Below are 50,877 nucleotides of genomic sequence, written 5' to 3' on the forward strand. Positions count from 1 at the left end.
GAATCAGGCGGTTAGAGGTTCGACTCCTCTAGGGTGCATTAAACATTTAACTCGGGAAGTAGCTCAGCTTGGTAGAGTACTTGGTTTGGGACCAAGGTGTCGCAGGTTCGAATCCTGTCTTCCCGATAAATATTACATGAGTTAGAACACTAGTTGTTCTTTTTTTTTATTTGTTATGAATCTTTTTTCACTGTGTCAACTGCTGTAGAATGATGAAAGAATTTCAATTTGAAAGGGCTCCATCGATCGGGTCTTCTCATTTTGATATTTTAGCAAGGGATAAAACAACTTTTTGAATTATGGACTTTATTTTTGTCGTATTATTAACTCTAGAATAGTCCTTAACTGTATTAGGAACACAAAATTTTAGTAAGAAATAAAATATATCACCGATTCAATCATAATAGGTTGAATCGGTGATTTTTATATAAGTAAAAAAAAGAATCTCGCATAAATGTTTTGTCTCAATTGTTAACTTTGGGAATTGTTCAGTCAAGGGAGGAAGCACAAAATCTCATTCGACAATCAGAATTACTAAAAAGTTATGTAGTAGATGATTTGGATAATGTCGAAACTAGTCAACAGTTTTTCAAGTCATTAGTAGAGAAGGGGGAGTAAATGTTAAAGAATATTCCTAAAATTATTAGCCCAGAGCTAGTTAAGTATCTAATGGAGATGGGACATGGAGATGAGCTAGTGATAGCTAATGCAAATTTCCCAGCTCACAGGATCGGACAACGCGTTGTTCGTTGTGATGGTCATGGAGTTCCTGTGATCTTGGATGCTATTTTGCAACTACTACCTCTCGATACATACAGTGACTATCAAGCAGGCCTTATGCACGTTGTACCAGGAGATCCAACGATTCCAGTTATTTGGGATGAATATAAAGCCTTACTTGGCAAGTATCATACAGGTGCATCTATCAAAGAGTTTGAACGTTTTGAATTTTACGATCAGGCAGAGAAAGCTTATTTAGTGATTCAAACTGGAGAAAGTGCTCTTTATGGAAATATTATCCTGAAAAAAAGCATTTTGTAAAAAAATAAGGGGGATGTGGGGCTTCCCACTCCCTTCCTTTACGATTTATTTGTTAAAAAAATCACAAATATTTGAAAATATAGGAAATATATTATATAATTAACCTAAATATAAAGCATGAAAAACGCAAGGAGGAAAAAATATGGCAACATTTTACGTTCCAGCAGTTAACCTTATTGGTAAAGGTGTGGTAAATGAAGTTGGGCCTTATGTTAAGGAGTTGGGCTATACTAAGGCTCTTTTGGTGACAGATAAGTATATCGAATCAAGTGATATCTTGCCAAAAATTTTAAAACCTTTAGATGATGAAGGGATTGCTTACGTTATCTTTAGTGATGTTGAACCTAACCCTACTTGTAAAAATGTTATGGATGGGGTCGCTGCTTTGAAGGAGCATAACTGTGACTTTATCATCTCTGTCGGTGGTGGCTCTCCACAGGATGCAGCTAGCTGTATTTCTGTAATCGCTACTAATGGCGGTAAGCCACAGGATTACGAAGGTTTGCATAAGTCTGCTCAAAAAGGCCTTCCTGTTGTAGCTATCAATACTACTGCAGGTACATCAGCAGAAATTACTATCAACTACGTTATCACTGATGAAGAACGTAAGGTTAAAATGGTAATGGTTGATAAGAACAGTCTGGCTCTTATCTCTGTTAATGACCCTGAATTGATGATTTCAAAACCTCAAGCTTTGACTGCTGCTACTGGTATGGATGCTCTTACTCACGCTGTTGAAGCTTTGGTAACACCAGGTGCTTATGATGTGACTAAGAAACTGTCTATAGGAGCTATCGAGCTGATTAAAGAATATCTTCCACGTGCAGTAGAAAACGGACATGACATCGAAGCTCGTGAAGGTATGGTTAATGCTATCTTCCTTGGAGGAATGAGCTTTAACAATGCTGGACTCGGCTATGTTCACTCAATGGCTCACCAATTGGGGGCTGTCTATAACTTGCCTCATGGTGTTTGCTGTGCTATGCTTTTGCCAGTCGTTGAGCGAGAAAATGCCAAACGTGTACCTGTAGCCTTCCGTAATGTTGCTAAGGCCTTGGGTATGCAAATCGAAGGAAAATCAGATGAAGAATGTGCTGCTTATGCTATTTCTGAAATTGAAAAACTTTCTGAGACTGTCGGTATTCCTAAGAAATTGACAGAACTTGGTATCGAAGAAAAAGACTTTGACTTTGAATACCTTTCTAAGAATGCCTTGATTGATGCTTGTGCACCAGGTAATCCATTCATGCCAACTTTGGAAGAAACCATTGCTTTCTATAAGGAATTGTTCTAAGGAGAGCTACTTTGGAATTTTTTAGGGATAGTAAATTTAAGATTCTTACATTATGAATTCCTCCCGAATATTTAAATAATGTACCAGGGAATCAAATACTATTCCTATGATTTAAAACCAATAATATTTAAGAAGAACTATCCTTGTGATAGTTCTTTTTTGGAAAATTTGATATGCTAGGATTATGAAGAAAATCAAAATCGATGTTGTGATTGTTCCTTTAAGTGGACATTTGTATCCAACTATGAATTTACTTGCACCACTATTACAAAATCCTCAGTATGAGATTCGTTTACTTACAGGTCCTCAGAAAAAGGCTGTTGCAGAGGCAGTTGGTTTTCAGGTTCTTCCCATTTTAGAAGGACACGTAAAAGAATTTGAAAAAGCTGCCAACAATAAGGAGCAGTTAGGAATTATTTCAGCCTATCGACAGTTGTCTGCTAGTCTTGATTTGATAAACCTAGTTTCGGACCAATTAATCCAAGAATGGACAAATCATCGTCCGGACATTGTCATAGTGGACTTTATCACACTATCTGGTGGACTTGTAGCTGAGCAGATGGGAATTCCGTGGATATCAACTATGGCGACCCAGTTTGCGATTGAAACGACAGATGGTCCTCCTTGTTTCTTTGGTGGGCTGGGAAGTCCCAAGAATCGTTGGCAAGTTTCAGTACAATTTTTAGGTAGAAAAGCAACTCGGTTAGTGAAACGGATTGTATCTTTTTCGTTTCGTGATCGCTTAAAAAGATATAATTTTAAATTGTATAATCAACTCGGTCATGAGACCATTTATTCTCAATATTCGATTCTTGGTATTGGTATGAAAGAATTAGAATTAAAAAAGGGATTTCCAAAACACTACAAGTGGGTTGGTCCTTCTGGTGCTTCAGTTGAGGCAGGAGAGGATTATCCTTTAGATTTGTCTCCTTTTATGGAGCGAAAGAAAGTTTTGATGACTTGTGGGACACAACTAGCTTGGGCAAAAGAAAATCTTATTTATCAAGCTACGCAACTTGCAAAAGCTCATCCTGATTGTCACTTTTTTGTAACTCGTGGTGTAGGTGGAGAGGCCTTCCAATGTGAAAATCTCATGGAGAACCTTTCCGTAGTTTCTTATCTACCTTATAAGGAGTACATTCCCCAGATGGATTACGTGATTCATCACGGGGGGGCTGGGATTTTTTATCAATGTATCATTTATGGTAAACCAGCTTTGATTCTGCCTCATGATTATGACCAATTTGATTATGCCGTTCGTGGTGTGGAAGCGGGTGTTGCCTTTACAGCTAAAAGAGATAACAGCAAGGCAATTGGACAAGCCTTTGATAGTTTATTAGCTAAAGAAGATTGGTCAGAATTAGAAATTTTACGCCAGGCTGCACAATCCTATCATCCAACAGAAATTTTGGAAAGCGAAATCCATCGTCTGTTAGCAGATAAGGAGAAAGAATGATGAAAAAAGTATTAGTTACAGGAGCGACAGGTTTCTTGGGTAAATATGTCGTAAAAGAATTAGTCGAGCATGGCTATCAGGTTCGAGCTTTTGGTAGAAACAGTAAGGTTGGTCGCTCTTTAGAGAATTCTTCGGTTAGCTATTTTCAGGGTGATTTGACCAAAGCTGATGATGTGCTAGAGGCTTGCAAGGGGATGGATCTGGTCGTTCATGCGGGAGCCCTGTCAACAGTTTGGGGTCCTTGGGAAGATTTTTATCAGGCTAATGTTTTAGGAACCAAATATGTTCTCGAGGCATGTCGCCAAACAGGTATTCAACGTATAGTCTATGTATCCTCACCAAGCGTCTATGCTGCTCCTAAGGATCAGTTGGCTATCAAAGAAAGTGATGCTCCGGAGGAAAATAATCTCAATAATTATATCCGTAGCAAATTGGCTTCGGAGAAACTCTTTAAGGATTATCCAGATGTTCCTAGTATTATCTTGAGGCCTCGGGGACTGTTTGGGATTGGAGATACTAGCATCCTGCCACGGGTGATCAATCTTAGTCAAAAAATTGGTATTCCTTTAATTGGAGATGGGCGTCAGCTCATGGACATGACTTGCGTGGAAAATGTTGCTCTGGCAATCCGTTTGGCCATAGAAGCTCCAGAAGCCAAAGGTGAGGTTTATAACATTACTAATGGTGAACCGAGGGCTTTTAGAGATTTGCTAGAGGAAAGTTTGACAGGTCTGGGTTATCCAATCAAATACAGAAAAATTCCAGCATTTCTGTTATCAGTAATTGCAACTAGTTTAGAATTTCTCTATAAGACCTTAAATCTTAAGGGGGAGCCAGCTTTGACTCGGTATACCTATTACTTGCTTCGCTATAGTCAAACGCTGGATATTAGCAAGGCCGAGAAGGAGTTGGGTTATCATCCGAAAATTAGTATTTCAGAAGGGATTGAACAATATGTCAAAGATTATCGAAAGCATTGAGTATTTCCCAGCGGGATATTGTACGAGTTATGCCGGTTTGCTTTTTAAGGGTGTCAAGAATAGAAAGATGACTTTCCCCGCAGGAGTGTTCCTTATCAAGCACAGGGATAAGGGTTATCTGCTCTATGATACTGGCTATCACTATGATATTAAGACGAAACTTCGCTATGCTTTTTACCGTTTGGGGACGCCAGTTCAAATGACGGAGAAAGATCAGATTTTGCACTTGCTGAAAGCTAAAGGGATCAAGCCAGAAGAAATTAACTATGTCTTGTTGTCTCATCTACATCCAGATCATTTGGGAGGGGCTAGCTTCTTTCCGAATGCAAACTTTATCCTGACCCAGGAAGTCTATGATGTTTACAAGAAACCAAAACTAAAAGATTTAATTTTTAAAGAATTTTTGCCGAGTGATTTCGAGGAAAGATTGACAGTCACCAAGGAAAATCAGCAAAATGCTAACTTTAAGTATCGCCCTACCATCGATCTTTTTGGAGACGGAAGTATCTTCGTTGCTTCTATTGATGGGCATGCTAAGGGCCAAGCCTGTCTCTTTATTCCAGATTATCATCTCTTTATCGCAGCAGATCTTTGTTGGGGAATTGACCTTTTACCTTACACCAAACAGATGCATCTGGTTCCTTCCTTGGTGCAAGATAGTAAGGATGACTATATCAAAGGAACAGAGCTCTTGGAAGAGGTTTTAAAGGATGGAATAGAAGTGCTAGTTAGCCATGACCCTGTAGAAAGGATTGAGCGGATCTTGTATGAAAAAAATAACCTTTCTTAAAACCTTTATCCAAACTCGTTGGCTACATAATTTTAAATCTCGAAAAGCCTTAGAAAACTATCAGAAAAAACAGCTGGCTGCCTATATGGACTTTCTCAAACGTGAGTCACCTTATTTTAAAAATGGTGTACCTAGTGACTTTGACCATATGGACAAGGCTTTTATGATGAGTCATTTCAATGAGCTCAACACCCAAGGTGTAGATCGAGACGAGGCCTTGGCTTTGGCTATTGAAAGTGAAAAGACCAGGAATTTTACAGAGCTTAAGGGAGAAATAGCTGTTGGGTTGTCTTCTGGAACATCTGGACACCGGGGACTTTTTATCACAACTGAAAAAGAGAGAAGTATGTGGGCAGCAGCTATCTTGGCAAAGATGTTGCCCAAGGGCCAACTTTTTGGGCACAGCATAGCCTTTTTCCTCAGAGCAGATAATGAACTCTATCAGACCATCAATACGGCACTTATTCGTTTAGAGTACTTTGATATTTTCAAGAATACAGATGAGCATATCGAGCGTCTCAACAATTATCAACCGACCATTGTGGTGGCGCCTGCTTCTATGTTGATTGAATTGAGCAAGCGTTTAAAAGATGGGGAGTTAGTCATTCACCCACAAAAAATCGTTTCGGTGGCTGAAATCTTGGAAGATAGTGATAAAGAGCGAATTTTGAGCGCTTTTGAGTTGCCGATTATTGACCAAGTCTACCAGGCAACCGAAGGTTTCCTAGCTTGTACTTGCTCTGCTGGGAATCTTCATCTCAATGAAGACATCATTTTTGTGGGAAAACACTACTTAGATGACCGACGTTTTTATCCAGTCATTACTGATTTTAAGCGGAGCAGTCAGCCTGTTTATCGCTACCAGCTCAACGATATCTTGGTTGAGAACCCTGAACCTTGTCCATGTGGATCTCATTACACAAGGATTGACAAGGTCGAAGGGCGTTCTGATGACATCTTCTATTTTGATGGACAAGATGGAGGTCAGGTAACGATTTATCCTGACTTTATCAGACGTTGCATTCTCTTTGTGGAGAATGTTGGAGATTACCAAGTCAAACAACATTCTGAGAAGCTAGTGGAAGTTTTTTTGAGTCGAAGAGATGAGCAAGTAGAAACAGCAATCACAGAGCAGTTTCGACTTTTGGCGCAACAAAAAGAGTTTAAAGAACCTGAAATACAATTTTCAGATTATCACTGGGATACAAGTCGTAAGCTCAAACGTATCCAACGTTTATGAAAGGACAAAAAATTATGACAGAAGTAAAAAGACATGTAGAAATTGCAGGTTATGGAGTCTGCCTTCCAAAAAATACGGTTCAATTTAAAGACCAGACCCGTCATCGTGTGGTTGAAAATGAAGAAACGCAACTAGATTTGGCAGAAGCAGCTATCCAAGCTGCACTTAAAAATGCAAATTTGAGTATGAAAGACATTGATTGCCTGGTATCAGCTAGTGCGGTTGGTGTTCAGCCGATTCCTTGTACGGCAGCTTTGATACATGAACGTGTGGCAAAAGGGCTCTCTATCCCAGCTATGGATATCAATACGACTTGTACAAGTTTTATTTCAGCTCTTTCGACTATGTCGTACTTGATTGAAGCTGGAGAATACCGTCGTGTTTTGATTGTATCTAGTGAAGTTGGTAGCTTGGGTCTCAATCCAAAGCAAAAAGAAAGTTATGAACTCTTTAGTGATGGAGCGGCTGCCTTTATTTTCCAATCAAGTGATAAGGATAAGGGAGTTATCGCTAGTCTTCAACGTACTTGGTCAGAGGGGGCTCACGATACAGAGATTCGTGGAGGTTTGACTTCTTATCAGCCAAAAGAGTACTCTGAAGAGACCAAGACCAATTTTATGTTTGATATGAAAGGCAAGAAAATCCTCTTGCTTTCTGCTCGTGTCATCCCAGAAATGTTCCAAGAATTCCAAGAGAAATCTGGCATTTCTAAAGATGCTGTAGACTATATTATTCCCCACCAAGCCAGTCGCGCTCTTCCTTTGGTCATGGGAAAACTGGGTGTAGATGAAGACAAGTACCTTAACCTTGTTACGGATTATGGAAATATGGTCTCCGTTGCTGTACCTTTTGGTTTGGCTTATGCACTCGATCATGGCTATGTAAAAGAAGGAGATACCATCTTCTTGATGGGAACTGCAGCTGGTATGACGGTTAATATGTTGGCTTTGAAATTGTAAAATAAGAGCAGGCACCTATAAGTGGCCTGCTTTTTAAATTAATTTTAAACGTAGAACTATCGGCCTATACAGAAAAAGCTTGATAAGTTTTATGAAACTAAGTATACTAGAAGGTAACAAGCGTTTTCAGACGTTGAATTAGGGAGTAGACTTAGAAATTGAGAGGGAGATATGGGAATCAGAAAATTTCGATTATTGATGTCCAAGTATGGCTTTAGTATTGCGATTATTCTAATAGAATTAGTTCTTGTTTTCGGAATTATTCTTTACATGAGCCAGATTGCACCGATTATTTGGGTGACTCTTGTATTTTTGATCAGCGTAGCAACCGTTATAGCGATTGTTAATCGTTCGATGACGCCTGAAAGCAAAGTGACTTGGTTGATTGTGACCTTTGTGCCGGTGTTTGGTCCATTACTTTATATCATGTTTGGTGAGCGCCGACTATCAAAAAAAGAACTGAAACAACTCCAGGAATTGAATTCTATTGCATTTCATGAGAATAATGGGCGCCAACTCCATCTGCAGCTACAGGAGACAGATAAATCAGCTTACGGAATTATCAATGCCTTGCTACATATGGATAATAATGCAGAAGTCTATGACCAGACAGATTCACAATTTTTCGCAAGTGGTGAGGAAATGTGGCAACAGATGCTGGAGGATCTAAAAAGAGCTGAAAAGTTTATTTTTCTTGAATACTATATTGTCGAAGAGGGCTTGATGTGGGATAGCATGCTCGAAATTCTAGAAGAAAAAGCTGCTCAGGGAGTTGAAGTCAAGATGCTCTATGACGATATTGGTTGTATGGTGACTTTGCCTGGAGATTATACCGTTCATTTGCGGTCTAAAGGGATTAATGCTCATAAGTTTAATAAGGTGATTCCTCGTATGACAGTAGCCTATAACAACCGTGACCACCGTAAAATCTTGGTTATTGATGGGCAGATTTCCTACACTGGTGGGATCAACCTTGCAGACGAATATATCAATCATATTGAACGTTTTGGACACTGGAAAGATAGTGGAATTCGGATAGATGGTCCGGCGACTCAAGCCTTTACAAGACTATTTCTCATGAACTGGTACATCAACCGTGGGGAAATCAGTGACTTTGATCAGTATCATTTGGAAAATCAGACACGGTCTGGTAGTGGTCTTTGTATCCCATACGGTAGTGGACCGAAACCAATCTACCAGATGAAGGTGGGTAAAATTGTCTATCAAAATCTGATTAATCAAGCAGAGGATTTTGTTTATATTACAACGCCTTATCTCATTATCGATTATGATTTAACAGAGGATATAAAGAATGCAGCTATGCGAGGTGTAGATGTGAGAATAGTCACACCCCACATACCAGATAAGAAGCTTATTCAACTTGTAACACGGGGAGCTTATCCAGATCTTTTATCTGCGGGTGTTCGCATTTTTGAATACACACCTGGTTTTATCCATAGTAAGCAAATGATTGTTGATGATCGATTCGCGGCTGTCGGTACTATTAACTTGGATTATCGTAGCTTGGTTCACCACTATGAAAATGCAGTACTACTCTACAAAACAGAGTCAATAGCGGATATTCGCAAAGATTTTGAAGGAATTTTTGAAAAATCTCAAGAGATCTTCTCGGATACCATAAATCCTACATGGTATCAAATGATGATTAAAGAAGTAACACAGTTATTTGCACCTATGCTTTAATTGAAAGAATTAACTGAGAATAGATGATTAGAGGAGAGGTTGGGACAAAAGTCCTAGCCTCTCAATTTTTTTTGGATTGTCGAGCAAGACGCAGTGGTTGAGTGGGCTTTACTACGCTGATTTCATCAGCTTTTACAGCCCTACTCAACTGTGCGGAGGTGGGACGACGAAATCGAATTCTAACGAATTACCGATTTCTGTCCCACTCTCTTTTCTGTAAGCAGTTTCCTTGACATCTTATTTATTTTTCGTTATCATATGTCCATATAATATATGGGAGTCTGTGTACAGTCTGAGAGGAAGTGTTAAACTTCGACCGCACCTGATCTGGGTAATGCCAGCGTAGGGAACGATACTTGGCCTAATTTTGCACCTTTTTCATATATGGAAGAGGTTTTTCTTTTTTTACAAAGAAAAACTGTAACTTAGAAGGAGGTTTTAATGAAAGCAAGCATTGCTTTACAAGTCCTGCCCCTATCACAGGGGATTGACCGCATAGCTGTAATTGATAAGGTCATTGACTATCTGCAAGCTCAAGAAGTGACCATGGTGGTGACACCATTTGAAACAGTCTTAGAGGGGGAGTTTGATGAGCTTATGCGCATTCTCAAAGAAGCGCTAGAAGTGGCAGGTCAGGGAGCAGACAATGTTTTTGCCAATGTGAAAATAAATATAGGAGAGATTTTAAGCATTGATGAGAAACTTGAAAAGTATAATGAGACGGCATATTAGTCTGCTAGGATTTTTTGGTGTCTTATCCGCTTGGCAGGTGGCGGGACTCTTAAAACTCTTACCAAAGTTTATCCTGCCGACACCACTTGAGATTCTCCAGTCTTTTGTTCGTGACAGAGAATTTCTCTGGTACCATAGCTGGGCAACCTTGAGAGTAGCTTTGCTAGGTTTGGTCTTGGGTGTCTTGATAGCCTGTATTATGGCCGTCCTTATGGATAGTTTGGGATGGCTCAATGACCTGATTTACCCCATGATGGTGGTTGTCCAGACTATACCGACAATTGCCATAGCCCCTATCCTAGTTTTATGGTTGGGTTATGGAATCTTGCCCAAGATTGTTTTGATTATCTTGACGACTACCTTTCCTATCATCGTTAGTATTTTAGATGGTTTTAGGCATTGTGACAAGGATATGCTGACCTTGTTTAGTCTGATGCGAGCCAATCCTTGGCAAATCCTGTGGCATTTTAAAATCCCGGTCAGCCTGCCTTACTTTTATGCAGGACTTAGGGTCAGTGTCTCCTACGCCTTTATCACAACAGTGGTATCTGAGTGGTTGGGAGGCTTTGAAGGACTTGGTGTCTACATGATTCAGTCCAAAAAACTATTTCAGTATGATACCATGTTTGCAATTATTATTCTGGTATCACTGATCAGTCTTCTGGGTATGAAGCTAGTCGATATCAGTGAAAAATATGTGATTAAATGGAAACGTACTTAAAATAGAGCGTTTTAGAAAAAGAAAAGAGGAAATAAAAATGAAGAAAACATGGAAAGTGTTTTTAACGATTGTAACAGCTCTTCTAGCTGTCGTGCTTGTGGCTTGTGGCCAAGGAACAGCTTCTAAGGATAACAAAGAAGCAGAACTCAAAAAAATTGACTTTATCCTAGACTGGACACCCAATACCAACCACACAGGGCTTTATGTAGCTAAAGAAAAAGGTTATTTCAAAGAATCTGGAGTGGATGTTGATTTGAAATTGCCACCAGAAGAAAGTTCATCTGACTTGGTTATCAATGGTAAGGCGCCATTTGCTATCTATTTCCAAGATTACATGGCTAAGAAATTGGAAAAAGGAGCAGGTATTACTGCCGTTGCAGCGATTGTAGAACACAATACATCAGGGATTATCTCTCGTAAGTCTGACAATATCAATAGTCCTAAAGATTTGGTAGGTAAGAAATACGGAACTTGGAATGACCCAACTGAGCTTGCGATGTTGAAAACCTTGGTAGAATCTCAAGGTGGAGACTTTGAGAAGGTTGAAAAAGTACCAAACAACGACTCAAACTCGATCACTCCGATTGCCAATGGCGTTTTTGATGCTGCCTGGATTTACTACGGTTGGGATGGACTCCTTGCCAAATCTCAAGGAGTGGATGCCAACTTCATGTATTTGAAAGACTATGTCAAAGAGTTTGACTACTACTCACCAGTTATCATCGCAAACAATGACTATCTGAAAGACAACAAAGAAGAAGCTCGTAAAGTCATCCAAGCTATCAAAAAAGGCTACCAATACGCGATGGATCACCCAGAAGAAGCGGCTGATATCCTCATCAAAAATGCCCCAGAGTTAAAGGATAAACGTGACTTTGTCATTGAATCTCAAAAATACTTGTCAAAAGAATACGCAAGCGACAAGGAAAAATGGGGACAGTTTGATGCTGACCGCTGGAATGCCTTCTACAAATGGGATAAAGAAAATGGAATCCTCAAGGAAGACTTGACTGATAAAGGATTCACGAACGAATTTGTAAAATAATGACAGAAATTAGACTAGAACACGTAAGCTATGCCTACGACAATGAAAAGATTTTAGAGGATATTAATCTACAGGTAACTTCAGGTGAAGTGGTCTCTATCCTAGGGCCCAGTGGTGTAGGAAAGACTACTCTCTTTAACCTGATTGCAGGTATTTTAGAAGTCCAGTCTGGACGAATCATTCTTGATGGTGAGGAAAATCCCAAGGGGCGCGTGAGTTATATGCTCCAAAAGGATTTGCTCTTGGAACACAAGACTGTCCTTGGCAATATCATTTTGCCCCTCTTGATCCAAAAGGTGGACAAGGCAGAAGCCATTGCCCGCGCAGACGAAACCCTTGCTACCTTTCAGTTGACGGCTGTAAGGGATAAGTACCCTCATGAACTCAGTGGTGGGATGCGCCAGCGTGTTGCTTTACTCCGTACCTACCTTTTCGGGCACAAGCCCTTTCTTTTAGACGAGGCCTTTAGCGCTTTGGATGAGATGACTAAGATGGAACTTCATGCCTGGTATCTTGATATTCATAAACAGCTAGGCCTGACGACGCTCATCATCACGCATAGTATAGAGGAGGCCCTCAATCTCAGTGATCGCATCTATATCTTGAAAAATCGCCCTGGGCAGATTGTTTCTGAAATCAAACTCGACTGGTCTGAAGGCGAAGACAAGGAAGTTCAAAAAATTGCCTATAAACGCCAAATCTTAGCGGAGTTGGGCTTAAATAATTAGAAATGAAGAGAGTTGGTGAAGTCTATTCTTTACTGCTCTCTTTTGTCTATAAATGGAAATTCTGATAGAGAAAAGTGATATAATTGACGTATGGTGATGTGATGAAAAAAGATGAAAGTGATAAAATTGAAGCAAGGAAGGATATAAATAATAATTCTCAAATGAGCGAAGTTAGAAAGCTAGCTCTACAGAACGGAATTTATTCAAATCCTATCAAAAAAAGCCGTAAAAAAATGACTGAGAAACAAATAATCGAAGCTGTTAGTGGTGGAAATATGATGCAAAGAGTTATCTCATTGATGTGAACTAATTGAAAAATAACCCTGAATTTCACAAGATATTGAGTTTTATCAATACAGCAGATTCTAAACAAATGAAGGGAGCTGAGGGGCATGAAAGATGATTTTGAAGAAGTAAGTTGGTCCGAGTATTGCTATAAAGAAAATGATGGTGATATAATTTGGTGGGTTGATACAGCCTGGTTCGCTAGAGGGTTGATGTTAATTACATTTGATAAAAAGAAGTTCTATAATCTTTTTAAAGATTATCCTCACAATATGACTGAAGAAGAAGTTAGAATTTTTGATAGCGAAAATCCTTTCTGGAGAGATTTTTTCTCGGATAGAATATGAACTATAGTAGGTAAAACTGTGAAAAATTCACACTTCAAAAAAACTTCGGTACATCATTAATGATACCGAAGTTTTTTCTAGACTTTACGAAATATTTCTTAGATTTGATGATAAATAACATACTTTCAAAGGATTTGAAAGCTAAGTGTAACTTTGTTATTATAACCTAATTGTAGGATAGAAAATGAAATGGGAATTGCTTGTTACCTATAGCTATTTTTAAAACTCAGTATTTTCAAGGCTTGAGCCCTAAAAATTTGACTTATAGAGTCTTAAATGATAGTATAGTCAAAGATAGTCAAAGTTTAAAAAGGAGGTAGCAAGCTATGAAATTTAAAAATACATCGGATCATATTGAAGCCTATATCAAGGCGATTTTAGAACAATCTGGTATCGTCGAATTGCAACGTAGCCAGCTAGCGGATACCTTTCAAGTCGTACCTAGCCAGATTAATTATGTGATTAAAACTCGTTTTACAGAGAGTAGAGGATATCTAGTTGAGAGTAAGCGTGGTGGTGGGGGCTATATTCGTATAGGTCGAATTGAATTCTCAAACCATCATGATATGCTCCGTGATTTGTTGTATTCAGTGGGTGATGAGGTAAACCAAGTCATCTTTGAAGATGTTTTAAAACTTTTACTTGAACAGGAACTCTTGACTCGTCAGGAGATGAATCTGTTAGTTGCAACGGCCTCAGATCGTGTTTTGGGTGAGGAAGCTGATTATATTCGTGCCAATATGCTTCGTCAGTTATTGCATGAAGTAGATAGAAAAGGAAAATAAAATTTAATGGAATATTCAAAAGCATTGAGAGAATGTATCGACAGTGCCTTTCTAGTGGCGAGTCGTTTTGGAGCAGACTACCTGGAGTCTTGGCACCTACTGATTGCTATGGCTAATCATAGCTACAGTGTTGCTGGAGCAACTTTGAATGAGTTTCCGTATGAGATTGATCGTTTAGAGGAGGTAGCTATTGAATTAACAGAGGCCAACTATAGCCACAAGGAAGATTATCAGGAACTCCCTTTTTCTTATCGTTTAAACGTCTTGATGTTGGAGGCGGAACATGTTGCCTCCGTTGTACATGCAAAAGCATTGGGAACTGAGCACCTTCTCTACGCAATCTTGCATGACGGTAATGCTTTAGCTACTCGCATTTTGGAAAAAGCTGGCTTTTCTTATGAAGACCAGAAGGACCAAGTCAAAATTGCTGGACTTCGTCGTAGCCTTGAAGCGCGTGCTGGTTGGACAAAGGAAGATTTGAAGGCTCTACGTCAGCGCCATCGCTCAGTAGCAGATAAGCAAAACTCCATGGCCAATATGATGGGCATGCCTCAAACTCCAAGTGGTGGTTTGGAAGATTACACTCATGACCTCACAGAGCAAGCTCGTTCTGGCAAGTTGGAACCAGTTATTGGTCGTGACCAAGAAATCTCACGTATGATTCAAATCTTGAGTCGTAAGACCAAAAATAATCCAGTTCTAGTTGGAGATGCGGGTGTCGGTAAAACAGCACTGGCACTTGGCCTTGCACAGCGAATTGCTAATGGAGATGTACCAGCTGAAATGGCTAAGATGCGTGTTCTAGAGCTTGACTTGATGAATGTGGTTGCAGGGACTCGATTCCGTGGTGACTTTGAAGAACGTATGAACAATATCATCAAAGATATCGAGGAAGATGGTAAGGTTATCCTCTTTATCGATGAGCTTCATACTATTATGGGGTCAGGAAGTGGGATTGACTCGACCTTGGATGCGGCTAATATCTTGAAACCTGCCTTGGCACGTGGAACACTGAGAACCGTTGGAGCAACTACTCAGGAAGAGTATCAAAAACACATCGAAAAAGACGCAGCCCTTTCTCGTCGCTTTGCTAAAGTGATGATTGAGGAACCCAGTGTGGCTGATAGTATGGCTATCTTGCGTGGCTTGAAAGCAACCTATGAGAAACACCACCATGTTCAAATTACAGATGATGCAGTCGAAACAGCTGTCAAAATGGCACATCGCTATTTGACTAGTCGTCACTTGCCAGACTCAGCGATTGATCTTTTGGATGAAGCGGCAGCAACTGTCCAAAATAAATCAAAGCACGCTAAAAAAGATGAGTCAGGCTTAACAGCTGCAGATAGGGCTTTGATGGATGGCAAATGGAAACAAGCGGCTCAGCTCATTTCAAAAGAACAGAAAGTTCCAGTCTATAAAGATCTAGTAAAAGAGTCTGATATTTTGACAACCTTGAGTCGCTTGTCAGGCATTCCAGTTCAAAAATTGACACAAACGGATGCCAAGAAGTATCTCAATCTTGAAGCTGAACTGCATAAACGTGTTATCGGGCAGGAACAAGCGGTATCAAGCATCAGTCGTGCCATTCGCCGAAATCAATCGGGTATTCGCAATAACAAACGTCCAATTGGATCCTTTATGTTCCTAGGACCGACAGGTGTTGGTAAAACTGAATTGGCCAAAGCCTTGGCAGAAGTTCTCTTTGATGACGAGTCAGCTCTCATTCGTTTTGACATGAGTGAATACATGGAGAAATTCGCAGCCAGTCGTCTTAACGGAGCACCTCCAGGTTATGTAGGCTATGAAGAAGGCGGAGAGTTGACCGAGAAGGTTCGTAACAAACCATACTCAGTCTTGCTTTTTGATGAGGTAGAAAAGGCACACCCAGATATCTTTAATGTGCTCTTGCAGGTCTTAGATGATGGTGTCTTGACAGATAGTAAAGGTCGCAAGGTTGATTTTTCAAATACCATCATTATCATGACGTCAAACCTTGGTGCGACAGCTCTTCGTGATGACAAGACAGTCGGTTTTGGAGCTAAAGATATTCGTTTTGATCAGGAAAATATGGAAAAACGGATGTTTGAAGAGTTGAAAAAGACTTATCGTCCAGAGTTCATCAACCGTATTGATGAAAAAGTGGTCTTCCATAGCTTGTCAAGTCAAGATATGCAGGAAGTGGTTAAAATTATGGTCAAACCATTGATTGCTAGTCTTGCAGAAAAAGAAATTAACTTGAAACTCCAAGCATCTGCCCTTAAGCTTCTAGCTCAGAAGGGATATGATCCAGAGATGGGAGCTCGCCCACTGCGCAGAACTCTGCAAACAGAAGTAGAAGACAAACTAGCAGAGCTTCTTCTTACAGGTGAACTGAAAGAAGGTAAGACACTTAAAATTGGTGTCAAAGCAGGTCAATTGAAATTTGACATTGTATAAAAACAAGAACTAGGATACTCCAGTTACGGTAGAGAGAAACCCTTCATTGCCATCAATTGCAGAAAGGAAGTAGAAGATGATGAATCAGATAATTCCAACCGGGATGACAGAAAAAGAGTACTTTGAAGTTCATGCAAGTCAGGAGGAGTTTCTTGAGTGGTATCACCAGCAAGCACTCCCCCAGTATGAAAAGCCAAGTGTGACTGTGGATATGGTAGCCTATTGCTTTGTAGAAGGGAAGATGAAGCTCTTTCTGATTCGTCGGAAGGCACATCCTTTTCAAAATTGTTTAGCGCTAGTTGGTGGATTTATGGATAAAGGGGAAGATGCTGCCCATGCTTGTCAACGTGAGGTAAAAGAAGAAATCAATCTTGAGCTTCCACTGGAAAAAATTGAGCAGCTTGTGACAGTATCGACTCCTGGCCGTGATCCCAGAGGGTGGACAGTTACTATTGCCCACTTGGTTTACTTACCTGGTCGAGCGTATGACTTGGCTAAAGCAGGAGATGATGCCAAGGAAGTCCTTCTTGTAGATGTTGATTTTCATACAGGTAAGTGTTATTTGGATGGCAAAGAACTGGAAGAGAAGGACTTTGCATTTGACCACTTATCCATTATTCAAGCATCCATCAAGAAGATTCAAGAAGCTATCGACTATAACCCTCGTTTCCTTTATTTACTTGAGGATGAATTCACAGTGGATGATGGTTTAGCCCTCGTTGAGATTCTATGCCCAGGAAAATTATGTACGAGTGATAGTTTCTTATCGAAATATGGTCATAACATAGAGGAAGTTGGTTTTAAACGGATTCCTCAAAAGGAAGTTATCACTATTTATCGATTAAAATAAAAAGTGAGGTCGGGATTTTCTCGACCTCTTTTTGTTTAAGGATGTTTATCTTTATTAGAATTGCTCATGATTCGAATGAATAAATCTTTGTATTTATATTTTAAATAGTGTTCATGTAAGTACATTAGAGCCACGTAGACAATCATGAAAATGGCAGTTAGGTAGAACAAATCAAATGTTGTTTGAGCGTAATGAGTAGCACCCCCATAAGAAACGAAAGCAGCTAAAATCAACCAAGGAAGATACTTGTAATATTTCTTTGACATAAACCTACACCTCCAATATACTATTTCAATTTTATTATAGCCCTTCAAGAAAAAAATGCAAGCGATTACACTTATAAGATATAGTATTTTTAGTAGGAAAAATTTCCTGTTTTTTAAATTTTTAACGAATAATAGAGATAGGAGGATAAAAAGTATCAATAAATTTGCTAAAAAATACAGATAAAAACCTGTTCTAAATAGTTGACAGATTCAAAAGTAAATATTACAATATTGTTACAAAAATATTTCTAAACATTTCAAAAATATTACATAAGGAGTGTAAAATGAAAAATAAAACTTCTATCAAATTAATGGCCGCAACTGTACTAGCTTCAACTTTGCTTTTAGGAGCATGCGGAAATAAGAAAGAGAACACTGCAAGTGATAATTCTAGTAAGACAACACAAGCATCTTCTAGTTCTAAGGCAAACTCTTCCAACAAAGAAAGTAAAACTCAAGCTTCAACAAGTACTACGACTTCAGAAAAAGCAAAAGCTTCCTCTGAACAAGCATCAAGTCCAACAACTCAAGGACAAGAGGCAAATCGAGCAGCGCAAACTCCACAAGCTCCACAGCAACAGACTTCACAAAGTCAATCCAATCCAGCAAGTCAGTCAACTTATGATCCAGCAACTGATCGTAAACTTCAAGATAAGCAAGCAGAACATAACAAACGTTATAAAGGTGTCTTGACTATGGTGGACAAAGACTTTTCGGCTGCAGCTGGGAATTGGAAGGGTGCTAATGGCGAAACGATCACTGTCTCATCAAATGGCCAGTTTACAGTAGAATCTGCTGAGGGTAAGAAAGAAAACTACTCTATTCAAAGCTATTCTTATACCCTTGATGATGGAAAATACAATGCTGAAGTAGGTGGTGGAAAAATCATCCAAATTACAACAGGAGCAGATGGTACAGTTTCTAGTGTTGTGTTGATTCAACCATAGGAAACTACCTCAAGTATAGTCTAGACTTAGATTTACAAAAGAGTAGTCCAACTGTTTTTCACTTAATTTCTCCAATAGAAGTGGTATAATAAATGCATCGAAAGGGAATGAGTGATAAAGCAATGGCGGATAAATTAATTTTACCTCAAAATACACGACTCATGGGAGTGTTTCTTGGCTTTATAGGTGGTTCTTTGGATGTGTTCTGTCACATTCAGTACCATAGTTTGGTGGCAACACAAACAGGGAATATCCTCCTACTGATATCAGATTGGCACGACTCACATGTTATCAATACCATGTTGCGATTCTGCTCCATTATTTTCTTTTCTCTAGGATTTCTGTTTGCATTACACATGAAAGAATATCGCAAAACAGCCTATTGGCGGGTTAAGATGCTACTTCCCTTATTTATTGGAACTCTTCTTTTGCCCTTCTTTTCTCGATTTCCTTTGCTAGAAGTACCTTTTATTGCTTTTGGAACAGGCATGATGATGCTAACATTTACGGGGAGTTTGATTGAAGATCATCCCTATGTCATTTTTATGACCTCTGGAAATTACCGAAAGATGTTGACTGCTTTGTATTGCATCGTTAGAGGAGAAGGAGATATTCAAGAATATCGTCGTCAAGCCTTAAACTATGGGATTGTTGTAGGGAGTTTTGTAGTGGGGGCCATTAGCTTGGCTGTATCGATGCATTTTTTTCATGAATGGTCTATTTGGATTGTCAGCTTCAATTTATTTTTGATTATGTCCTACTATATAGCTAGAGTGAAGCAACTAGATTTGCAAGATGAAAATATATAAAAAGGCAAGGCTCTTTTTGAGCTTTGCCTTTTTTTGTGAGATAGAAGATTATGCTTTATCTAATTGTAAGAGTGCTTCAATCTCTGCTAGAGTACTTGCTTGTGAAATAGCCCCACGAAGTTTAGCAGCACCAGATGTCCCACGGAGGTAGTGAGGGGCTAAGCCGCGGAATTCGCGAACGGCAATGTGCTCGCCCTTGAGGTCAATCAAGCGTTTCAAGTGCTCGTAGGCGATTTTCATCTTGTCTTCGAAGGTCAGATCAGGCAGGATTTCTCCAGTTTCAAAGTAGTGATTGATTTGGTTGAAGAGGTAAGGATTTCCCGTGGCTGCACGCCCAATCATAACGGCGTCGGCCCCGACTTCCTCGATGCGTTGTTTAGCCTCTTGGACTGTGCGGATATCGCCGTTGGCGATAAATGGAATCTTGGTTAGAGCTTGTGCAACCTTATGAAGGGTTTCTAGGTCCGCGTGACCAGTGTACATCTGTTCACGTGTACGGCCGTGCATAGCGAGGGCAGAGACACCTGCAGCTTCGGCAGCTAGGGCATTCTCAACTGCGAGGGATGGATCAGACCAGCCCGTACGCATTTTGACAGTGAGGGGGATATCAAGGACAGATTGGACCTTGTTGATGATAGAGTAAATTTTATCTGGGTCCTTGAGCCACATAGCCCCAGCTTCGTTTTTAACGATTTTATTAACTGGACAGCCCATGTTGATATCGACGATATCGGTCTTGGTGTTTTCTTGGATGAATTCTGCTGCGCGAGCTAGGCTATCTTCATCGCTACCAAAAAGTTGGATGGAAACTGGATTTTCCCCTTCATCGATATGAAGCATGTGTAAGGTTTTTTCGTTGTTGTATTGGATACCTTTGTCAGAGACCATTTCCATGACCACTAGCCCAGCTCCAAGTTCTTTTGCAATTGTGCGGAAGGCTGAGTTGGTCACACCTGCCATGGGTGCGAGGACCGTCCGGTTTGGGATCTCGACGTTCCCAATCATAAAAGGTGTATTAAGATTTGTCACGAATGAGTTCCTCCAGGTCGTTTTCATCAAAGTTATAAGTTGTTTGGCAGAATTGACAAGTGATTTCTGCTCCGTGGTCTTCATCCTTCATTTCCTGTAAATCTGAGCTTGGGAGGCTAGCGAGAGCATCCATAAAGCGTTCTTTGCTACAGTCGCATTGGAAACGAATTTCTTCTTCGGACAGACGTTTGTAGGGCTCGTCACCATAGATAGCCTTGAGAAGGGCTTCGATATGGTCGTCACTTTCTAGAAGAGTTGAAATGGCTGGCATCTCTTGGATTCGTTTTTCAAAACGAGCGATTTCTTCCTCTTTGGCATTTGGCAATACTTGGAGCAAAAAGCCACCTGCAACTTCGACCTTGTCGTCTTTGTCTAAAAGAACATTAAGTCCTACAGCTGAAGGCGTTTGTTGACTTTCTGTAAGATAGAAAGCTAGGTCTTCACCGATTTCTCCAGAGATGAGAGGAGTCATGGAGTTGTAGGGATTTCCAGTGCCATAGTCTGTAATCACTAGAAATTGACCGTTTCCGACAAAAGGTCCAACGAGGACTTCTCCTGTTGCAGTCTTTTTAATGTCAACTCCAGGGTTTTGAACGTAGCCTTTGACGTTACCCTTGGTATCTGCAACTGTGATAATGGCACCGAGGGAGCTAGTTCCAAGAACCTTGACGGTTAGCTTGGTATTTCCTTTTTCGTTGGCAGCGAGAATTTGGCTTGCGATAAGTGTACGGCCAAGCGCTACGGTTGAACTAGCTTGGGTTTGATGTTTTTCTTGAGCAGTGCGGACAGTTTCAGTGCTGTCTAGTACATAAGCACGAAAAGCTCCGCTTTCTGATATAGTTTTAATAATTTTATCCATAGCTACTATTTTAGCATAAAAATGCCCAAAGCGGGAGCCGTGTGTTTGCTAGTCTTTCAAATTGCATGATTTAAAATTGTTTGCGCTAGATAACAAAGGGATGATGTTTTTATTCCTAGCTTGTCTTGTCTTAAAATAAGCTAAAATCAACTTCTAAAAAATGGTAAACAGTTGAAAACAAAGGGAATAAAGTGGTAAAATGAGAACAAGATAAAATAGTAATTGTATGCTTGAGAAAAACGATGAAAATTTACAGAAAAGAAATCAATCATGAATAAAAAGAAACCATACTATGTTTTTTTAGGGCAAACTGTCCTGTATTTTATTATTTTACTTGGTTTGCTTTATTTCTTTAGCTATTTAGGGCAAAGTCAGGGAAGCTTTATTTACAATGAATTTTAGTTTTAAGGAGAGAACGAATCGTGTCTAATAAGCCAATTAGAGATATGATTGAAAGAATTGAGTATTTTGCTCAAACTCAGCCTGCTTTTCCAGTATATAATGTCCTTGGAGAAGAGCATACCTATGGTCAATTGAAGGCTGATTCAGATAGCTTGGCTGCAGCTATTGATCGACTAGACTTACCCGAGAAATCTCCTGTAGTTGTTTTTGGTGGTCAAGAGTATGAGATGTTGGCTACTTTTGTGGCCTTGACAAAATCTGGCCATGCCTATATCCCAATTGATAGCCATTCTGCTTTGGAGCGCGTGTCCGCCATTCTTGAAGTAGCAGAGCCAAGCTTAATCATCGCTATCAATGAATTTCCATTGGGAAACCCAGCTGCTCCAATCATGCCCTTGGAGCAAGTACGTGAAGCTTATGCGGCTCAGAATGTGTATGACTTGCAACATCCGGTCAAGGGGGATGATAACTACTACATCATCTTTACTTCAGGGACAACTGGGAAACCAAAAGGGGTGCAAATTTCGCACGACAACTTGCTCAGCTTTACCAACTGGATGATTACGGACAAGGAATTTGCAACGCCAGAGCGTCCGCAAATGTTGGCACAACCGCCCTATTCCTTTGACTTGTCTGTCATGTACTGGGCACCAACTTTGGCTCTTGGAGGAACGCTTTTTGCCCTTCCATCAGCCATCACTCAAGATTTCAAACAACTCTTTGCGACCATCTTTTCTCTCCCGATTGCTATCTGGACTTCGACACCATCTTTTGCAGATATGGCCATGCTGTCTGAAGATTTCAATGCTGAAAAGATGTCAGGGATTACCCATTTCTACTTCGATGGAGAAGAGTTGACAGTTAAAACTGCTCAAAAATTGCGCGAGCGTTTTCCAAATGCGCGTATCATCAATGCTTATGGTCCAACGGAAGCGACGGTAGCTTTGTCAGCAGTCGCTATTACAGATGAGATGTTGGCAACCTTGAAACGTTTGCCAATTGGCTATACCAAAGAAGATTCTCCAACCTTCATCATTGATGAGGAAGGAAATAAATTGCCAAATGGTGAGCAAGGTGAAATCATCGTGTCTGGACCAGCTGTTTCAAAAGGCTATATGAATAATCCTGAAAAAACAGCTGAAGCTTTCTTCGAATTTGAAGGTTTGCCAGCCTACCACACTGGAGATGTTGGAACTATGACAGATGAAGGTCTTCTTCTTTACGGTGGACGGATGGACTTCCAGATCAAGTTTAATGGCTATCGTATTGAACTAGAGGATGTCTCTCAAAACTTGAACAAATCCAAGTACGTTGAATCTGCTGTTGCAGTTCCACGTTACAACAAGGATCACAAGGTCCAAAATCTCTTGGCCTATGTCATCTTAAAAGATGGCATAAAAGAACAATTTGAGCGAGAAATTGATATCACGAAAGCTATCAAGGGAGACTTGGAAGATATTATGATGTCTTATATGATGCCATCTAAGTTCCTTTATAGAGAGGATTTACCACTAACTCCAAATGGGAAGATTGACATTAAAGGATTGATTAATGAGGTGAATAATAGATGATGGATTTCCTGAAACAGCTACCTCATATTGAGCCGTATGGGAATCCGCAGTACTTTTTGTATGTGATCGCTGCAATTTTACCAATCTTTATCGGTCTTTTTTTCAAAAAACGTTTTGCCTGGTATGAAATATTGGTTAGTCTCTTCTTTATCGTCACTATGTTGACGGGTGGAAAGACCAATCAATTAGCCGCCTTAGGGCTTTATCTGATTTGGCAAATTGTACTGGTTCTTTTTTACAAGCAGTATCGAAAAGGTCGAGACGGTAAATGGACTTTCTACCTAGTAAGTCTATTATCATTGCTTCCCATCATCTTTGTCAAGGTGCAACCAGCTATTAATGGCACACAGTCTCTACTAGGATTTGTAGGAATCTCCTATTTAACCTTTCGTTCGGTAGGAATCATCATCGAACTTAGAGATGGAGTCATAAAGGATTTGAAAATGTGGGAATATTTGCGTTTTCTTCTCTTTATGCCGACTTTCTCAAGTGGTCCCATTGATCGTTTCAAACGTTTTAATGAAAATTATAAGACGATTCCAGAACGCGATGAATTGATGGATATGCTAGCTGAGTCCGTTCGGTATATCATGTGGGGATTTCTGTATAAATTTATCCTAGCTCATATTTTAGGCGAGATTTTATTACCACCGCTAAAGAATTTAGCTTTACAAACAGGTGGTTTCTTTAACTATTATGTAGTGGCCATCATGTACACATTTGGTTTGGAGCTCTTCTTTGACTTTGCAGGTTACTCTATGTTTGCTATAGCTATTTCAAATCTGATGGGAATTCGTAGTCCGATTAACTTCAACAAACCTTTTTTATCGAGAGATTTGAAGGAATTTTGGAATCGTTGGCACATGAGTTTATCTTTCTGGTTCCGTGACTTTATCTTTATGCGCATGGTTATGTTGATGACGAGAAAGAAGCTTTTTAAGAATCGAAATGTGACTTCAAGTATTGCCTATATCCTAAACATGCTCCTTATGGGCTTCTGGCATGGGATAACATGGTTTTATATCGCTTACGGACTCTTTCATGGGATAGGCTTAGTGATGAATGATGCCTGGGTCAGAAAGAAAAAAACGCTCAATAAAGAACGTAAGAAAGCAGGACGATCTCCCTTGCTTGAAAATCGTTGGGCTCAGTTGCTTGGCATGGTGATAACCTTCCATGTCGTAATGATTTCATTCTTAATCTTTTCTGGATTTTTGAATGATTTATGGTTTAAAAAATAAATGGAATTAAAAAATAGAAGGAAATTTAAAAATGGATATCAAATCAGAAGTTATTGAAATTATCGATGAATTATTTATGGAAGATGTTTCTGACATGATGGATGAAGATCTTTTCGATGCAGGTGTCTTGGACAGTATGGGAACGGTTGAATTGATTGTGGAAATCGAAAACCGCTTTGACATACGTGTCCCGGTTACAGAATTTGGCCGTGATGATTGGAATACAGCCAATAAAATCGTGGCAGGGATTACGGAGTTAAAGAATGCTTAAACGCCTGTGGTTAATCTTCGGGCCGATTCTTATTGCAGGTTTATTGGTTCTTCTACTCATTTTTTTCTATCCTAGTAGTAAGAGTCATAATCTAATGGAGGAGAAATACTCTGCGGCTTCGATAAGTGCAGAAAGCTTTAAGGAAAGAAGTCAAAAAGTAAGAGCTCTTACAGACCCTGATATGCGTTTTGTCCCTTTCTTTGGATCAAGTGAATGGATTCGTTTTGACAGCATGCATCCAGGAGTGTTAGCTGAAAAGTATAGTCGCTCCTACCGTCCGTATTTTATGGGGCAGGCAGGAGCCGCTTCTCTTAGTCAGTATTTTGGGATGCAACAAATCACATCTGAGCTTGAAAACAAACAAGCGGTATTTGTAATCTCTCCACAGTGGTTTACAAAGGAAGATCAAGATCCAGTTACTTTTCAAACCTATTTTAACAACGACCAGTTGACTGCCTTCTTGGAAAATCAATCTGGGGATGTAGCTACTCAGTATGCGGCTAATAGACTCTTGAAGCAGAATCCCAGCGTACCGATGAAGGGGATTGTTGAAAAACTGGCTAAGAATGAACAGTTGTCAGACTTTGATCATTTAATAATTACAGCTTCTGCAGAATTCAATGAAAGACAAGCGGCCCTTTTTGGTCAATTCTCCATCCGAGGCCAATTAAAGTATAAAGATCATATTGAAAAATATTTGAACAGCCTCCCGGATCAATTTTCGTATGAAGAATTGGAAAATATTGCACGTAAGGACGCAGAAGCAAATACGACCAATAATGATTTGGGAATGGAGAATCACTTCTACAATACTCAACTAAAGAAAGATTTAAAAAAGTGGGAAGGGTATCAAAAAAATTACAACTTTCTCCAGTCAAGGGAGTATAATGATTTGCAGTTAGTACTCGATCAATTTGCCAAGTCTAAGGTCAATGTTCTCTTCGTGTTTCAACCTGTCAATAAAAAATGGATGGATTATACAGGCTTGAGTGAAGAAATGTATCAACACTCTGTCGAAAAAATTCGATACCAATTGGAGAGTCAAGGTTTCACCAATATCGCTGACTTTTCAAAAAACGGAGGAGATCCCTACTTTGTCAAGGATACGATTCATATCGGTTGGTTAGGCTGGTTGGCGTTTGACAAGGTTGTAAATCCTTTTTTGAGTAATCCAACAACAGCTCCTAATTACCAAATGAATGATCGATTCTTCAGTCAGGATTGGGCGGATTACGATGGTAATATCAAAGATTTTCAATAAATAGCAACAGAGCCTGAACCTTGGTTTGGGCTCTTTGTAATCGCTGAGTTTTTTGTTGATAGCTAGTCTAGTATAGTAATCGAGTAATAGTAAGAAAAAAGTATCGAGAAAATGAAAATATAATAAATTGTTTTCATCTTTTTTCTTGACTCCTTGCTTGGATGTGATATACTTAACTAGTAAAGGAATGGTGTGAGAACCTTGTATTTATAGAAATTCTGTTCTGAGAAAGGAGCAAATCATGAGACAGTTGGCAAAAGATATCGATCAATTTTTAAATGAGATTATTCTCAAGGCGGAAAATCAGCATGAAATTCTCATTGGTCATTGTACCAGTGATGTAGCCTTGACCAATACCCAGGAGCATATTCTCATGCTTTTATCAGAGGAGTCGCTCACCAACTCTGAGTTGGCGCGTCGTCTCAATGTTAGTCAAGCTGCCGTTACCAAGGCTATCAAATCCCTGATTAAGGAGGGGATGTTGGAGACATCTAAGGATCCTAAGGATGCTCGCGTTGTCTTCTATCAATTGACAGACTTGGCTCGACCTATTGCTGAGGAACACCACCATCATCATGAACATACCCTCTCGACTTATGAGCAGGTTGCCACTCAGTTTACGCCAAACGAACAAAAAATTATCCAGCGGTTTTTAACTGCTTTAGTAGGAGAAATCAAGTAATGAGATACATCACAGTAGAGGATTTGTCCTTCTATTATGACAAGGAACCTGTGCTTGAGCATATCAATTACAGTGTTGATAGTGGGGAATTTGTCACCCTTACTGGGGAAAATGGAGCTGCCAAGACGACTCTTATCAAGGCTAGTCTGGGTATTTTGCAGCCGAGATTTGGCAAAGTAACCATCTCAAAGACAAATATTCATGGGAAAAAATTAAGAATTGCCTATCTTCCCCAGCAGATCGCCAGTTTTAATGCAGGTTTTCCAAGTACTGTTTATGAATTTGTCAAATCAGGTCGCTATCCAAGAAAAGGTTGGTTCCGTCGTCTGAATGCCCATGATGAGGAACATATTAAGGCGAGTTTAAACTCTGTTGGCATGTGGGAACATCGGGATAAACGGATTGGCTCTCTCTCTGGTGGGCAAAAGCAAAGAGCGGTTATTGCACGTATGTTTGCTTCAGATCCAGATATCTTTATCTTGGATGAGCCGACAACAGGGATGGATGCAGGTACCAAGAATGAATTTTATGAGCTCATGCATCATAGTGCCCACCATCATGGTAAGGCTGTTTTGATGATTACTCACGATCCTGAAGAAGTCAAGGATTACGCAGATCGCAATATCCACCTTGTTCGTGACCAAGATTCGCCATGGCGTTGCTTCAATGTCCATGAAAGTGACCAGGAGGTGGAGCATGTTTAATCTATTGTCTTATGATTTTATGCAGCGGGCCTTTTTGGCTGTTATCGCTATGAGCCTCTTTTCACCAGTGCTTGGGACCTTCCTCATCTTGCGCCGCCAAAGTCTCATGAGTGATACACTGAGTCACGTATCGCTATCAGGTGTGGCCTTTGGTTTGGTTTTAGGGATTTCTCCGACCATCTCGACCATTGCTATTGTCTTGATTGCGGCGGTCTTTCTTGAGTATCTCCGCACGATTTACAAGAGCTTTATGGAGATTGGAACAGCCATCCTCATGTCAACAGGTCTTGCGGTTTCACTCATTGTTATGAGTAAGGGTAAGAGCTCTAGCTCGATGAGTTTGGATCAATACCTGTTTGGTTCTATTGTGACCATCAGTCAAGAACAGGTAATTGGACTCTTTGTCATTGCAGCAGTTGTTTTAATTCTGACCTTCCTCTTTTTGAGACCCATGTACATCTTAACTTTTGACGAGGATACAGCTTTTGTAGATGGCCTTCCAGTGCGTACTATGTCCATTCTCTTTAACATGGTAACGGGTGTGTCCATTGCACTCATGATTCCAGCCGCAGGAGCACTTTTGGTATCAACTATCATGGTCTTGCCAGCTAGTATCGCTTTACGTCTAGGGAAGAACTTTAGTTCGGTGATGATTCTTGCCAGCGTTATTGGTTTTCTAGGTATGGTAGCAGGGCTTTATATATCCTATTATGCAGAGACACCACCGAGTGCAAGTATTACCCTTATCTTTGTAGTTGTCTTTTTGTTAGTCAGCTTACTCAAACGTTTTATCAAATAGGAGAAATACATGAAAAAACTAGGCCTACTTTTGGCAAGTATTGTGACAGTTTTCTTGGTAGCCTGTTCCAATCAAAAACAGGCAGACGGGAAATTAAATATTGTCACAACTTTCTACCCTGTCTACGAATTTACCAAGCAAGTAGCAGGAGATACAGCCAATGTCGAGCTCTTGATTGGAGCTGGGACAGAACCACATGATTATGAACCATCGCCTAAGGCAGTTGCTAAAATTCAAGACGCTGATGCCTTTGTTTATGAAAATGAGAACATGGAAACATGGGTTCCCAAGCTTTTAGATTCACTAGATGCCAAAAAAGTAAAAACAATCAAGGCTACTGGAGATATGTTGCTTCTTCCAGGTAGTGAAGAAGAGGAAGACCATGACCACGGCGAAGAGGGTCATCATCACGAGTATGACCCTCATGTATGGTTGTCTCTTGCGCGTGCAATCAAACTTGTAGAGCACATCCGTGATAGTCTTTCAGCTGACTATCCAGATAAGAAGGCGACTTTTGAGCAAAATGCAGCAGCCTATATCGAAAAACTACAAGCTTTGGACAAGGCTTATACTGAAGGACTTTCTAGTGCAAAACAAAAGAGTTTTGTAACTCAGCACGCAGCCTTTCGTTATCTTGCATTAGACTACGGACTCACTCAAGTCTCTATCTCTGGGCTTTCGCCAGATGCGGAGCCTTCAGCAAGCCGCTTGGCAGAATTGACCGAATATATCAAGAAAAACAAGATTTCTTATATCTACTTTGAAGAAAATGCCTCACAAGCTCTAGCTAATACTCTTTCAAAAGAAACAGGAGTTAAGTTAGACGTTCTGAATCCTCTGGAAAGCTTGACTGAAGAGGACATGAAGGCCGGTGAGAACTATATCTTTGTCATGGAGAAAAATCTAAAAGCCCTCAAGCAAACAACTGACCAGGCAGGGGCAGAAATTGAACCAGAAAAAGTAGAGGAAACTAAAACCGTTCAAAATGGTTACTTTGAGGATTCCGATGTCAAAGATCGTACCTTGAGTGACTATGCTGGCAACTGGCAGTCTGTTTATCCTTTTCTTGAAAATGGTACTCTAGACCAAGTCTTTGACTACAAGTCTAAGTTGACTGGTAAGATGACCAAGGATGAGTATAAGGCCTACTATCAAAAAGGCTATCAAACGGATGTATCTAAGATTAATATCAAGGATAACACTATGGAATTCATCCAAGGTGACCAAAGTAAGAAATATACCTACAAGTATGTCAGCAAGAAAATCTTGACTTATAAGAAAGGCAATCGTGGAGTACGCTTCCTCTTTGAAGCGACAGATGCGGATGCTGGACAATTTAAGTATGTTCAGTTTAGCGACCACAATATCGCCCCAGTCAAGGCAGAGCATTTCCATATCTTCTTTGGAGGTACTAGCCAGGAATCCCTCTTTGAAGAGATGGACAACTGGCCAACCTACTATCCAGAGAATTTATCTGGTCAAGAAATCGCCCAAGAAATGTTGGCTCATTAAAGCGAAACAATCCTTCCTACATGGGGAGGATTGTTCTTTCATTTATCATATCTAAGCATCTGGATTGACATTGGTTGAGAAGAGAGTATAATAGCTGTAATAATAAAAGTTACAACAAAGGAGCTTTTCTATGGTTTACGAATATAATAGTCGCATTCATTTGGCAGAGGTGGCTTTAAATGTTAGAGATTTGGCTAGTCAAACTGCATTTTATCATCAATTACTTGGTTTGGAGATATTGAATCAATCGGAAAAAGAAATTCTTCTAGGTGCCGGAGGAAAACCGCTGGTGAAGCTTATCCAAACAGAAAATACAGGCAATCCTAAGCAGAGCTACGGTCTTTACCATATGGCTTTGCTTTTACCGACTCGAGAAGATTTGGCCAACGTTTTTAAACACTTGCTCGATTTAAAGATACCGCTAGTGGGTGGAGCGGACCATGGTTATAGTGAGGCTATCTATTTGGAAGACTTAGAGGGCAACGGGATTGAACTCTACAGAGATAAACCTGTGACAGTCTGGGATATTCGTGAGGATGGCCGTATTATTGGTGTGACAGAAGAACTGTCTGCCCAAGATATCTATGAACTGGGACAAGAACTAGATCCATTTGTGATTGCAAGTGGTACTAGAATGGGACATGTTCATCTATCCGTTAAAAACAGTCGAGAAGCGTCTGCCTTTTACCAAGGTTCTCTAGTTCTTGAGGATAAATTTACGATTCCACACGCCAGTTGGATTGCATCGGGAGATTACCATCATCATCTAGCAGTTAATGAATGGGGAGGTAAAAACTTAGCTCCTCGTGAGCAAGGACTGGCAGGCCTAGCCTACTATGTCGTTGAAGTTGAGAACAAAGAGGAATTATTAAAAGTATTTGCTCAATCTCAAACTGGCAAGGCGATAACTCAGTGGATTTCCTCTTCAGAGTTCAGCATGATTGATAAAGATGGTATCGTGACGCGAGTTAGAGTGGGAAATTAGAAAAGAGCGGTTCAGTCTACTTTAGAAGTAGTTTGAACTGCTCTCTTTTTTATTCAGGTTTTTCGAGAATGAAAAGTTCTTTTGTTGCGTACTTGCTTTCTTTATATCCTAGTGTTTCATAACTAGTAATTAAAGGATCATAGACATCGTTCTTCCCTTTTTGTTCACGTGGAATTACGACATAATCAATTGATGGGTCAGCTTTTCGTTGGTTGTGGTAGAAAATATCGTATAGGGCCCGATGTTTTCTAAGTGCAGGTGTATAGCCTCCTTCTGCAACGATTGAGGCATCTTCTGGTAGAATTTCTAGGCCATATTTGATTGCTTCAAATTTCTCTTTATTTTGTTGATAATAGCCAATGTTGAAAGACCAACTTTGAGTAAGGCGATGAAGAATAGTACCAGAAAAAATCATGCCAACAAAAATAAATGAAATCACCATTTTTTCGTTAATGTATTTATGCAATTTTAAATTTTCTAAAGCTAGCAAGGCCATTATGAAGAGTAAGGCTCCACTACCATAACTATATTGAAAACCGATGTCGTATTGATAAGGCCAATCCGGCAATAAATTAATAACTACTAAAGGTAGAGCCAAAAAATAAGTTGACCAGTTGCGTTGCAATAGTGGTAGGAAACACATAGGAGCTAACATCAGGAATAAATAACCTAGTTTTTTAGCCATGAATAAATGGCTGATGGCGAAACTTGGGTGAAGAACTAAATTTTTAAATACGGCTAAAATACCATTTTCATCTTTTAGTAAGAATGCATCGAATCGTGAGACCATTCCGCCTTCTCCGAATGTGCTCAGGATTAACAATGCTAGAGTGAAGTATAGAAGTGGCAGAAGAAATTCAGTTAGGATCAGCCATTGTTTGGTTTTGCCCGTCAGATTGAAACGTTTTTGTGATAAGAAATACATACCAATGCTAATAACATAGATAAAAGCATCTTCTTTCACAAGTAGTAGTAAAATAGTCGATACTAGGATACCCCACTTCTTCTCATTCACTATAAAATAGAACACCCAAAAAATCAAAGGAACTAAGAAACAATTTTCGTGTAGGTGATAACCTCCTGCAGTAGTTAATACAGGTAAAAGCACAAACCAAAGAACTGTCAAAATGTTTGCCAATTTCGATAAATTCAATTTTGATAGGAGTAATCTTAAAGGAATAACTGCAGAGAATACAACCCAAATTTGTAGTACTTCTAATGTTTCAACATGAGGGAAAAATTTATAAAAAGGTAACATTAGATAGAAAATAGGTGATATATGCACTGCAAAGTGAGATAATACTCGATCGCGCTCGAGTGTTGTGATAGCGCTCAAGTCGGTGCTCATGCGATGAAACATCTGTGAGAATAGACCAATATCAAAGGTAGAACCATCAAAGGTTTTCACTTTATAAACAAAAACGACTGATAGATAGACTACATAGAGAGTGGCTAGTGAAAATATAACATAGGTTAGTAATTTTCTGTAGCGTTCTAAATATTGCTTAATAGGAGAGTTATGGATAAAAAGAAGGATGGTTCCCGAAAGCAAACTAGCAAAGATGACTGCCCAAATAATAATGTTAAATCGAGTGTCTGCTAGATTGAAAGTATGAAACTCAAGGGCGGCATCTTGGAAGTTTGAATTAAGCAATGTCAATAGACGAGGTGTTGTAAATAAAATAACTAGTAGGTACAGAAATGAAAATTTTTCTTTTCTGAGAAAACTGCCAATATATAGTACTAACGTCAGCAATAGCAAACCTAGGGATAAGAAAAAGGATATGCTCTTATAGATAGCAATAAATAATACAATATTTAATAATAAAGTATTGATTTTGGAAATACTTAATGCAGGAATTTTTTTAGCAAAAAGAATCAAAGCGGACCAAACTATAAAAAAATTCCCTATTATTAAAGCTGACACTGGAGCTAAGGCGAGAAATACATCGTGTGGTGTTGAAGTTAACAATTCGATCAAAATCATCAGAAGATAGGCTCCGAGTAAACAAGATAAGTAATACATTCGTTGCTCTATCAAGTTTGTTAGAATTCGTTTCATTTCATAAAGTCCTCCAGCTAGTATTCTATCATAAAAAAGTAATTTCTTTAGCTTGTGACTGATTATTATATAGTTTTGAGTTGCCTTTAAAAAATATCTCTTACATTTTTTGAAGAATTACTCATCGTATTATCAGTTAGCATTTTTGAAATAAAAAGTAAAGAAAAGATGAAATTATGCAAACCACCTTTTCTGAAAACAAGCCACAACTATACTAAAGCAAGAAAAAATCCTCTAAAGCCCTAGCCTACTATGTGGCTGAAATTGAGAACAAAGAGGAATTATTAAAAGTATTTGCTCAATCTAAAAGTAGCGAAGCGGTAACTCAGTGGTTTTTATCCTCAGAATTAAGCATGACTGACAAGGACGGTATCGTTACGCGAGTTAGAGTGGGGAACTAGAAGTCTTTACCTTTAAGATAAGTGCTCCTTTTGACAAAGGTCTGTATTAGAGATATAATGTAGAAAAATCGTTTAAGGATAAAGACATGACAAATTCAAAATACATTACACGCCTCAAACGCTCAGAGGGTCAATTGCGAGGTATTCAAAAGATGATGGAGGAAGAGCGTGATTGTGTCGATATCATTACTCAATTAACAGCAGTGCGATCCAGTGTTGATCGTATTATTGAACTGATGATAACGGAGAATTTAACATCTTGTATTAACGACCCTTTAGAGGATCCTCAAGCACAGAAGGAAAGATTGGAAAAGGCGGTTAAATACTTGATTAAACGCAAGTAATAAAAAACATACGTTTCTCTTAAATAGTGAACAAAAGATTAAAAGAGCAGTTGGTTTTCTTGAAATTAGACCAATTGCTCTTTTTGAATTTTATTTATTAAATATCACCTGGCCAGTGGTTCATGCCACCTTCTACATTTGTGACGTTGAGCCCTTGGGCGCTGAGAAATTGACAGGCAGTCGCGGAACGCCCACCACCTTGGCAGATGATATAGTATTCTTGATCAGATTTGAGTTCTTTGTAGCCTTGCTCCAAAGTGCTTAAAGGAATATTGGTTGCACCCTGTGCATGTCCTGCTTGGAATTCATGTACTTCACGGACATCGATAAGATCTAGATGTTCATGTTGATATTTTTCATAAAAGTCAGCCATGCTGATATTAGTTAGCATATTCTACTCCTTCTGGGTTAGCCATTTTGTATAGTGAATAAGCGCCGTCAAGGTTTTGGACGGTAAATCCTGCTTGCTTGAGGATACGCTCTGCGATATAGCTGCGTAAACCACTGTGGCAGCTAACGATGTAGGCTTGGTTCTTGTCTAGTTCATCCAAGCGTTCCCGTAGTTCGTTTAGGGGGATGTGGATGGTGTCAACCTTAAGTCGACCGCTTTGGAATTCGCCACTTGTCCGTACATCAAGGAATTTCTTTCCCTTAGCCAGTTCGTCTTCGATCTGGTACCATTGAACGTTGTCGCTGAGACCTTCGATAAGGTTCAAGGCTGCGTAACCCAGCATATTGACGGGATCCTTGGCAGAACCAAATGGTGGCGCATAGGTAAACTCTAACTCTGGTAAGTCAAAGACGGTGAGATTTCCCTTGATAGCAGTTGCTAGGATATCGATTCGTTTGTCAACACCTTTCTTCCCAACTCCTTGGGCACCATAGATTTTTCCAGTGTTTGGGTCAAAGAGGAGCTTCAAGGTCATATCAGTAGCGCCAGGATAATAACCAGCGTGGTCTTTACCGCTGACATGAAGTGACTTGTAAGGAAGTTGATTCATGGTAAGGATACGCTCGCTGAGACCAGTCGAAGCAGCAGTCATATTAAAGGCACGAACGATCGCAGTGCCGATACTGCCTTTGTTTGTACGACCAAGTCCTGCGATGACGTCCGCCACTTGGCGTCCTTGCCGATTGGCAGGAGAAGCGAGTGAGATGAGAGCGTCTTGGCCCGTAATCTCTTGCTTGACGACGATGGCATCCCCAACTGCAAAAATATCTTTTTGACTGGTTTCGTAATGTTCATCGACCAGGATCCCGCCACGAAGTCCCAGTTCAATCCCCGCAGCTTTAGCCAGACTATTTTCAGGTTCAACACCGACAGAAAGGATGGTAAGGTCAGAAGTGATTTTTTGACCGTTTTCGAGAACGATGATTTTTCCTTGGTCTTCAAATTGAGTCGCAGACTGAGAAGTGATAACGCGAACGCCGTTTTTAACCAATTCTGTTTGGACAAAGGCTGCCATTTCTTGATCTAATGGTGGCAAGACATGAGGTGCTTTCTCCACGATAGTAACCTGCAATCCATGTTTTGTCAGGTTTTCAGCCATTTCAAGCCCGATAAAGCCTGCACCGATAACGACAGCTTCTTTTGGTTGATTGTCCAAGGTTGCCATAATTTCATCGAGATCGGGAATATTGCGCAGCGTGTAGGCGTTCTTAGCTTCTGCCAAGCCTTCAATGGCAGGAACAAATGGTTTAGCTCCAGGAGAGAGGATCAACTTATCGTAGCCTTCTGTGAATTCTTGTCCATCATTGCGGACAGTCACAGTATGCTCTGCTGGCGAAATGCTGATGACCTCATGGAAAGGACGTACATCCAGATTAAAGCGTGACTTGAGACTTTCAGGGGTTTGGACTAATAAACTATCACGGTTTGCAATTTCGCCTGAAACATAGTAAGGAAGTCCGCAGTTTGCAAAGGAAACAAAGGGACCTTTCTCAAAAATAGTGATTTCAGCGTCTTCTAAGAGACGTCTGAGACGGGTTGCTGCAGACATACCGCCTGCAACTCCTCCAATAATGATAATTTTCATTAATTTTCTCCCTCTTGTTCTATATGATCTTGCCTGTCCAAGCGCTCATACCACCTCGGACGTTGATAACATCATAGCCTTTTTTCTTTAGCTTTTTTGCAGCCATCTTGCTTCGAACACCGGAATGGCAAATGACATAAAGTGTTTCATTTGTCGCAGGTGTGTAAGCTCCGATTTCGGTTAGAGGAACATTCTTGGCGTTTTTGATATGGCCTCTACGGAATTCCGTAGGCGTCCGCACATCCAGTAGCTGAATTGGTTCCTTGAGTTTAGCTTCCAATTCGCTGGTAGAAATACTATCAATTTTTGTAAATAAATGAAACATAGGCACCTCCGATATACCCTTATGGGGTATATTAAACCACTAAGCAACGCTTTTGTCAAGTAAGTTGAATTGATTAGTATTGTTTCTTTTTCAGTATACAAGATGCCAACTTACAAACTAAAGAGTTGGTTGATAGGTTAATGAATAGAACCTGTCTTATTTATTCAACAACTACTTGTCTAGAAAATTACCTTTTCTGAAAACAAGCTACAACTATACTAAAGCAAGAAAAATCCTTCAAAGGACTTGAAAAATTAGAGAAAATCGGGTATAATATGAGTAATCATTTGTCGTAGGTTTTGTCTGAAATATTGTCCGGACAAGGCTCACAGCAGTTAAATCTCCTGAAAAAAGTCAGATTTAACTGCTCTTTTTGTGCTTTTTTTCGGTATTTTTTGCATCTGTAACAGAGATTTAAAGATTCTGAAAAATTAGTCAAGGGGGATAAGTTGATAGGGGTTTTAGAACCATTAAACGATAATTATTAGCTTAGACGACTAAGCTTGGAACTTTATTTACAAAGGAGAATCATCTTGGCAGGACATGACGTTCAATACGGGAAACATCGTACCCGTCGTAGTTTTTCAAGAATCAAAGAAGTTCTTGACTTACCAAATTTGATTGAAATTCAAACTGATTCATTTAAAGATTTCCTAGACCATGGTCTGAAGGAAGTGTTTGAAGATGTATTGCCAATTTCAAACTTCACAGAAACAATGGAGTTGGAATTTGTTGGCTACGAAATCAAAGAACCTAAATATACGCTTGAAGAAGCTCGCATCCATGATGCAAGTTATTCAGCACCAATCTTTGTAACTTTCCGCTTGATTAACAAGGAAACTGGCGAAATCAAAACTCAAGAAGTCTTCTTTGGTGATTTCCCAATCATGACTGAGATGGGTACTTTCATCATCAATGGTGGTGAACGTATTATCGTATCACAGTTGGTGCGCTCTCCAGGTGTTTACTTTAATGATAAAGTAGACAAAAACGGTAAAGTGGGCTACGGTTCAACTGTTATCCCTAACCGTGGAGCTTGGTTGGAACTGGAAAGTGACTCAAAAGACATCGCCTATACTCGTATCGACCGTACACGTAAAATTCCATTTACGACTTTGGTTCGTGCACTTGGTTTCTCAGGCGATGACGAAATCTTTGATATCTTTGGTGACAGCGAGTTGGTTCGCAACACTGTTGAAAAAGATATCCATAAAAACCCAATGGACTCTCGTACAGACGAAGCTTTGAAAGAAATTTATGAGCGTCTTCGTCCAGGTGAACCAAAAACTGCTGAGAGTTCACGTACCTTGCTTGTGGCTCGTTTCTTCGACCCACGTCGTTATGACTTGGCAGCTGTTGGACGCTACAAGATTAACAAGAAATTAAATATTAAAACTCGTTTGCTCAACCAAACAATTGCTGAACCATTGGTGGACCCTGAAACTGGTGAAATCTTGGTTGAAAAAGGTACTGTTATGACTCGCGATGTCATCGAAAGCATCGAAAGTCACTTGGATGGCGATTTGAATAAGATTGTCTACACTCCAAATGACTCAGCTGTTTTGACAGAACCAGTTGTTCTTCAAAAATTCAAGGTTGTGGCACCAACTGATCCAGACCGTGTTGTAACAATCATCGGAAATGCAAATCCAGATGATAAAGTTCGCACTATCACTCCGGCAGATATCCTTGCTGAAATGAGCTACTTCCTAAACTTGGCTGAAGGCATCGGTCGTATCGATGATATCGACCACCTCGGAAACCGTCGTATTCGTGCTGTTGGTGAATTGCTTGCCAACCAAGTACGCCTTGGACTTTCACGTATGGAACGTAATGTTCGTGAACGTATGTCTGTTCAAGATAACGAAGTATTGACACCTCAACAAATCATTAACATCCGTCCAGTGACTGCGGCGATCAAAGAATTCTTTGGTTCTTCACAATTGTCACAGTTCATGGACCAACACAACCCACTTTCTGAGTTATCTCACAAACGTCGTTTGTCTGCCTTAGGACCTGGTGGTTTGACACGTGACCGCGCTGGATATGAAGTGCGTGACGTGCACTACACTCACTATGGTCGTATGTGTCCAATCGAAACACCTGAAGGACCAAACATCGGTTTGATCAACAACTTGTCTTCTTACGGGCACCTCAACAAGTATGGTTTCATTCAAACACCATACCGTAAGGTTGACCGTGCAACTGGTAAAGTTACCAACGAAATTGTTTGGTTGACTGCCGATGAAGAAGATGAATACACAGTAGCTCAGGCTAACTCTAAATTGAACGCAGATGGAACTTTTGCTGAAAAAGTTGTCATGGGACGTCACCAAGGGGTTAACCAAGAGTATCCAGCGTCTAGTGTAGATTACATGGACGTTTCTCCTAAGCAGGTAGTTGCCGTTGCGACAGCATGTATTCCTTTCTTGGAAAACGATGACTCCAACCGTGCCCTCATGGGAGCCAACATGCAACGTCAGGCTGTTCCGTTGATCGATCCTAAAGCGCCTTTCGTTGGTACTGGTATGGAATACCAAGCAGCCCATGACTCAGGAGCGGCAGTTATTGCACAACATGGTGGTAAGGTTACCTATGCGGATGCGGACAAAGTAGAAGTTCGCCGTGAAGATGGTTCCCTTGATGTTTACCACATCCAAAAATTCCGTCGTTCAAACTCAGGTACTGCTTATAACCAACGTACCCTTGTTCGAGTTGGCGATGTTATCGAAAAAGGTGACTTTATCGCTGATGGACCTTCTATGGAGAAAGGTGAAATGGCGCTTGGACAAAACCCAATCGTTGCCTACATGACATGGGAAGGTTACAACTTCGAGGATGCCGTTATCATGAGCGAACGCTTGGTGAAAGACGATGTTTACACATCTGTTCACCTTGAAGAATACGAATCAGAAACTCGCGATACAAAGCTTGGGCCTGAAGAAATCACTCGTGAAATTCCAAACGTTGGTGAAGATGCCCTTAAAGATCTCGACGAAATGGGTATCATCCGTATCGGTGCTGAGGTTAAAGAAGGGGATATTCTTGTAGGTAAAGTAACACCTAAGGGTGAAAAAGATCTTTCTGCTGAAGAGCGTCTCTTGCACGCTATCTTCGGTGACAAATCTCGTGAAGTTCGTGACACTTCCCTTCGTGTACCACACGGTGCCGATGGTGTCGTTCGTGATGTTAAAATCTTTACACGTGCAAACGGTGATGAATTGCAATCTGGTGTCAACATGCTGGTTCGCGTATACATCGCACAAAAACGTAAGATTAAGGTCGGAGATAAGATGGCCGGACGTCACGGAAACAAAGGGGTTGTCTCTCGTATCGTTCCTGTAGAAGACATGCCTTACCTTCCGGATGGAACTCCAGTCGATATCATGTTGAACCCACTTGGGGTGCCATCACGTATGAATATCGGTCAGGTTATGGAACTTCACCTTGGTATGGCGGCTCGTACTCTTGGCATTCACATCGCAACACCAGTCTTTGACGGAGCAAGTTCTGAAGATCTTTGGGACACTGTCAAAGAAGCAGGTATGGACAGCGATGCTAAGACGATCCTATACGATGGACGTACTGGTGAACCATTTGATAACCGTGTGTCAGTTGGGGTCATGTACATGATCAAACTCCACCACATGGTTGATGATAAATTGCATGCTCGTTCAGTCGGACCATACTCAACCGTTACACAACAACCACTCGGAGGTAAAGCTCAGTTTGGTGGACAACGTTTCGGTGAGATGGAGGTTTGGGCGCTTGAAGCCTATGGTGCATCAAATGTCCTTCAAGAAATCTTGACTTACAAGTCTGACGATATCAACGGACGTTTGAAAGCTTATGAAGCTATTACAAAAGGAAAACCAATTCCAAAACCAGGTGTTCCAGAATCATTCCGAGTTCTTGTAAAAGAATTGCAATCTCTTGGTCTTGACATGCGTGTCCTTGACGAAGATGATCAAGAAGTGGAACTTCGTGACCTTGATGAAGGAATGGACGAAGATGTCATCCACGTAGATGACCTTGAAAAAGCCCGCGAAAGAGCAGCTCAAGAGGCTAAAGCAGCCTTTGAAGCAGAAGAAAATGCAAAAGCGGAAACAACAGAAGAAGCTGCTGAACAAGAATAAGCAGTTCACTTATAATAGAAAGGGAAGAAATAGTGGTTGATGTAAATCGTTTTAAAAGTATGCAAATCACACTAGCTTCTCCAAGTAAAGTCCGTTCATGGTCTTATGGAGAAGTCAAAAAACCTGAAACAATCAATTACCGTACGTTGAAACCAGAACGTGAAGGACTCTTTGACGAAGTGATCTTTGGTCCTACAAAAGACTGGGAATGTGCTTGTGGTAAATACAAACGCATTCGTTACAGAGGGATTGTTTGTGACCGTTGTGGTGTTGAAGTAACGCGTACAAAAGTTCGTCGTGAACGTATGGGACACATCGAGTTAAAAGCTCCTGTATCTCATATCTGGTATTTCAAGGGGATTCCAAGCCGTATGGGCTTGACCCTTGACATGAGTCCTCGTGCCCTCGAGGAAGTTATCTACTTTGCTGCTTACGTGGTGATTGATCCAAAAGATACACCACTTGAGCACAAATCTATCATGACAGAGCGTGAATACCGTGAACGCTTGCGTGAGTTTGGTCATGGTTCATTCGTTGCCAAAATGGGTGCCGAAGCTATCCAAGACCTCTTGAAACAAGTAGATCTTGAAAAAGAAATTGCTGAACTCAAAGAAGAGTTGAAAACAGCTACTGGACAAAAACGTGTGAAAGCTATCCGTCGTTTAGATGTTTTGGATGCTTTCCACAAGTCTGGAAACAAGCCTGAATGGATGGTTCTTAACATCCTTCCAGTTATTCCACCAGACCTTCGTCCAATGTTGCAGTTGGATGGTGGCCGTTTTGCCTCATCTGACTTGAACGACCTTTACCGTCGTGTTATCAACCGTAACAATCGTTTGGCTCGTTTGCTTGAGTTGAACGCACCAGGTATCATCGTTCAAAATGAGAAGCGTATGCTTCAAGAAGCGGTTGACGCTTTGATTGACAATGGTCGTCGTGGTCGTCCGATCACAGGTCCAGGTAGCCGTCCACTTAAATCATTGAGCCACATGCTCAAAGGGAAACAAGGACGCTTCCGTCAAAACTTGCTCGGTAAACGTGTTGACTTCTCAGGACGTTCCGTTATTGCCGTTGGTCCAACTCTTAAGATGTACCAATGTGGTGTGCCACGTGAAATGGCAATCGAGCTCTTTAAACCATTCGTTATGCGTGAAATCGTTGCGCGCGATATCGTTCAAAACGTTAAAGCGGCTAAACGCTTGGTAGAGCGTGGAGATGAACGTATCTGGGATATCCTCGAAGAAGTTATCAAAGAACACCCAGTACTTTTGAACCGCGCACCTACCCTTCACCGTTTGGGTATCCAAGCCTTTGAACCTGTCTTGATTGACGGTAAAGCCCTTCGCTTGCACCCGCTTGTCTGTGAAGCCTACAATGCCGACTTTGACGGTGACCAAATGGCCATCCACGTACCACTTTCAGAAGAAGCCCAAGCAGAAGCTCGTATCTTGATGCTTGCTGCTGAGCATATCTTGAACCCTAAAGATGGTAAACCAGTTGTTACTCCATCTCAGGACATGGTTTTGGGTAACTACTACTTGACTATGGAAGAAGCTGGTCGTGAAGGCGAAGGTATGGTCTTCAAGGATCGTGACGAAGCTGTCATGGCTTACCGCAATGGTTATGTTCACCTCCACTCACGTGTTGGTATCGCAACAGATAGCCTTAACAAACCATGGACAGAAGAGCAAAAACACAAAATCTTGCTTACAACTGTTGGTAAAATCCTCTTCAACGATATCATGCCAGAAGGACTACCTTACTTGCAAGAGCCAACAAACGCTAACTTGACAGAAGGTGTTCCGGCTAAGTACTTCTTGCCATTAGGTGGAAATATCAAGGAAGCTATTGAAGGACTTGAACTCAACCCGCCATTCAAGAAGAAAAACCTTGGAAATATCATCGCTGAAATCTTCAAACGTTTCCGTACGACAGAAACATCTGCCCTACTTGACCGTATGAAGAACCTTGGCTACCACCATTCAACTCTTGCAGGTTTGACAGTGGGTATTGCTGATATTCCAGTCGTTGAAGACAAGGCTGAAATCATCGAAGAATCACACAAACGTGTAGAACAAATCACAAAACAATTCCGTCGTGGTATGATCACAGATGACGAACGCTACAATGCTGTTACAGCTGAATGGCGTGCTGCCCGTGAAAAACTCGAGAAACGTTTGGTTGCCAACCAAGATCCTAAGAACCCAATCGTTATGATGATGGACTCTGGAGCCCGTGGTAACATCTCAAACTTCTCACAGCTTGCCGGTATGCGTGGTCTGATGGCTGCTCCGAACGGACGTATCATGGAATTGCCAATCCTTTCAAACTTCCGCGAAGGTTTGTCAGTACTTGAGATGTTCTTCTCAACTCACGGTGCCCGTAAAGGTATGACTGATACGGCCCTTAAGACAGCCGACTCAGGTTACTTGACTCGTCGTTTGGTTGACGTTGCCCAAGACGTTATCATTCGTGAGGATGACTGTGGAACTGACCGTGGTCTCTTAATCCGTTCTATTACTGAAGGTAAAGAGATGATTGAGTCTCTTGAAGAACGTCTCAATGGTCGTTACACTAAGAAAACTGTTAAACACCCAGAAACTGGTGCAGTTATCATTGGTCCAAATGAATTGATCACAGAAGACAAGGCGCGTGAAATCGTTAATGCCGGTGTTGAAGAAGTAACCATCCGCTCAGTATTTACATGTAACACTCGTCATGGTGTCTGCCGTCACTGTTACGGTATCAACTTGGCGACTGGTGATGCGGTTGAAGTCGGTGAAGCAGTTGGTACAATCGCTGCCCAATCTATCGGGGAACCTGGTACACAGCTTACAATGCGTACCTTCCACACGGGTGGGGTTGCCTCAAATACCGATATCACTCAGGGTCTTCCTCGTGTCCAAGAAATCTTTGAAGCCCGCAATCCTAAAGGTGAAGCGGTCATCACAGAAGTCAAAGGGGAAGTTACAGCAATCGAAGAAGATGCTTCAACTCGTACTAAGAAAGTCTTCGTTAAAGGTGAAACTGGCGAAGGCGAATACGTGGTACCATTCACAGCACGTATGCGTGTCCAAGTTGGAGATCAAATCTCTCGTGGTGCAGCATTGACAGAAGGTTCTATCCAACCAAAACGTCTCCTTGCTGTACGTGATGTCTTGTCAGTTGAAACTTACCTCCTCGGTGAAGTACAAAAAGTATACCGTAGCCAAGGGGTAGAAATCGGTGACAAACACATCGAGGTAATGGTTCGTCAAATGATCCGCAAAGTTCGTGTCATGGATCCAGGGGATACAGACCTTCTCATGGGTACTCTCATGGATATCAACGACTTTACAGATGCCAACAAAGATGTTCTTATCGCAGGTGGTGTTCCAGCAACTGGTCGCCCAGTCCTTATGGGAATTACCAAAGCCTCACTTGAAACAAATAGTTTCTTGTCAGCTGCTTCCTTCCAGGAAACAACTCGTGTCCTTACAGACGCAGCTATCCGTGGTAAGAAAGACCATCTCCTTGGTCTCAAGGAAAATGTTATCATCGGTAAGATTATCCCAGCTGGTACAGGTATGGCACGTTACCGTAACCTTGAACCACAAGCAGTCAACGAAGAATCCCTCCTTGCAGATTCACAAGAGGAAGAGCAAGTGGATGTCCAAGTAGAGACTGTGGAAACAAGTGAATAGTCTTATTTAGTTAAAAGAGGGGCTTTCCCCTCTTTTGGCATGTTTAGGCCCTGAAAATTATATGCAAATTTTCTGAAAAATGGCAATAAATTGAAATTAAGTTAACCTAATTTTATGTCTCGAAATGATGAGCATAATGCTTGGTTTTTAAGTACAATAGTGCTAAAATAAGACGTTGCATGTTTAGAGGTTTTGAAAAACAATGCATAAAATATAACAATATATACACTCCCTAAAGGGTATTGGAGGTAAATCATGAAAAATGATCTGTTTAACGACCGAATTAGTCGATTCTCGATCCGTAAGCTTCATGTAGGAGTTTGCTCGGTCTTACTCGGAACGTTAGTGATGCTCGGAACGGCTACAGGTGTTGGAGCTGATGAAGTAACACAAGAAAAACAAGTTGATGGAGTTGCAACTACAACAGAAGCAGACAAAACAGAGGCTCCTGTAACTACAGAAGCAGCAGAAGCAGCACCTGCTAAAGAAGTAACGTATCAAGCAGAAGCAGCGCCTGCAGTTTCTACTGAAGTAAAACCTGAGCTTAATAGGGACAAATTGGCAACTTACGTTGCTGAAATTGAAGCAAACGTGGCAAATGGTAAATACAGTAACAAGACAGACGAGAGTGTAGAGGTTCTTAAAGCTAGTCTTGCGAACGCTAAAAATGCACTTACTTCTGCTACAAGTCAAGCTGAGTTGGATGCAGCTTATCAATCACTTGTAACAACTGTCAATGCTAAACTTAAAAACAAAGAAAAAGTTGTAGCCGAAGAAAAAGTAGCAACTGCTGATAAGACAGAAGCAACAACTGGAAAACCTGCAGAAAACACAAAGCCAGCTGAAGGTACTAACGCAATCGCAAATACAGGGAAAAACGACCCTCGTAATGGTAAAGAGATTGACAAGAATACTGCCTTCCGTGCAGATACTGCAACAGCTACTGGAATTGGTGCAGACGTTGAAGATGCAACTTCAACTCCGAAAGTTGAAAAGCCTGGCTTTACAACAAATATCAATGCTAAAGACATAGCCAGCCAAATCTCTTGGTTGGACTTTGGAGATGTAGCCAACTGGACAGGAACTACAACAACATCAAAAGGTGACCTTGCTCTCCAAGTTGGGGCTACCTATACTAAGGAAATTATGCCGGGTTATGTGGTTACCATCAAAGTAAAATCTTTGAAACCCTTCCAAGCAACTGAAATCTACAAAAAGCGTTTAGAAGACCGAGGAGCGACGGCTGCTGAAAAAGCGACCTATGATCCAAATGCAAGAAATGGTTATGGGAAAGCGACTAATACACCTGCTACGAGAGAAGCTTTTACTGCTGGTGAAGAAGCTAAAGTTATTGCCGAAGCTCAAAACCGTTGGACTGAAATAAAAAAAGAAGGTATTGACACTGGTACAACTAAGAAAACTACTATCAGTTCAGAACTTGAAGGTGGGAATATCGGTGTTCAGTTTGAAGTTTCTGCGACCTTCCGTGGAAAAGTGGTCAAACCTGCCATTGTCATGGCGGATGGTGAGTCCGCTAACCCTGGTGAAATGGTACTATTCACCACAAACGGTTCAGGTTGGCAACACATTGGTGAGTGGTATAAAAATGGAAATAAATCTACTAAAACTTATATTCCACAAGATACAGACAATTTATTTGGTCCAAACCCTGCCACTAAAATAGATGGCATGAATTACTATAGGACGAACCTTGACCTACTTCAACGCTCAGATCAAGTGGGGCCAGATAAAAAAGCGGTTGCTTGGAAGTACTTTGGAAGTGCTGATTTAACAACTGCAGGTCTCGGAACTGGGGTCTTTGGACCAAATATTTCAAGTATTGCTGCTGTTCCCCTTGTTATGACACGTGGAGCGTCCGAAGTTGGCTTGTATATTGCATCTTCAGGTAAACAATCAGCCATGCTTGGTTTCTTCCCACTTGATGAAGGAGATGCTCCTGAATCATACGGCAAGGCAGTTCATTCAATTGCAACTGTAGATGGAATTACTGGTAAGAAAGTGAACCAACCTTATCTTGGTCACTTGAGTCCTGATATGGATGAAAATAATGCTCTTGATTGGACCGGTGATGATAAAGCGACGACAGCTGATGAAGGCATCGACCAATTGCTTCCGAATGACCTCAAAGGAAAAACCAATGAGTTGATCAAGATGGATCGTACAAAACCAGGGAATTATACGATTACTGTTGAAGCTCATACAGACGGGGCGCCTCAAGCCAATATTTATGGTTGGGTTGACTTTAACCAAAACGGTACCTTTGATGAAGACGAACGCTCTGATTTAGCAACCATTACTAAGGATGGAGCCGTTACCCTAAGATTCACCAAGAGTAAAACCTATATCGATCCTAGTGTCAATGAATTGGGTGTTCGGATCCGTATCGCTAAGAATGCTAAAGAAATCGAAAGCCCAACTGGTATGGCCTTTTCAGGGGAAGTTGAGGACTTTAAGACTCAAATCACTCACCCACCAAAAGGGGAATTCAAAGAAACAAGTGGTCCTCAAGGTGCTAAACAAACAGCAACTGTAGCCTTTACTGCTCGAGGTTTGCAAGGCTATAGCTTAACTGAATCAGCAAAAATTGATGAAACAGTAGCACCATACATTGTCGATGCAAATGGGAACAAGGCTACTTTGGATGCTGAAGGCTACTATGTCGTACCAGGTCAAGGTAAATATAAGATTACCGCAAATGGTAAAGACGTAGATGTGGAATTCATCCCAGAAGATCACTTCCTTGGAACAGCTGATGGAATTTCAATCCGTCGTACAGATAGTAATGGCTACGATACTGGTTGGTCAACTAAATTCCCAGATAAGGAAGCCAACGTTGATACAGTATTAAAAACAATGGATGGTCTTTACATCCCAACAGTAACTCCAAGTGAAATTGAAGGTGTTGATAAGACTTCAACTGATGTCCAAGGAGCAACTCAAACAGGTACACCAACTTTTAACACAACTCTTACAAATGCTAATGGTGAAAAGATTGCTGTCACTCCAAGCTTGGAGTATCCTGCTAAATTAGTGGACCCAGCAACTGGACAAGTCACCAACGCAACTTCTGTAACAGTAGCGGGAGAAGGAACATACTCAATCAATGATGCTACAGGAGAAGTTACCTTTGTTCCAGAACCAGGATTTACTGGTACTGCAAAAGGTGTTACTGTGTCATTGACTGCACCTGTCGGAAGAGATAAAGATGGTACTGTTCGTGATGAATACCTCAAGACTGCTACAGCTAAGTACACACCAACAGTAACTCCAATTACAATCACTCCAACAGATAAGGTTTCTGAGGATATCCAAAACGTTCCACAAACTCAAACTCCTACATTTGAGTTGAGCAACGACAAAACTGCAACAATCACAAGCAAGAAATTGGTAGATCCAGCAACAGGTCAACCTACTGATGAAACAACTGTGACTGTTCCAAGAGAAGGAACATACACTATCGATCCTACTACAGGAGCAGTAACGTTCACTCCAGAACCAGACTTTGTCGGAACAGCTAGAGGTGTTAAGGTTCAAGCAACTGCAACTATTACAAACGCTAAAGGTGAAACTTCAACAATCACTGCTGAAGCAAGCTACACACCAACTGTGAAATCAGCTGCTCCAACAGCGAAACCAGCTACATCTAAGGATATCCAAGGTGCGACACAAACAGGAACACCAACATTTGCAGGTACAACTGTTTCTGTTAACGGTGAAGACAAAGAAATCACTATTAAAGATAACAGCTATACACTTTTGGATAAAGATGGTAATGAAGTTACAACTACAACAGCTTATGCTGAAGATGGAACAACACCAATCGGTACATTCACGATCGACCCAGCAACTGGTACTGTAACATTCACACCAACTGATAAGTCTTACACTGGTAAAGTAACACCTGTTAAGGTTCAAGCTGAAAGCTCAAACGGAATCAAAGTTGATACAACTTACACTCCTGAGATTGTTCCAGTAACACCAACAGCAACACCAGCTGAAACAAAAGACATCCAAGGTGCCACACAAACAGGTAAACCTGAATTCAAGGGTGGAACTGTGACTGTTGATGGAGTAGAAAAAACTGTTCCAATCAACGAAGCTGTTCCAGCAACATTTGACGATGGAACAACAACTAAGACAGTAGAAGGTGTTGGTACATACACAGTAGCACCAGATGGAACAGTAACATTTGTTCCAGAAAAATCATTCGTTGGTAAGGCTCCTGCTGTAACAGTTGTCCGCGAAGATAAGAACGGAACAAAAGCCTCTGCAACATACACCCCAACAGTAACTCCTGTTAAACCAACTGCAACACCAGCAGAAACAACAGATATCCAAGGTAAGACACAAACAGGTAAGCCTAAGTTTACAGAAGGTGATCCAAGTGTACCAATGGATGACGATGTTCCAGCAACATTTGAAGATGGTTCAACAACTAAGACTATCCCAGGTGAAGGAACATACACAGTAGCACCAGACGGAACAGTTACATTTGTACCAGAAAAATCATTCACAGGAACAGGAACAGGCGTGACTGTTAAACGTGTAGATAAGAATGGTACACCGGTAACAGCTAAGTACACACCAACAGTAACTCCGGTAACACCAACAGCTGAAGATGCTACTTCAACTGATAAACAAGGTCAAACACAATCAGGTAAACCAACATTCACACCAGGTAACTCAGACGTGCCAATGGATGATGATACACCTGCAACCTTCGAAGATGGTTCAACAACTAAGACTATCCCAGGTGAAGGAACATACACAGTAGCACCAGACGGAACAGTTACATTCGTACCAGAAAAATCATTCACAGGAACAGGAACAGGCGTAACTGTTAAACGTGTAGATAAGAACGGTACACCAGTAACAGCTAAGTACACACCAACAGTAACACCAGTAACACCAACAGCTACTCCAGCTGAATCAGTAGCACCTCAAGGTGTGGTTCAAACTGGTACTGTTACATTCACAGAAGGTGACCCAGTTGCACCAATCGACAAGGATACGATTACTCTTCTTGACGAAAATGGTCAACCAGCTACATCAGTAGTTGCTAAATCACCAGAAGGTAAAGAAATCGGTACTTTCACAGTTGATAAAGCAACAGGTGTTGTAACATTCACACCAACTGACAAGTCATACTCAGGTGATGTTGTTCCAGTTAAGGTTCAAGCTAAAGACGCTAACGGTACTGCCGTAGAAACAACATACACACCTAAGATTACTCCAGTAGTTCCAACAGCAGAACCAGCAACTTCAACAGATATCCAAGGTAAGACACAAACAGGAAAACCAACCTTTACAGAAGGTGATCCAAGTGTACCAATGAATGACGATGTTCCAGCAACATTTGAAGATGGTTCAACAACTAAGACTATCCCAGGTGAAGGAACATACACAGTAGCACCAGACGGAACAGTTACATTCGTACCAGAAAAATCATTCACAGGAACAGGAACAGGCGTAACTGTTAAACGTGTAGATAAGAATGGTACACCGGTAACAGCTAAGTACACACCAACAGTAACTCCGGTAACACCAACAGCTGAAGATGCTACTTCAACTGATAAACAAGGTCAAACACAATCAGGTAAACCAACATTCACACCAGGTAACTCAGACGTGCCAATGGATGATGATACACCTGCAACCTTCGAAGATGGTTCAACAACTAAGACTATCCCAGGTGAAGGAACATACACAGTAGCACCAGACGGAACAGTTACATTCGTACCAGAAAAATCATTCACAGGAACAGGAACAGGCGTAACTGTTAAACGTGTAGATAAGAACGGTACACCAGTAACAGCTAAGTACACACCAACAGTAACACCAGTAACACCAACAGCTACTCCAGCTGAATCAGTAGCACCTCAAGGCGTGGTTCAAACTGGTACTGTTACATTCACAGAAGGTGACCCAGTTGCACCAATCGACAAGGATACGATTACTCTTCTTGACGAAAATGGTCAACCAGCTACATCAGTAGTTGCTAAATCACCAGAAGGTAAAGAAATCGGTACTTTCACAGTTGATAAAGCAACAGGTGTTGTAACATTCACACCAACTGACAAGTCATACTCAGGTGATGTTGTTCCAGTTAAGGTTCAAGCTAAAGATGCTAACGGTACTGCCGTAGAAACAACATACACACCTAAGATTACTCCAGTAGTTCCAACAGCAGAACCAGCAACTTCAACAGATATCCAAGGTAAGACACAAACAGGAAAACCAACCTTTACAGAAGGTGATCCAAGTGTACCAATGAATGACGATGTTCCAGCAACATTCGAAGATGGTTCAACAACTAAGGTAATTCCAGGTGAAGGAACATACACAGTAGCGCCAGATGGAACTGTAACATTCGTACCAGAAAAATCATTCACAGGAACAGGAACAGGCGTGACTGTGAAACGTGTAGATAAGAACGGTACACCAGTAACAGCTAAGTACACACCAACTGTTACACCAGTAACACCAACAGCAGAACCAGCTACAACTATTGGACCAAAAGGTAAAGAACAGTCTGGTAAACCAACATTCAAGGAAGGCGATAGACGTGTTCCAATGAACGATGATGTTCCAGCTACATTTGACGATGGTTCAACAACTAAGACAATTCCAGGTGTTGGTACTTACACAGTAGCACCAGACGGAACAGTAACCTTCAAACCAGAACCTGAATTTACAGGAACAGCTCCATCTGTAACAGTTGTTCGTGAAGATATGAACGGAACAAAAGCTTCTGCAACATACACACCAACAGTAACACCAGTTACTACGTTTGTAGATAAAGAAGGTAAAGCAATTCCAGGATATCCAACAGAAGATGGTGAAAATCCTAAGAAAGATATTCCAGGATACCGCTTCGTAGAGACTAAGAAACTTCCAAACGGCGACACAGAACATGTCTACGAAAAAGTGAAGACTAGTCACAAGGATAAAGACGGAAATGAAATTCCAGGATATCCAACAGAAGACGGCGAAAATCCTAAGAAAGACATTCCAGGATACCGCTTCGTAGAGACTAAGAAACTTCCAAACGGCGACACAGAACATGTCTACGAAAAAGTGAAGACTAGTCACAAGGATAAAGACGGAAATGAAATTCCAGGATATCCAACAGAAG

40 protein-coding genes, 1 tRNA gene and 1 riboswitch are annotated in these 50,877 nt (G+C 40.8%); of the genes, 34 read left to right on the forward strand and 7 right to left on the reverse strand.

The genetic code is table 11. From position 1 onward, the window contains the following. Positions 1-52: 52 nt before the first annotated feature. From QM857_RS08455 to QM857_RS08540, 18 genes are all read left to right on the forward strand, one after another. A tRNA-Pro gene (locus QM857_RS08455) sits at positions 53-126 on the forward strand. 492 nt (positions 127-618) lie between these two features. Then, complete coding sequence (locus QM857_RS08460) at positions 619-1,041, forward strand: RbsD/FucU family protein (protein ID WP_414275672.1); 423 nt, start codon at positions 619-621, stop codon at positions 1,039-1,041. Between the two features lie 142 nt (positions 1,042-1,183). After that, positions 1,184-2,335: an iron-containing alcohol dehydrogenase gene (locus tag QM857_RS08465; RefSeq protein WP_075230326.1), complete on the forward strand. Its 1,152-nt coding sequence runs from the start codon at positions 1,184-1,186 to the stop codon at positions 2,333-2,335. A gap of 184 nt (positions 2,336-2,519) precedes the next feature. Continuing rightward, positions 2,520-3,791 (forward strand): glycosyltransferase, encoded by a 1,272-nt coding sequence (locus QM857_RS08470; RefSeq protein ID WP_414275673.1) that lies wholly within the window; start codon positions 2,520-2,522, stop codon positions 3,789-3,791. Further along, positions 3,791-4,771: an NAD-dependent epimerase/dehydratase family protein gene (locus tag QM857_RS08475; RefSeq protein ID WP_414275701.1), complete on the forward strand. Its 981-nt coding sequence runs from the start codon at positions 3,791-3,793 to the stop codon at positions 4,769-4,771. Before QM857_RS08470 ends, QM857_RS08475 begins: the two co-directional genes overlap by 1 nt. Then, positions 4,746-5,561, forward strand: coding sequence for an MBL fold metallo-hydrolase (locus tag QM857_RS08480; protein WP_414275674.1), 816 nt, complete (start codon positions 4,746-4,748; stop codon positions 5,559-5,561). Before QM857_RS08475 ends, QM857_RS08480 begins: the two co-directional genes overlap by 26 nt. After that, positions 5,539-6,801, forward strand: coding sequence for a F390 synthetase-related protein (locus tag QM857_RS08485; protein ID WP_414275675.1), 1,263 nt, complete (start codon positions 5,539-5,541; stop codon positions 6,799-6,801). Before QM857_RS08480 ends, QM857_RS08485 begins: the two co-directional genes overlap by 23 nt. A 14-nt stretch (positions 6,802-6,815) precedes the next feature. After that, positions 6,816-7,760: a 3-oxoacyl-[acyl-carrier-protein] synthase III C-terminal domain-containing protein gene (locus tag QM857_RS08490; protein ID WP_414275676.1), complete on the forward strand. Its 945-nt coding sequence runs from the start codon at positions 6,816-6,818 to the stop codon at positions 7,758-7,760. A gap of 171 nt (positions 7,761-7,931) precedes the next feature. Continuing rightward, complete coding sequence (gene cls / locus QM857_RS08495; RefSeq protein ID WP_414275677.1) at positions 7,932-9,464, forward strand: cardiolipin synthase; 1,533 nt, start codon at positions 7,932-7,934, stop codon at positions 9,462-9,464. 263 nt (positions 9,465-9,727) lie between these two features. Continuing rightward, positions 9,728-9,830: riboswitch (TPP riboswitch) on the forward strand. 75 nt (positions 9,831-9,905) lie between these two features. Further along, complete coding sequence (locus tag QM857_RS08500) at positions 9,906-10,196, forward strand: MTH1187 family thiamine-binding protein (RefSeq protein ID WP_414275678.1); 291 nt, start codon at positions 9,906-9,908, stop codon at positions 10,194-10,196. Beyond that, positions 10,159-10,917, forward strand: a complete 759-nt coding sequence (locus QM857_RS08505) for an ABC transporter permease (protein WP_414275679.1) — start codon at positions 10,159-10,161, stop codon at positions 10,915-10,917. The genes QM857_RS08500 and QM857_RS08505 overlap by 38 nt, the downstream gene beginning before the upstream one ends. 37 nt (positions 10,918-10,954) lie before the next feature. Further along, positions 10,955-11,962 (forward strand): ABC transporter substrate-binding protein, encoded by a 1,008-nt coding sequence (locus QM857_RS08510; RefSeq protein WP_414275680.1) that lies wholly within the window; start codon positions 10,955-10,957, stop codon positions 11,960-11,962. After that, positions 11,962-12,690: an ABC transporter ATP-binding protein gene (locus QM857_RS08515; protein WP_414275681.1), complete on the forward strand. Its 729-nt coding sequence runs from the start codon at positions 11,962-11,964 to the stop codon at positions 12,688-12,690. Before QM857_RS08510 ends, QM857_RS08515 begins: the two co-directional genes overlap by 1 nt. A gap of 101 nt (positions 12,691-12,791) precedes the next feature. After that, positions 12,792-12,995: a hypothetical protein gene (locus QM857_RS08520; protein WP_414271950.1), complete on the forward strand. Its 204-nt coding sequence runs from the start codon at positions 12,792-12,794 to the stop codon at positions 12,993-12,995. Positions 12,996-13,082: 87 nt separating this feature from the next. After that, entirely contained in the window at positions 13,083-13,322 is a 240-nt protein-coding gene (locus QM857_RS08525) for a hypothetical protein (protein WP_414275682.1), read from the forward strand. Between the two features lie 326 nt (positions 13,323-13,648). Next, positions 13,649-14,107 carry a CtsR family transcriptional regulator gene (locus tag QM857_RS08530; protein ID WP_414275683.1) on the forward strand — a complete coding sequence of 153 codons (459 nt, stop codon included), beginning with the start codon at positions 13,649-13,651 and terminating at the stop codon, positions 14,105-14,107. 6 nt (positions 14,108-14,113) lie between these two features. Further along, positions 14,114-16,546: an ATP-dependent Clp protease ATP-binding subunit gene (locus tag QM857_RS08535; protein ID WP_414275684.1), complete on the forward strand. Its 2,433-nt coding sequence runs from the start codon at positions 14,114-14,116 to the stop codon at positions 16,544-16,546. A 76-nt stretch (positions 16,547-16,622) separates the two neighbouring features. Continuing rightward, entirely contained in the window at positions 16,623-17,396 is a 774-nt protein-coding gene (locus QM857_RS08540; protein ID WP_414275685.1) for an NUDIX domain-containing protein, read from the forward strand. A 35-nt stretch (positions 17,397-17,431) separates the two neighbouring features. Here the strand turns inward: QM857_RS08540 and QM857_RS08545 are convergent, their stop codons facing one another. Further along, complete coding sequence (locus QM857_RS08545) at positions 17,432-17,662, reverse strand: hypothetical protein (protein ID WP_414275686.1); 231 nt, start codon at positions 17,660-17,662, stop codon at positions 17,432-17,434. Between the two features lie 284 nt (positions 17,663-17,946). On the opposite strand from QM857_RS08545, the gene QM857_RS08550 reads away from it, so the two are divergent. Both QM857_RS08550 and QM857_RS08555 read left to right on the forward strand, forming a co-directional pair. Next, positions 17,947-18,609, forward strand: a complete 663-nt coding sequence (locus QM857_RS08550; RefSeq protein ID WP_414275687.1) for a hypothetical protein — start codon at positions 17,947-17,949, stop codon at positions 18,607-18,609. Between the two features lie 122 nt (positions 18,610-18,731). Further along, positions 18,732-19,418 carry a DUF1275 family protein gene (locus QM857_RS08555; RefSeq protein ID WP_303407639.1) on the forward strand — a complete coding sequence of 229 codons (687 nt, stop codon included), beginning with the start codon at positions 18,732-18,734 and terminating at the stop codon, positions 19,416-19,418. Between the two features lie 48 nt (positions 19,419-19,466). Here QM857_RS08555 and dusB read toward each other — a convergent pair whose 3' ends face one another. Then, on the reverse strand, positions 19,467-20,447 hold the full coding sequence (gene dusB / locus QM857_RS08560; protein ID WP_414275688.1) for a tRNA dihydrouridine synthase DusB: 981 nt from the start codon (positions 20,445-20,447) through the stop codon (positions 19,467-19,469). Further along, complete coding sequence (gene hslO, locus QM857_RS08565; protein WP_414275689.1) at positions 20,434-21,306, reverse strand: Hsp33 family molecular chaperone HslO; 873 nt, start codon at positions 21,304-21,306, stop codon at positions 20,434-20,436. Before hslO ends, dusB begins: the two co-directional genes overlap by 14 nt. A 270-nt stretch (positions 21,307-21,576) precedes the next feature. Here hslO and QM857_RS08570 point away from each other — a divergent pair, with 270 nt between their 5' ends. The 10 genes from QM857_RS08570 (at position 21,577) to QM857_RS08615 (ending at position 30,734) form a co-directional block, all read left to right on the forward strand. After that, positions 21,577-21,708 (forward strand): teichoic acid D-Ala incorporation-associated protein DltX, encoded by a 132-nt coding sequence (locus QM857_RS08570; protein ID WP_247922321.1) that lies wholly within the window; start codon positions 21,577-21,579, stop codon positions 21,706-21,708. A gap of 20 nt (positions 21,709-21,728) precedes the next feature. Then, positions 21,729-23,279: a D-alanine--poly(phosphoribitol) ligase subunit DltA gene (gene dltA, locus QM857_RS08575; protein ID WP_414275690.1), complete on the forward strand. Its 1,551-nt coding sequence runs from the start codon at positions 21,729-21,731 to the stop codon at positions 23,277-23,279. Next, positions 23,276-24,520 (forward strand): D-alanyl-lipoteichoic acid biosynthesis protein DltB, encoded by a 1,245-nt coding sequence (gene dltB, locus QM857_RS08580; protein ID WP_414275691.1) that lies wholly within the window; start codon positions 23,276-23,278, stop codon positions 24,518-24,520. Before dltA ends, dltB begins: the two co-directional genes overlap by 4 nt. A 31-nt stretch (positions 24,521-24,551) precedes the next feature. Next, complete coding sequence (gene dltC / locus QM857_RS08585; RefSeq protein ID WP_000351968.1) at positions 24,552-24,791, forward strand: D-alanine--poly(phosphoribitol) ligase subunit DltC; 240 nt, start codon at positions 24,552-24,554, stop codon at positions 24,789-24,791. Continuing rightward, a complete protein-coding gene (dltD, locus tag QM857_RS08590; RefSeq protein ID WP_414275692.1) occupies positions 24,784-26,052 on the forward strand; it encodes a D-alanyl-lipoteichoic acid biosynthesis protein DltD in 1,269 nt (422 codons plus the stop codon). The genes dltC and dltD overlap by 8 nt, the downstream gene beginning before the upstream one ends. A 241-nt stretch (positions 26,053-26,293) precedes the next feature. Next, positions 26,294-26,734: a zinc-dependent transcriptional regulator AdcR gene (gene adcR, locus QM857_RS08595; protein ID WP_414254615.1), complete on the forward strand. Its 441-nt coding sequence runs from the start codon at positions 26,294-26,296 to the stop codon at positions 26,732-26,734. Continuing rightward, entirely contained in the window at positions 26,734-27,438 is a 705-nt protein-coding gene (locus tag QM857_RS08600) for a metal ABC transporter ATP-binding protein (protein ID WP_414275693.1), read from the forward strand. Before adcR ends, QM857_RS08600 begins: the two co-directional genes overlap by 1 nt. Next, a complete protein-coding gene (locus QM857_RS08605; protein ID WP_414275694.1) occupies positions 27,431-28,237 on the forward strand; it encodes a metal ABC transporter permease in 807 nt (268 codons plus the stop codon). The genes QM857_RS08600 and QM857_RS08605 overlap by 8 nt, the downstream gene beginning before the upstream one ends. Before the next feature lie 9 nt (positions 28,238-28,246). Continuing rightward, positions 28,247-29,749 (forward strand): zinc ABC transporter substrate-binding protein AdcA, encoded by a 1,503-nt coding sequence (locus QM857_RS08610; protein ID WP_414275695.1) that lies wholly within the window; start codon positions 28,247-28,249, stop codon positions 29,747-29,749. Positions 29,750-29,879: 130 nt separating this feature from the next. Next, the gene (locus QM857_RS08615; RefSeq protein WP_414275696.1) at positions 29,880-30,734 is read left to right on the forward strand and encodes a VOC family protein; all 855 of its coding nucleotides are present in this window, start codon (positions 29,880-29,882) and stop codon (positions 30,732-30,734) included. A gap of 49 nt (positions 30,735-30,783) precedes the next feature. Here the strand turns inward: QM857_RS08615 and QM857_RS08620 are convergent, their stop codons facing one another. Continuing rightward, a complete protein-coding gene (locus QM857_RS08620) occupies positions 30,784-32,796 on the reverse strand; it encodes a DUF2079 domain-containing protein (RefSeq protein ID WP_414275697.1) in 2,013 nt (670 codons plus the stop codon). Between the two features lie 487 nt (positions 32,797-33,283). Between QM857_RS08620 and QM857_RS08625 the strand changes: the two genes are divergently transcribed. Then, the gene (locus tag QM857_RS08625) at positions 33,284-33,541 is read left to right on the forward strand and encodes a metal-sensitive transcriptional regulator (RefSeq protein ID WP_006150993.1); all 258 of its coding nucleotides are present in this window, start codon (positions 33,284-33,286) and stop codon (positions 33,539-33,541) included. Positions 33,542-33,638: 97 nt separating this feature from the next. Here QM857_RS08625 and QM857_RS08630 read toward each other — a convergent pair whose 3' ends face one another. The 3 genes from QM857_RS08630 to QM857_RS08640 are packed head-to-tail and all read right to left on the reverse strand — an operon-like array spanning position 33,639 to position 35,902. Then, positions 33,639-33,932, reverse strand: a complete 294-nt coding sequence (locus QM857_RS08630; protein ID WP_414275698.1) for a rhodanese-like domain-containing protein — start codon at positions 33,930-33,932, stop codon at positions 33,639-33,641. Further along, positions 33,922-35,577, reverse strand: a complete 1,656-nt coding sequence (locus QM857_RS08635) for an FAD-dependent oxidoreductase (RefSeq protein WP_414275699.1) — start codon at positions 35,575-35,577, stop codon at positions 33,922-33,924. The genes QM857_RS08630 and QM857_RS08635 overlap by 11 nt, the downstream gene beginning before the upstream one ends. Positions 35,578-35,596: 19 nt before the next feature. Then, positions 35,597-35,902 (reverse strand): rhodanese-like domain-containing protein, encoded by a 306-nt coding sequence (locus QM857_RS08640; RefSeq protein WP_006150962.1) that lies wholly within the window; start codon positions 35,900-35,902, stop codon positions 35,597-35,599. Positions 35,903-36,435: 533 nt separating this feature from the next. Here QM857_RS08640 and QM857_RS08645 point away from each other — a divergent pair. From QM857_RS08645 to QM857_RS08655, 3 genes are all read left to right on the forward strand, one after another. Next, positions 36,436-40,038, forward strand: a complete 3,603-nt coding sequence (locus tag QM857_RS08645) for a DNA-directed RNA polymerase subunit beta (protein WP_195184051.1) — start codon at positions 36,436-36,438, stop codon at positions 40,036-40,038. Positions 40,039-40,070: 32 nt separating this feature from the next. Beyond that, positions 40,071-43,721, forward strand: a complete 3,651-nt coding sequence (rpoC, locus tag QM857_RS08650) for a DNA-directed RNA polymerase subunit beta' (protein ID WP_195184050.1) — start codon at positions 40,071-40,073, stop codon at positions 43,719-43,721. Positions 43,722-43,976: 255 nt separating this feature from the next. Then, positions 43,977-50,877 (forward strand): CshA/CshB family fibrillar adhesin-related protein (locus QM857_RS08655; protein ID WP_414275700.1); only part of this gene is annotated, 6,901 nt, incomplete at its 3' end.

The organism is Streptococcus infantis (genome assembly GCF_047463315.1).
In the GTDB taxonomy this organism is placed as follows: domain Bacteria; phylum Bacillota; class Bacilli; order Lactobacillales; family Streptococcaceae; genus Streptococcus; species Streptococcus infantis_AB.

Excerpts from the sequence above, each read along its gene's own strand:
- QM857_RS08460 (WP_414275672.1), top strand. The coding sequence starts at position 619 with ATGTTAAAGAATATTCCTAAAATTATTAGCCCAGAGCTAGTTAAGTAT.
- QM857_RS08465 (WP_075230326.1), top strand. The coding sequence starts at position 1,184 with ATGGCAACATTTTACGTTCCAGCAGTTAACCTTATTGGTAAAGGTGTG.
- QM857_RS08470 (WP_414275673.1), top strand. The coding sequence starts at position 2,520 with ATGAAGAAAATCAAAATCGATGTTGTGATTGTTCCTTTAAGTGGACAT.
- QM857_RS08475 (WP_414275701.1), top strand. The coding sequence starts at position 3,791 with ATGAAAAAAGTATTAGTTACAGGAGCGACAGGTTTCTTGGGTAAATAT.
- QM857_RS08480 (WP_414275674.1), top strand. The coding sequence starts at position 4,746 with ATGTCAAAGATTATCGAAAGCATTGAGTATTTCCCAGCGGGATATTGT.
- QM857_RS08485 (WP_414275675.1), top strand. The coding sequence starts at position 5,539 with ATGAAAAAAATAACCTTTCTTAAAACCTTTATCCAAACTCGTTGGCTA.
- QM857_RS08490 (WP_414275676.1), top strand. The coding sequence starts at position 6,816 with ATGACAGAAGTAAAAAGACATGTAGAAATTGCAGGTTATGGAGTCTGC.
- cls (WP_414275677.1), top strand. The coding sequence starts at position 7,932 with ATGGGAATCAGAAAATTTCGATTATTGATGTCCAAGTATGGCTTTAGT.
- QM857_RS08500 (WP_414275678.1), top strand. The coding sequence starts at position 9,906 with ATGAAAGCAAGCATTGCTTTACAAGTCCTGCCCCTATCACAGGGGATT.
- QM857_RS08505 (WP_414275679.1), top strand. The coding sequence starts at position 10,159 with ATGAGAAACTTGAAAAGTATAATGAGACGGCATATTAGTCTGCTAGGA.
- QM857_RS08510 (WP_414275680.1), top strand. The coding sequence starts at position 10,955 with ATGAAGAAAACATGGAAAGTGTTTTTAACGATTGTAACAGCTCTTCTA.
- QM857_RS08515 (WP_414275681.1), top strand. The coding sequence starts at position 11,962 with ATGACAGAAATTAGACTAGAACACGTAAGCTATGCCTACGACAATGAA.
- QM857_RS08520 (WP_414271950.1), top strand. The coding sequence starts at position 12,792 with ATGAAAAAAGATGAAAGTGATAAAATTGAAGCAAGGAAGGATATAAAT.
- QM857_RS08525 (WP_414275682.1), top strand. The coding sequence starts at position 13,083 with ATGAAAGATGATTTTGAAGAAGTAAGTTGGTCCGAGTATTGCTATAAA.
- QM857_RS08530 (WP_414275683.1), top strand. The coding sequence starts at position 13,649 with ATGAAATTTAAAAATACATCGGATCATATTGAAGCCTATATCAAGGCG.
- QM857_RS08535 (WP_414275684.1), top strand. The coding sequence starts at position 14,114 with ATGGAATATTCAAAAGCATTGAGAGAATGTATCGACAGTGCCTTTCTA.
- QM857_RS08540 (WP_414275685.1), top strand. The coding sequence starts at position 16,623 with ATGATGAATCAGATAATTCCAACCGGGATGACAGAAAAAGAGTACTTT.
- QM857_RS08545 (WP_414275686.1), bottom strand. The coding sequence starts at position 17,662 with ATGTCAAAGAAATATTACAAGTATCTTCCTTGGTTGATTTTAGCTGCT.
- QM857_RS08550 (WP_414275687.1), top strand. The coding sequence starts at position 17,947 with ATGAAAAATAAAACTTCTATCAAATTAATGGCCGCAACTGTACTAGCT.
- QM857_RS08555 (WP_303407639.1), top strand. The coding sequence starts at position 18,732 with ATGGCGGATAAATTAATTTTACCTCAAAATACACGACTCATGGGAGTG.
- hslO (WP_414275689.1), bottom strand. The coding sequence starts at position 21,306 with ATGGATAAAATTATTAAAACTATATCAGAAAGCGGAGCTTTTCGTGCT.
- QM857_RS08570 (WP_247922321.1), top strand. The coding sequence starts at position 21,577 with ATGAATAAAAAGAAACCATACTATGTTTTTTTAGGGCAAACTGTCCTG.
- dltB (WP_414275691.1), top strand. The coding sequence starts at position 23,276 with ATGATGGATTTCCTGAAACAGCTACCTCATATTGAGCCGTATGGGAAT.
- dltC (WP_000351968.1), top strand. The coding sequence starts at position 24,552 with ATGGATATCAAATCAGAAGTTATTGAAATTATCGATGAATTATTTATG.
- dltD (WP_414275692.1), top strand. The coding sequence starts at position 24,784 with ATGCTTAAACGCCTGTGGTTAATCTTCGGGCCGATTCTTATTGCAGGT.
- adcR (WP_414254615.1), top strand. The coding sequence starts at position 26,294 with ATGAGACAGTTGGCAAAAGATATCGATCAATTTTTAAATGAGATTATT.
- QM857_RS08600 (WP_414275693.1), top strand. The coding sequence starts at position 26,734 with ATGAGATACATCACAGTAGAGGATTTGTCCTTCTATTATGACAAGGAA.
- QM857_RS08605 (WP_414275694.1), top strand. The coding sequence starts at position 27,431 with ATGTTTAATCTATTGTCTTATGATTTTATGCAGCGGGCCTTTTTGGCT.
- QM857_RS08610 (WP_414275695.1), top strand. The coding sequence starts at position 28,247 with ATGAAAAAACTAGGCCTACTTTTGGCAAGTATTGTGACAGTTTTCTTG.
- QM857_RS08615 (WP_414275696.1), top strand. The coding sequence starts at position 29,880 with ATGGTTTACGAATATAATAGTCGCATTCATTTGGCAGAGGTGGCTTTA.
- QM857_RS08620 (WP_414275697.1), bottom strand. The coding sequence starts at position 32,796 with ATGAAACGAATTCTAACAAACTTGATAGAGCAACGAATGTATTACTTA.
- QM857_RS08625 (WP_006150993.1), top strand. The coding sequence starts at position 33,284 with ATGACAAATTCAAAATACATTACACGCCTCAAACGCTCAGAGGGTCAA.
- QM857_RS08630 (WP_414275698.1), bottom strand. The coding sequence starts at position 33,932 with ATGCTAACTAATATCAGCATGGCTGACTTTTATGAAAAATATCAACAT.
- QM857_RS08635 (WP_414275699.1), bottom strand. The coding sequence starts at position 35,577 with ATGAAAATTATCATTATTGGAGGAGTTGCAGGCGGTATGTCTGCAGCA.
- QM857_RS08640 (WP_006150962.1), bottom strand. The coding sequence starts at position 35,902 with ATGTTTCATTTATTTACAAAAATTGATAGTATTTCTACCAGCGAATTG.